The 57671-nt window shown below is 42.2% G+C and carries 38 protein-coding genes (1 of these 38 running past the window's edge); 13 read left to right on the top strand and 25 right to left on the bottom strand.

What is annotated here, in order from left to right; genetic code table 11:
• From ABIN91_RS12150 to ABIN91_RS12095, 12 genes are all read right to left on the bottom strand, one after another.
• A protein-coding gene (locus ABIN91_RS12150; protein WP_348051378.1) for a TIM-barrel domain-containing protein crosses the window boundary here: on the bottom strand, positions 1–939 show its 5' portion. The gene continues 1434 nt to the left of window position 1, outside the view; only the first 939 of its 2373 coding nucleotides appear in the window; it begins with the start codon at positions 937–939; its stop codon lies off the left edge, out of view.
• Between the two features lie 505 nt (positions 940–1444).
• Positions 1445–1966, bottom strand: a complete 522-nt coding sequence (locus tag ABIN91_RS12145) for a hypothetical protein (protein ID WP_348051377.1) — start codon at positions 1964–1966, stop codon at positions 1445–1447.
• A gap of 93 nt (positions 1967–2059) precedes the next feature.
• Positions 2060–3379, bottom strand: coding sequence for an alpha-L-arabinofuranosidase C-terminal domain-containing protein (locus tag ABIN91_RS12140; RefSeq protein WP_348051376.1), 1320 nt, complete (start codon positions 3377–3379; stop codon positions 2060–2062).
• A 33-nt stretch (positions 3380–3412) separates the two neighbouring features.
• Positions 3413–4171: a hypothetical protein gene (locus tag ABIN91_RS12135; protein ID WP_348051375.1), complete on the bottom strand. Its 759-nt coding sequence runs from the start codon at positions 4169–4171 to the stop codon at positions 3413–3415.
• A gap of 369 nt (positions 4172–4540) precedes the next feature.
• Positions 4541–7462, bottom strand: a complete 2922-nt coding sequence (locus tag ABIN91_RS12130) for a sialidase family protein (protein WP_348051374.1) — start codon at positions 7460–7462, stop codon at positions 4541–4543.
• A 151-nt stretch (positions 7463–7613) separates the two neighbouring features.
• The gene (locus ABIN91_RS12125) at positions 7614–9764 is read right to left on the bottom strand and encodes a glycoside hydrolase family 3 C-terminal domain-containing protein (RefSeq protein WP_348051373.1); all 2151 of its coding nucleotides are present in this window, start codon (positions 9762–9764) and stop codon (positions 7614–7616) included.
• Positions 9765–9773: 9 nt separating this feature from the next.
• Positions 9774–12506, bottom strand: coding sequence for a glycoside hydrolase family 2 TIM barrel-domain containing protein (locus tag ABIN91_RS12120; protein WP_348051372.1), 2733 nt, complete (start codon positions 12504–12506; stop codon positions 9774–9776).
• An 873-nt stretch (positions 12507–13379) separates the two neighbouring features.
• On the bottom strand, positions 13380–14687 hold the full coding sequence (locus ABIN91_RS12115; RefSeq protein ID WP_348051371.1) for a hypothetical protein: 1308 nt from the start codon (positions 14685–14687) through the stop codon (positions 13380–13382).
• Positions 14680–15945: a glycosyltransferase family 1 protein gene (locus ABIN91_RS12110; RefSeq protein WP_348051370.1), complete on the bottom strand. Its 1266-nt coding sequence runs from the start codon at positions 15943–15945 to the stop codon at positions 14680–14682. The genes ABIN91_RS12115 and ABIN91_RS12110 overlap by 8 nt, the downstream gene beginning before the upstream one ends.
• A complete protein-coding gene (locus ABIN91_RS12105; RefSeq protein WP_348051369.1) occupies positions 15938–17059 on the bottom strand; it encodes a DegT/DnrJ/EryC1/StrS family aminotransferase in 1122 nt (373 codons plus the stop codon). The genes ABIN91_RS12110 and ABIN91_RS12105 overlap by 8 nt, the downstream gene beginning before the upstream one ends.
• Positions 17056–17802, bottom strand: coding sequence for a class I SAM-dependent methyltransferase (locus ABIN91_RS12100; RefSeq protein WP_348051368.1), 747 nt, complete (start codon positions 17800–17802; stop codon positions 17056–17058). The genes ABIN91_RS12105 and ABIN91_RS12100 overlap by 4 nt, the downstream gene beginning before the upstream one ends.
• A 13-nt stretch (positions 17803–17815) precedes the next feature.
• Entirely contained in the window at positions 17816–18244 is a 429-nt protein-coding gene (locus tag ABIN91_RS12095; protein ID WP_348051367.1) for a hypothetical protein, read from the bottom strand.
• 567 nt (positions 18245–18811) lie between these two features.
• On the opposite strand from ABIN91_RS12095, the gene ABIN91_RS12090 reads away from it, so the two are divergent.
• The 7 genes from ABIN91_RS12090 to ABIN91_RS12060 all read left to right on the top strand — a co-directional run bounded on the left by ABIN91_RS12090 (position 18812) and on the right by ABIN91_RS12060 (position 33147).
• On the top strand, positions 18812–19402 hold the full coding sequence (locus ABIN91_RS12090) for an RNA polymerase sigma-70 factor (RefSeq protein ID WP_348051366.1): 591 nt from the start codon (positions 18812–18814) through the stop codon (positions 19400–19402).
• A gap of 111 nt (positions 19403–19513) precedes the next feature.
• Positions 19514–20491, top strand: coding sequence for a FecR domain-containing protein (locus ABIN91_RS12085; RefSeq protein ID WP_348051365.1), 978 nt, complete (start codon positions 19514–19516; stop codon positions 20489–20491).
• Between the two features lie 145 nt (positions 20492–20636).
• Positions 20637–24173 (top strand): TonB-dependent receptor, encoded by a 3537-nt coding sequence (locus ABIN91_RS12080; RefSeq protein ID WP_348051364.1) that lies wholly within the window; start codon positions 20637–20639, stop codon positions 24171–24173.
• 17 nt (positions 24174–24190) lie between these two features.
• The gene (locus ABIN91_RS12075) at positions 24191–25714 is read left to right on the top strand and encodes a RagB/SusD family nutrient uptake outer membrane protein (protein ID WP_348051363.1); all 1524 of its coding nucleotides are present in this window, start codon (positions 24191–24193) and stop codon (positions 25712–25714) included.
• A gap of 197 nt (positions 25715–25911) precedes the next feature.
• Positions 25912–28902, top strand: a complete 2991-nt coding sequence (locus ABIN91_RS12070; protein WP_348051362.1) for a sugar-binding domain-containing protein — start codon at positions 25912–25914, stop codon at positions 28900–28902.
• A 646-nt stretch (positions 28903–29548) separates the two neighbouring features.
• Positions 29549–32347 (top strand): TonB-dependent receptor, encoded by a 2799-nt coding sequence (locus tag ABIN91_RS12065; RefSeq protein WP_348051361.1) that lies wholly within the window; start codon positions 29549–29551, stop codon positions 32345–32347.
• Positions 32338–33147 carry a DUF4249 family protein gene (locus ABIN91_RS12060; RefSeq protein WP_348051360.1) on the top strand — a complete coding sequence of 270 codons (810 nt, stop codon included), beginning with the start codon at positions 32338–32340 and terminating at the stop codon, positions 33145–33147. The genes ABIN91_RS12065 and ABIN91_RS12060 overlap by 10 nt, the downstream gene beginning before the upstream one ends.
• Positions 33148–33216: 69 nt before the next feature.
• Here ABIN91_RS12060 and ABIN91_RS12055 read toward each other — a convergent pair whose 3' ends face one another.
• The 5 genes from ABIN91_RS12055 to ABIN91_RS12035 all read right to left on the bottom strand — a co-directional run bounded on the left by ABIN91_RS12055 (position 33217) and on the right by ABIN91_RS12035 (position 39499).
• The gene (locus tag ABIN91_RS12055; RefSeq protein WP_348051359.1) at positions 33217–34692 is read right to left on the bottom strand and encodes a hypothetical protein; all 1476 of its coding nucleotides are present in this window, start codon (positions 34690–34692) and stop codon (positions 33217–33219) included.
• 59 nt (positions 34693–34751) lie between these two features.
• Positions 34752–37514, bottom strand: a complete 2763-nt coding sequence (locus tag ABIN91_RS12050; RefSeq protein WP_348051358.1) for a TonB-dependent receptor — start codon at positions 37512–37514, stop codon at positions 34752–34754.
• A 174-nt stretch (positions 37515–37688) separates the two neighbouring features.
• A complete protein-coding gene (locus ABIN91_RS12045; protein ID WP_348051357.1) occupies positions 37689–38123 on the bottom strand; it encodes a MarR family winged helix-turn-helix transcriptional regulator in 435 nt (144 codons plus the stop codon).
• 106 nt (positions 38124–38229) lie between these two features.
• On the bottom strand, positions 38230–38607 hold the full coding sequence (locus ABIN91_RS12040) for a hypothetical protein (protein ID WP_348051356.1): 378 nt from the start codon (positions 38605–38607) through the stop codon (positions 38230–38232).
• A 160-nt stretch (positions 38608–38767) separates the two neighbouring features.
• Positions 38768–39499, bottom strand: coding sequence for an acyl-CoA desaturase (locus tag ABIN91_RS12035; RefSeq protein ID WP_348051355.1), 732 nt, complete (start codon positions 39497–39499; stop codon positions 38768–38770).
• A 280-nt stretch (positions 39500–39779) separates the two neighbouring features.
• On the opposite strand from ABIN91_RS12035, the gene ABIN91_RS12030 reads away from it, so the two are divergent.
• Complete coding sequence (locus tag ABIN91_RS12030; RefSeq protein WP_348051354.1) at positions 39780–40481, top strand: ferritin-like domain-containing protein; 702 nt, start codon at positions 39780–39782, stop codon at positions 40479–40481.
• A 12-nt stretch (positions 40482–40493) separates the two neighbouring features.
• Positions 40494–41342, top strand: a complete 849-nt coding sequence (locus ABIN91_RS12025) for a ferritin-like domain-containing protein (protein ID WP_348051353.1) — start codon at positions 40494–40496, stop codon at positions 41340–41342.
• Between the two features lie 54 nt (positions 41343–41396).
• Here the strand turns inward: ABIN91_RS12025 and ettA are convergent, their stop codons facing one another.
• A complete protein-coding gene (ettA, locus tag ABIN91_RS12020) occupies positions 41397–43079 on the bottom strand; it encodes an energy-dependent translational throttle protein EttA (RefSeq protein ID WP_348051352.1) in 1683 nt (560 codons plus the stop codon).
• Between the two features lie 403 nt (positions 43080–43482).
• Between ettA and ABIN91_RS12015 the strand changes: the two genes are divergently transcribed.
• Positions 43483–46023, top strand: coding sequence for an ATP-dependent Clp protease ATP-binding subunit (locus ABIN91_RS12015; protein WP_348051351.1), 2541 nt, complete (start codon positions 43483–43485; stop codon positions 46021–46023).
• A gap of 215 nt (positions 46024–46238) precedes the next feature.
• Positions 46239–46631: a hypothetical protein gene (locus ABIN91_RS12010; protein WP_348051350.1), complete on the top strand. Its 393-nt coding sequence runs from the start codon at positions 46239–46241 to the stop codon at positions 46629–46631.
• A gap of 73 nt (positions 46632–46704) precedes the next feature.
• Here the strand turns inward: ABIN91_RS12010 and ABIN91_RS12005 are convergent, their stop codons facing one another.
• Positions 46705–47169, bottom strand: coding sequence for a hypothetical protein (locus ABIN91_RS12005; protein ID WP_348051349.1), 465 nt, complete (start codon positions 47167–47169; stop codon positions 46705–46707).
• A gap of 352 nt (positions 47170–47521) precedes the next feature.
• Positions 47522–48793, bottom strand: a complete 1272-nt coding sequence (gene serS / locus ABIN91_RS12000; protein WP_348051348.1) for a serine--tRNA ligase — start codon at positions 48791–48793, stop codon at positions 47522–47524.
• Positions 48794–48904: 111 nt separating this feature from the next.
• Between serS and rsmI the strand changes: the two genes are divergently transcribed.
• Both rsmI and lnt read left to right on the top strand, forming a co-directional pair.
• Complete coding sequence (gene rsmI, locus ABIN91_RS11995; RefSeq protein WP_348051347.1) at positions 48905–49615, top strand: 16S rRNA (cytidine(1402)-2'-O)-methyltransferase; 711 nt, start codon at positions 48905–48907, stop codon at positions 49613–49615.
• A gap of 29 nt (positions 49616–49644) precedes the next feature.
• Entirely contained in the window at positions 49645–51276 is a 1632-nt protein-coding gene (gene lnt, locus ABIN91_RS11990) for an apolipoprotein N-acyltransferase (RefSeq protein ID WP_348051346.1), read from the top strand.
• Between the two features lie 3 nt (positions 51277–51279).
• Here lnt and ABIN91_RS11985 read toward each other — a convergent pair whose 3' ends face one another.
• The 5 genes from ABIN91_RS11985 to ABIN91_RS11965 are packed head-to-tail and all read right to left on the bottom strand — an operon-like array spanning position 51280 to position 57535.
• Positions 51280–52134, bottom strand: a complete 855-nt coding sequence (locus ABIN91_RS11985; protein WP_348051345.1) for an N-acetylglucosamine kinase — start codon at positions 52132–52134, stop codon at positions 51280–51282.
• A 1-nt stretch (position 52135) separates the two neighbouring features.
• Positions 52136–52516, bottom strand: a complete 381-nt coding sequence (locus ABIN91_RS11980; protein ID WP_348051344.1) for a response regulator — start codon at positions 52514–52516, stop codon at positions 52136–52138.
• A 43-nt stretch (positions 52517–52559) separates the two neighbouring features.
• On the bottom strand, positions 52560–53888 hold the full coding sequence (locus tag ABIN91_RS11975; RefSeq protein WP_348051343.1) for a TolC family protein: 1329 nt from the start codon (positions 53886–53888) through the stop codon (positions 52560–52562).
• A 12-nt stretch (positions 53889–53900) separates the two neighbouring features.
• Positions 53901–57047, bottom strand: coding sequence for an efflux RND transporter permease subunit (locus tag ABIN91_RS11970; protein ID WP_348051342.1), 3147 nt, complete (start codon positions 57045–57047; stop codon positions 53901–53903).
• Between the two features lie 5 nt (positions 57048–57052).
• The gene (locus tag ABIN91_RS11965; RefSeq protein WP_348051381.1) at positions 57053–57535 is read right to left on the bottom strand and encodes an efflux RND transporter periplasmic adaptor subunit; all 483 of its coding nucleotides are present in this window, start codon (positions 57533–57535) and stop codon (positions 57053–57055) included.
• Positions 57536–57671 lie beyond the last annotated feature (136 nt).

Genomic DNA, 57671 nt, shown 5'->3' with positions numbered 1-57671 from the left:
CGGGTTCATTACATGAGAACCAATTGGGAAAGGATCCCAATAATACCAATCCTGTACGATAGCATCCACAGGAATATGGTTATTGCGATAGTTATCTTTTACCGAAAGTATTTCGTTCTGGCTCATATACCTGTCTTGCGACTGGAACAACCCGAAGGTCCATTTAGCAAACATTGGCGCTTTACCAGTGGCTGTACGGTATTGGTTAATGATCTGATCAAATCCGGGACCATAAAAAAAGTAATAGTCAACTTGTTTGCCACTTTCAGAAACATATTTAAATTTGGTATTGTTTTCTTCGCCCCCGTAAAAATTGGATGCCGAATAATTGTCCCACATCAGGCCATAGCCACGGGTGGATAGTAGCACAGGAATAGCACCGGTAAGGTATTTTATGGCCAGATCCTGGTTCCGGCCTTTATAGTTGATAGAACCACTATCCACAGGGTGGCACCCCAGGCCAAATAGTGCTTCATCCTTCGGTGAAGTGAATTGTGTACTTATATTATAAGTATTTATACCAGCAATGGTTGCCGGTGTAATGCTCTTAGTATCTTCTGAAGTGATTTTTTTTCCGTAAAGATCTTCGTAACTAACATTATTAGTGGCTTTGCTTATTACTACTTTCAATTTCGCGGTTATGATAGTAACCTGGTTCTTATCTTCTGAAACTTTAAAAGAGGGAACGCCCCATTTTGCATTTACAATAAGCGAGGGCTTTGTGCTGAAACTATCAAAAATAGTATATTTTACTTCAATAATGTCTGCCTTACAAACATTGATGTACATTAAACCTTTATCCAGTTTAAATATCAATCCGTTTGAGTCTTTTTTGTACGATATAACAGAGGCATTTACGGATGTGCTTATGCCAACCAACAGTAATGGGGCTAAAAATTTGTAAAGAACACGCTTTAGAATTTTGTTTTTGTTTAACATGAATATAGGTTTATCTATTGGTAATTAAGTATGTTTTAGTCTTGGTTGAATGACAGTTGAGAAAACGATTTTCGTTTCAATAAAGGCGCTCTCGTTTCCATATCAGAAAACTAAAAAAACGGCCATCTTGATTTCGAAACGGTCTCAGGTTTATATATCGGCGAGCCAAAAATATGGATGTGTAAAATGGATAAACGGGTACAAAAGTGAATAAATAGGGCACGAAATGTTCAAACTGGCCACTTGAACCCAGAGTAAAGGAGAAATTATGTGAGGTTAATTTTATTGCATGCAGCGCGCGATCGACAAGAAGGACACATCGCAGACGACGTGCATACTTTCTACAAAGTAAGTAACTAAGGCTAAATGGTTTACCTATGGCTGCTTACCGGACGTTTATTCTTCGGCGCGATAGATCACATAGCTGGTACTTCTTCAGGTATTTCCTATACGCGACAAGATTTTTTTATCCGATAAAAATTCTAATTCCGCTGCGGAGGCGGGTTTACCGATAAAATTGAGCTTTTGATATTCGAAATTTGATCTGGGCGTTCTCCTTAACAGACAGCACCTTTTGGTTCAAAGGAATTTTTTGTGTTTCTACAGGTTTTCCGGTGCTTGCGTTGATCATTATGATAGCTTTGCTATCCCCGATTATTTTTACACCTGCCAACCCGTAATTTTTTTGCAAAAGGCCCAAACCCGCGAAATCACCATCTTTCATATTAGAAATATCGAGCGAAACTGTCCCGGAGCATACCGGGCCAATAGTCCGCTGCGTTAATGAATTTCGTGCCATCACGAAATCGGTGTCGATCCTGCCGGTGGTGAGTCGTAAATACCCTTTCCGCGCTGTCACAGGCCACAAGCTATTATCCGGGTTATGGTTCCATTGCCAAACCAGTGGTAATGCCCGTTCGCCTTTTTTACGGGTAAACTCGTCTGAAGCAACAATGCCCGATACACTCAACTGGCCGGTTGAGTGTATCGGGCACTTTGCCTTGGGTGCCCAAAACGGGCCATCCATCCTCCCACTTTACAGGCACCTAATAGGGAATACGGCCCACCAAGCCATACGCACATTTGGTTTTTTTGTCCTGGTATTCTTACCTATTTTTAATTATTTAGTTAATGTTATTTGAAGTATGCTTACTGAATATGCATCGAAAGTCCTTCTGAATTGAGCGCCTACCACTTTTATTTTGGAGGTAACCGGAACTATTTTTACCGGATCGCTGATCGTGTTCGTATCTTCGGGTTTATCACCTTTTAGTACCACGGTAATACCCTCCGGAGAAAACTTCCCAGCCCCCTTTAAATCAATATCAACCTGCTGCGGCTTTCCTGTTGCATTTACTACTTTAAGAAACAGTTTTCCCGTTTTGGTGTCCTGGGTAGCTACATAAAACATGGCTGGTATAGGTTCGGGTATTTTGTTCGCCGCGCTGTCCTGCTTGGTGGCAGGCCTGGTTTGGGTAGGGATATTGGCGCCCGCTATAGGCACCACTATATTGCCGATATAGCTGTTAAACATCTTCTGTACATAATAAGATGGTGAACCAAAGCTTTTTAAAGCATCGTAACCTATCAGGTCCGAGTCCCATTGCCAGGCCTTTGGCGCAGTTGCTGTGGCCTTATTTACATTTACAAATAATGGCGCGTAGCACGACAAGATAACCAGGTCTGAATTTCGTTCCATGCCCGTCATCCAGGCAGCATCGCCCAGGGCGGCGTTCAAATTGGTGGTTGGTTCGCCTTCACGCGTTGCCCACTCACCTACAAACACCTTATATCCTTTGCGGTCGTAGGTATCATAATGTGCCGCATCCTCTTCCATTTCCCAGGCATTGCGGTAATAATGTTCATCTACAATTTCGGGCTTACGAATTGTTAATTTACCCCTGGTCCCAAGCCAGTCCTTACCGCCGATGGTTGCAATACAGTGAAGGTTAGGATATTTGGCTTTAATGCCATCATAAAACTGGGCAAAACGTCCGTCGTAACTGCCCGACGCGTCAAACCCGTCCTCGTTACCAATCTCCACATAGCTGAGTTTAAAGGGCGCCGGGTGCCCATCTGCCGCGCGCTTAGCGCCCCAGTACGTATGTACGTCGCCCGTAACATATTCAATTTCATCAAGCGCATCATCTACATATGGCTTTAAAAGCGGGCCTGCGTCCACATGGTCGCCATCGAGTGAATAGCCGGCATGAACGGCAAGCAGTGGTTCCATCTTCAGGTCTTCGCACCATTCTAAAAATTCAAGTAAGCCCATCCCGTCGGTAGGGCGATAGCCCCATGAGCCGGTATGGCCGGGGCGCCCCTCAAGCGGTCCCAAAGTAGTCTTCCACGGAAATGCATCGGTCAATTTCGGGCCTTCAAGGAAATTACCGCCTGGAAAACGTAAAAAGCGGGGTTTCATATCAGCCAATAATTTCATTATGTCTATCCGGTTCCCATTGGGACGGTTATGCTAGGTTGGCGGAAATAAAGAGACAAGGTTAAAATAATAAACCCCGGTACGGTTTGTTGAAATAACAAAACGGGCAGCAGAGGTTGGTTTAACATCAGCGCGGGTTGTTAATTTAAGTTCATATTTTTTCCAAAAGGCGCTTTTTATCAAATTAATGGTACCCGAAGCATATACGGTTTTACCGTCATTACTTTCTATACTTACGGTTATAGGCCCGGCAGTGTTATCAGCAATTACCGGAACTGCAGTTTTAGGCGCGGGAGCCCATTGCTCGGTCAACGGCTTGCTTTCCATACCTTTAATATAAAAAGAGGCGTTATAAGTTGTATTAGGTAAAACAGGTATGCCCCAATAACCTTCATTCGCAATACCGGCCCTACCGCCGCCCGTATCAACCAATAATCTTAAACAAGTGGTTAACGCGCCATTAATTGCATGGCGCCGCTGATCTGCCGGTACATAATCGGGGTTTGCGGCAACTAATTGAATAGTGGCCTTCGCACCACCTTCCTTGATTACGCTCCATGCTTCCGGCGTATTTGGATTGTCCTTAAATATCCTGTTTTTGATCAGTTCGGCATACAAACCCCCATCGTACGAATGGTTGATCTCTTCGGTCATCAACCCATACAGTTGCGGACTTACGTTTGCGCCAGGTTTATTTAAATCAAGCGTAAGCTTAGGGTTTTGTGCTTCCAAACTTGTTGCTGCGAACACGAACAGGCACAAACTTGAAATGGCTAATAACTTTTTCATCATGAAATTAATATTACTAATTGGTTAATGGGGCTGAAAATTTGTAAAGAACACGCTTTAACGATTTTCGTTTAAATAAAGGCGCTCTCGTTTCCATATCGGGAAACTAAAAAACAACTATGTTGATTTCAAACGGTATCGGGTTTATTTATTGATTGGCCAAAAATATAAATGTACAAAATGGATGAACGGGTATAAAAGTGAATAAATAGGGCACGAGATGTTCAAATTAGCCGGTATATAACCGAGGTAAAAGCGAATTAACGATGGCTTAAGCGTTTAATTGATAACATACCACTGTGCTACAGATTAGCAGGTATCTGCGAGCAAAAAAGAAAGGGGAAAAGTGATCTTTTAATAACCCTTTCCCCGTTAGTAGCCCGTAGGGGAATCTTTCTCGGTAATCACTACAATATCATTCCTGCCATTTACTAGGCTTAGTTTTACGGTGTCTGCTGTTACACTTTTCGCCTGCCCGTTTAGTTCTACCTGGTAAGTAGTTCCCCCGTCCAGGCTAAGTACTACATCCTTTCCCGGAAGATCAACTGCAGAATAAACCGAGAGCGGTTTTGGCTCGGTAATGGTAAGATCATAGCATTGCTTATAATCGGACTGCCCTGTTGATGCAATGGTATAAGTTCCCGCGTTAAGCGGTGATACTTCTAACGCGGTTGTGAATGGGTAATCGGTACTCGTATTATTAACGCTAACAGTAGCCTTATAATTCAAGTTTTGAGTAGCCGTAATATTGATCTTGCCGTCGTTATTATCAGAACAGGTTTCGTTTGTTGCTGATACCTTAAAATTTTTTATCGGAAGCTGGGACAAGTTTTTGATATTAATAACGAAAGCCTTTTCAAAAGTAGCCCCATCACCGGTAGTGCTGCGGATGCGAATATTATAGGTTTGTTTGGTAGCATAATTAAATACCATAGCAGCCGTTAATTGTACGCCCGTAATGGTAAACGCAGCATTGTCACCGGCCCCGGTGCCGCTCACCAGCGCATAAGTAAATGTAGCATCCGGATCTGGCGATGTAGTAGCTAAACTGCCTATCACCGCACCAAGGGCGTTGTTCCGGTAAATATCTGTAGAACCTAATTTAATATCCGATGGTGTTTTTGATTTAGATGTACCCAACACAATACCACGCCCGGCTGTGCTCATATAAACCCGCCCATAAACATTCATATCGCCCTGTACAAAGTGCCCGTTACCGGGGCCGCCATACTGGTGGTTATCATCGTTAACACGTACCCAGGTTGCACCTTTATCAGATGAGCGATGTATGCCTAATGTGCCGCTAACCGTTCCATATATATAAATAGTTTCGTAACCATTATAAGTTAATGCCTTACCTATACCAACGGAACCACAATAGGTAACATTTGTAGCTTTGCTGAATGATGTTCCAGAATCTTCGGAATGGGTTAAACCCCCACTCCCTAATGCCACCCATATGTGCCCTTCCCTGCCGGGTATGGTTCGTATAATTTTTGAACCACCGCTTCCCGCATTACCGGCAGCGCTAAAATTTATACCACCATCGGTACTTACCATCATGGGGCCATTATTATAGGCATAGAATTTTGCGGGGTTTGAACCATCGGCAACGGGGCGGGCATTGCTTATATCAAGCCCATTCACTGCGGTCCAGGTGGCTCCGTTATCGATAGAGCGATAGGTAGTGGCGGAATTGGCCGGACAATGCAAAAACACATTTCCATCTGCCGATAAGGCAACCTGTCCGTTGGTGCCTTTTATAGCTCCGGCTGTATTGATCCAGGTGATACCCTGATCGGTTGAGTAATACATAGAGCTGGCCACACGCACCACTTTTTTACTGGTTGCCGCATAATCCAAACCAGTGGTTGAGCCCATTGATGGGATATGCCTGTTAGCAGCATAAACTAATGGATCGGTTTGTGTAAAGCCATCATAATCGCCAATTACCGAAACCAAATTACCGCCCGGAATACTTACCATATTTTGTGGCACAGTTTCTTCTACCCCCTTCACTGTAAAATTCCAGGTCCCGGCAGCAGCCGTAATATCATTATTGACAAAAATCCCATTCCCCGAAACTAGGAATACACTATTGAGATTTGATGGATCAAACTCCACACTCCCCGCCCAATGGATGGATTGGCCGGTTATCCAAGGGGCACCATTCGCGTTCAAGCTAAATCCACGCGCTACAATATCAATCCATGTAGCACCGGCATCCGTTGAGTAATATATCTTATCGCCATACACACCACTCCCCTGGTAATCATACTGGTAGGTGTAATTATTAACCGTAGTTGCCAGTAAGCGATTTGCATTATTAGGATCAACACTAATACCGCAATAAGGTTTATTAACCGCGCCACCCTGAATTATAGGAGTAACGTTTGTCCAGGCGCTGGTAGCTATATTATATTTCCATATTTTCCCGGTGGTACAAGGCTCGGCAGTAGTACCGCCAGGACCAGCCCCGTTTGAATAAGTAACATATAACGACCCATTGGATAACACCGCACGATGTGGCATTTGAGTGGTATCTGTAACGTTAGGGTTAGTAACGGCTGTAAAGGTATTACCCCCATCATCGCTCCGGTAAAAGTTATTGTTACCTGTGCGGGATACGCCAACAAACATACGCTGTGTCATTTTAACACCGCTTACTGTAGCTGTGCTGTTGGTATCTAACATTACAAAATTAACGCCGTTGTTATTTGGGGTAGCCCCAATATTTAAGCCGCTTAACCTACTCCATGTGCTGCCGGCATCGGCACTTTTAAATAAACCATTGGCTTGGCTTCCACAGTACAAAATTGAGCTATTAACCGGGTCAACCTGTAGTCGTTCGCCGTCTTGCCTGCCATTGGCGTTACCGTTTATTTTAAACAGTGAGGTAACGTCAAGTATAGAAAATGTGGCACCATAATCGGTAGACTTCAGGATATAACTTTTACCATTATTAAAATAAGATATACCCGTAGCCATGTAAACCGTACCCGGGTTTTTACTATCAATTGCTATTGATAGTACACCCAAAATACCCTGCTGACTATCAGATGCAAAATCATTTAAAGGTATCCATTTGTTATTTGCGGCATCCCACCGGTAAGCGCCGCCAACATCGGTACGGGCATAAATTGGGCCGCCGGCCTTTTTGCTGGTTATTATCCCAGTAACAAAACCGCCACCGCCCATGGCTACATTGCCCCAGTTATAAGATTCGGTAGTTTGGGCCAATAACTGCGCGGCATAGCATAGCATCAATACCAAAAGAAGGTAAGCTCTTTTCATAGTTGTATAATATCCTTGTATGGTTATGGTTTACAATAAGCGATAACAGAACGCTAAAATTATAGAGCTCTCTTTAATATCCGGGTAGCTGAATGTTTATGATTAGGAGTTTAAATATTAACTAAACGTCTATTAAATACAAGCTACCTATCTATAATGAAATGTTACTGCTTGCGCGGATATCCCTGGATGAACTACCGATCAGCACATCGTATTTACCGGCATCGGCTATCCAACTGTTTTGTTTTTCGCTGTAGTAAGCAAATGCTTCTTTATTCAGTTTTAGTGTGATCTCTTTACTTTCTCCGGCTTTTAGATATACTTTTTGGAATGCTTTCAGCTCCTTATCCGGGCGCTCAACTAATGGCTTCTGTTGTTTTACATAAAGCTGCACAACTTCTGCACCGGCTGCATTACCTGTATTTTTCAAGGTGAATTTTACCGTAGCTTGCTTATCGCCGGTCTTTTGAACATTCAGTTTTTCATATGTGAACGTGGTGTATGATAAGCCGTAACCAAAGCAATAAAGTGGTTCTATCTTTTTGGTATCGTACCATCTATATCCTACTAATATCCCCTCTTTGTAATTGGCCATAAGGTTTTCTTCAGGATAAGTATTCGTTGCAAAAGCGGGCGAATCATGTAAAGATGCAGGGAAGGTAAAAGGTAATTTACCCGATGGGTTGATAGCTCCTGTTAAAACATCGGCAAGCGCGTTACCGGCTTCGGTACCATTAAACCACGACCATACAATGGTATGGTTTATTCTCTTTATCTCATTCAGATCATACGGCGCACCGGCCATTAACACAATAATGGTATTGGGATTAGCCGCAGTTACAGCGTTCACCAAAGCCTGCTCACCAAATGGCAGGGATAGGTCTAAACGATCGGCCCCCTCGGTTTCATATTCCCGGTTTGAGCCGATACATAAAACAGCCACATCGCATTTTTTCGCCAAAGCAACAGCTTCATCAATTAAAGCTGCATCGGGTTTGGTATTGGTTATTTGAGAGTTCTTTTGATCCGGAAACGAAGCATTATACCCTTGCGCAAATTTCACATCTGCTGATTTACCAAACCTGGATCTAATACCTGCCAGCGCGGTAACTTCGTACTTAGCTTTTACACCTGCGCCAAAACCACCCAATGCAAATGTGCGCGTGGCGTTATCGCCAATTACGGCTATACTTTTAATGCTATTAATTTTTAAAGGGAGCAAATTTTTATCATTCTTTAGCAACACTATCGACTCGGAAGCAATACTGTAGGCCGCCTTACCATGCGCGGCCGTAGCGATTGAACCTTTAGGATGATTTGCGCTCATGGATGTTTGATACATTAGCCATAAAATGCGGTGTACTTTATCATTGATCAATTTCTCGGAAACCAACCCGGCTTTAACCGAATCAAGCAATGGTTTTGCAAAGTACCAGCTATCATACGGTCCGCTTGAACCCATTTCGATATCAAGCCCGTTTTTAGCAGAGGCCACGGTATGGTGCACACCTCCCCAATCGGATATGACAACGCCTTTAAAGCCCCATTCTTTTTTCAATATTTTATTCAATAAAAAGTCATTCTCGGCACACCAGTAACCATTCACTTTATTATAGGCCGACATAATACTATAAGCATTACCCTGCTGAACTGCGGCTTTAAAGGCAGGTAAATAGATTTCGCGCAAAGCCCGTTCATCCACAATGGCGTTAACACTGTTACGGTTCAATTCCTGGTTGTTTACGGCGTAGTGTTTAATACAAGCAGCAACATGCTGACTTTGAATACCCTTTACTGCCTGCACAGCCAGTTGAGCATTAAGGAACGGATCTTCGGAATAATACTCGTAAGTACGGCCACAAAGCGGCATCCTGCAAATATTAAAGGCTGGCGAAAGCATCACAATCTTTTTACGGGCGTTGGCCTCTTCGCCCAAAACAACGCCATATTTATGCGCCATAGCGGGATTCCAGGTAGCTGCGATAGCCGAGCCGTTTGGCAAAAAGGTAGCGGAATCGGTTGTCCAGTTTGCCGATTTCCAATCAAAGCGTAACACCTCTTCGCGCACGCCTAAAGGGCCGTCATCGCAGGTTAACTCGGGTATTCCCAAACGTTTTACCCCACCGGATGAGAACAGCGCGTTGCCATGCAGCATCTCAATTTTTTCTGCAAGGGTCATCTTTTTGATGATGTTATTGATTTTGGCTTCGGTTGCCAAACTAACCTGGCTTTGGGCCTTTGTGTAAAATAATATGCCCATGCAAAGGGCTAAGGCAAAACTGTATTTGTTTATCATATTCATATCTTGGTTTTATCTAAAATCAAACCATAAGCTTCCGCTGATGGGTGTATAGTTAATTTGTATATTTTTTTGGCTTTGCGGGCCAAGCAATGCTGCTTGCTGAAACCGTGTACCCATTGGTGATATTGCATTTAAGAACCCAATATCGCCATCCGGGAAGGGCGCCTTTAATGATTCACGCGCGTATTTTGAATATTGCGGTTTAAGCATTTGGAGGTACATATTTTCGTCGTCGGTATAAACTGTAAAGGGGGATTCCTTATTCTCAACCACAACCCAGTATAATTGCGAATGATAACCCTTAAATTCTGGATACTGCCAGGTTTCACCGGTGATGGTATTGTTATAATCTTTATGCCAAATACCAAACTGCTGCCCTTTTAAACGGTTTTTCCAAATATGGTATGGGCCACGGCCAAGCCATTTTATACCGGTTATTTTATCTTCGGGATAGTTAAATGTAATGCCCATAAAATTGGCCTCGCCTTTTTGGCTGTATTGATATTTTAAGTTAACTGGTTTACCTGGAGTAAATATCCAGGTGACGTTAAGCCATCCCTTATCACCATTGTAAGATGCCTTAACCAATAATTGATCGCCCTGAACATGATGATCAAAGCTTTTAAGTTTTAAACTTACATCTGCTAATACCGGCCCACTTGATAGTGAGATTGTTTTACCATGATTGGTAACTCCGGCTAAACAACCTGTTGTTTTATCAAATTCATAACGAATACCGTCCGCTTTAACAATCAGCATTTGATCCTGAACGGTAGCTTCGGCCATCATTGTATTGGCGCTAATATTGATAGTTCTTTTTCCAATTACATCAGGCGTAGTTAATGCCCAGCTCCAGGTAAATATCTCTTTACCATGCGGATCTGTCGCTGTTAAATAAAGGGCATCGCTTTGCTGCAGGTTTGTAGGAAGGTTTAAGTTTAAAAATCCCTTTTCGCCGGGAGATAGTTTGATACGATCAGCTATACCAGTTTTTGTTTTAGATAGAGTTTTTGAATCATCTGGACCGGGGAATGTCACCAATTTCCAGCTGAAAGTACATTTATCCAGATCGGTAAAGCAATAGCGGTTTTCGATTAATAGCCTGCCATCAAAATTTGGCGGTATAGTTTTTTGCTCAATAAATACCGGCGACCATATTTCTTTAACCGTATAAAAGCTCCCTTCCTTTTCTCGGTGTGGGCCAACCAATCCATCCGGCGCGCTATCGTTAGCGGTATCCATATGTCCGCCTTTATCGGTACGATCAACACCCTCATCACTAAATGACCATAAAAAACCGCCTGCAAAGTAAGGGTGCTCCAACATCAGGCTCCAAAAATCATCCAACGCAGTACCACCGCCACCATCATAATTGCCGTGCATAAACTCGGTAGGGAAAAATACCTCTTTGCCGTACATAACCGAGTTAGCCACATAGTTATAATCGGGATAATGCTTGGTATCTGTACCGGCAAACTTTTCCCAAGGATGTATCACCGGCCGGTTTTGTGGATCATACAAAGCATAATCACCATCTAAAGCTGTATTCCAACCACCTTCGTTACCATTATCCCATATTACAATGGATGGATGGTTAACGTCACGCACTACCAGTTCTTTAACCAGTTTACGCCCAACCACGGTATCATATTTAGCCTGCCAGCCCGTTAACTCATCTAAAACAAATAAACCCAGCGAATCGCAAACATCCAAAAAATGCTGATCGGGTGGGTAATGCGACATGCGCACCGCGTTCATGTTCATTTCTTTCATCAGCTTTACATCAAGCAAGCTCAGGTTTTTGCTCAACGTTCGGCCACTTTCGGGCCATTCACTGTGCCTGCAAACCCCTTTAAAAATAATACGTTTGTTATTTACATAAATACCATCGTGCAGCCTTAGTTCCATCGTTCTAAAACCAAAGCGTTGCTTTACGCGATGAACAACACCCTTCGCATTAGTAATTGATATCACCAGGTTATACAGGTGGGGGAACTCGGGATTCCAGGTTTCAATGTTTTTGAATTGCTGGTGCAGGCTTATTTTTTGATCTCCAGCCGATGTTATATCAACAGCAAACGGCATTCCTATCTTTTTACCCTCAAGGCTCTCCAATTGCGCCGATACAGAATTACCCGTCTTTAGGTTATTTGAGTAAACATCAAGGTTCAAACTACCATCCGCTTTAGCATCAATGGCTACTCTGTCAATATAAACCGGTGGTACAATTTCCAGATATACCGGTCTGAATATCCCGCCGAACTGCCAAAAATCGGCTTGGCGTTCTGCTTTGTTTATGGATGCATTAGCCGATTTCTTGGTAACTTTTACTTCTAATAAATTATCGCTCTGGAGCTTTACTAGTTTGGTTATATCATACTTAAACCGGTAGTACCCACCTTGATGCACATCGCCTGCCAGCTTGCCATTTATTTTTACTTCGGTATCCGTCATGGAGCCTTCAAACACAATAAACTCCGTTTGATTGGTGAATGACGATGGTACAGTGAATTTATATTTATACAACCCGGTTTCGTCCGGATTTTCAGCATCCGTAAAATAGTTATAAGTGCCAAAACCTTGTAACTCCCAGTTTGATGGTACAGGTATTTTTGCCCATTGCTTACTTTTATGGCCAGTGGTACAATAAAAATCCCACAAAACGGTATGGTCCTTATCCGTACCCGACAGGTATTTTGTGATAGTTTGCTGGGCAAACAGCTTAAGGTTTATGCCTAGCAATAACAAAAAAATAAAAACCGTTTTAAGCATTAAACATGCGTTGTATAAAAGGTATAAATTGCATACGTTAAAAAATCACGCGCTTTTAAGCCATCAATATTAAATCTAAAGATACCCTTAATGGTGCAATAGCAGGTATACGAATGTTCATATTTAGGGCAACATTTGTTAATCCAGAAAAATCGCAAATTGGTATGGTTTGATGGCAGCACCAAAACCCAGATTTAAACGCTTTTTCAAAATAGGAACCCAGATGTAACCCGATTTATCACCAGTCAAAAGGTGACCTATGCCAGGAAAAGAGATATGGTCAAATGCGACCCAGTATTTTTCCTTTGCAGCTGCAGAGAAAAATTTTTGCGCTGCAATTGAGCTGCCTCATGATCAATATCAAATGTTGCCCTTATTGAAGGATCCTGGAACTGTACAACTCCTGAATGCACCAGATCACTCATAAATATTTTTTTTCGCCCTTATTTCTAAAGAGTGCAATGTATGCCCCGGAGCGTGTCCGGGGGTAGCGATAGGCGTAATCCAGGAAGGAGCATATTACCATACTCGAAAATTTTTAATTTACCAGCTTTAAGGTAAGGACCGATACTATTTTCAGCTTCTTTAAAGCTTGGAATAAGCCGCTCAGGTGCGGTCTTTCTAACTTTGGCATTGAGTCAAAACGTCGCCTCAGGTTTACTGATGAAAATCGTTGCATTTGGAAAGACTATTTTGTTACCATTCATCAATCCCCCGGTGTGATCTGTATGTGCGTAATAAGTACTGCATCAACCCTGTCTGGGGGTATAACCGGCTTTTTTAAAACTTTCTGATAGGTGACCCAAAGTTGGCCCCTACAATCCCGCTGCCCCGGCATCTATTTTAACGATTTTTTCTGAACAACATTAAAATGTAAACCGAAAGCGGCAAGATGGAAAAAAGAAGTGTTGAAATTATGGTACCCCATATAACGCCCGTTACACCTAAATGTTTAACAAGCTCAATGGAAAGCCCAACATTGGTTATAACCATTAAAACAGCTAATACCATTTGTACTTTCAGCTTGTTTAAACCATTAAGCATCGTAGCAATATTATTATCAATGCAGTTTAAGATTGTCCAGCATCCAAAAGTGATAATCAACGGCGGCAGTATATGCACCTCGTTTTTTAGCCAATATTTAAGTAAGATATCGTTTAAAAACAAAACTGCTATGCTAAACACCAGGGAACCTGCTGTGCCCAAAACCAATGAGCGGTAAAAGTATTTTTTTATCCATACCCACTGGCTTTTTGAGAATGCGGCAGAATATGTCGGTGACAGAGCTTGCAGATAAACCCCAAAAAAAGCAACGGGGACGGCGTATATTTTCGCCACAATAGAAAACTCGGTAACGGCCTTATAATTACTGTAATGAGCCAGTATGAGGCAGTCTGTTTCGAAACAGATCAGCGCCGCCAACTGCAGGAAAAAAATTTGGCCGCTGGTAACAGAAAAGGTTGAAATATCTTCGTATTTGATTTTAATGGCAGAGTTTTTCGGGAACACATCTGTGCGAATAAAAAATACGATAGTGTTTATTGCGGCCATCAGAAGTGGGATTCCGAATGTGACAAGCGAGATAAGTAATAGTGTCGGCTTATTTTCCAGTACGCCATAAAGACAAAATAAGTAAACCACAGTGCTTAATAATTGCCAACAGTTGGCGGTAAGAGTATTCCGCAATCCTCTTTGTATAGCGTAAACTGTGCTGGCGAGCAGAGTGACAATAAAACAAATAATGGTAATCGCTATACATGCTAGAACATCAAACGAAAGTCGGTCGATATTTAAAATTCTATCCCAGTTAATCAACCGAAAAATAACCGCAAAAACCAATAAAGAACTAACAACAATGCCCCCTTGTACTCGATAAACAATTTTGATAAATTTACTTATATTGTATTGGTTATCAAAGTTGAAAGCGAGATACATGACAACAGCATTGCCAATTCCGAGGTCTAAAAAGCCGATCAAACCAACTGATGAGCTGATAGCCATCCACACACCGAAAGTGCCTGTGCCGAGTTGTTTTAACATCAATGGCAAAATGAAAAAGCCACCTAGCGCCCCTATAGTTTTATTTACAATGCCAACTGCGGTAGCACTAAACAATTTCGGATTGGTATTTTCAACCGGGGTGTTATTCATTTTTACCCCAGGTTCTACGAATGACCACAGCCTCGGATAGTATATTATTCAATACTAATAAGCTTTTGTTCAATTGAAATTTCGAGGCACTAATAAGAGCGGAGGCAGACTGGATGAGGGTTTGCCTGTTTTTAGGGTCACTGGTTATCAGTTCCATGCAATTGCATATAGCATCGGTATCCGTTGGCTCAAAATATAAAGCAGACTCGCCCATTATTTCCCGATGGCCATCCAGATCGGAGCAGAGTACGGGGCAACCTAATTCCGCTGCTTCTATCAAGGGCATATTGGTAGGCCCTAAAAACGTTGGCATGACCATCGCTACAGCATTGGTGATCAATATTTTTAAGGTTTCCTCGCTTATAAATCCAGTAATTATGACGGATCCTGTTAGAGATAACTCGGATAACAAAGCTTTAATGTAATTCAGGTTTCCCTGATCGGAACCGGCCAAAACAAGTTTATAATGATCGTTCTTGGGCTTACTTATAAATTGGCGAAAAGCCAGGATGAGGTTATAATGATTTTTAAGTGCCCAAAACTGAGCAGGATAGATAAAGAAATTGCCCTCTGATAAATTATAAGCTTCGAAGACCACTTTCGAGTTGCTATCGTGTGCTTCTATCAACTTACTATTGCCAAATATAGGCAGCACCTTTAGCCGTTTATCAAAAAAGGGGTAGTAACGCATAAACTCAGCCTTCCCCGCTTCGGATTCACACAAAATAAAAAAAGCTTTTTTCAATGTTTTGGTATAGTAGTCCTCCCGCAATTCATAATTACCATCTAACGTCACTTCGGGAAAGGCATAAGTCGAACGGTGCCCGATGTCCCAATGATTGACAATAAAGGGAAAATCAAGGTCTTGAAAATCGGGTTTTAGGTAGTAAATCAGATCGATATCGTGTTCATTTAGAGCCTTTTTAATATTGGCTGAATTTATTTTTTCCAGAAATGAATAAACAGATATTAATAGAGTGTTTGATTTTAGCAGTGTTTTCAACCGGCCATTTATTGCTTTGCCTAATTTACTTTTAACGGGGTTTTGTGAGTGACCGCGAATAAAAATAACAGGCTTTTTAAATTTAGCCACTGGTATTCTTTTTTTGAATAATACGATGTTAACTATCTCAATATCATCGTTAAAATCAAACTCATTTATTGCATTAAGTAAGGTATTGTAATAAGTATAAGTCCCTCCAACTGTTTGCGCCAGCTGAAGATCGACCATTAGCCCTATGCGGGTCTTATTACGCATACATTTTTTGTATCACTTTTACAACTGTAGTCATTTGCCCGGTAGTTAAGCCAAGGCCACTCGGAATATAAAAACCGCAGCGTGCCTGGCGCTCGCTTATCGGATAGCTATCTTTTGTACTTGAATTCGTTTCGGCAAATAACGGCTGCTCATGCATGCACCAAAAAAATGGGCGGGTTCCTATTTTATTACTGTTTAAATAAGCTACTAACTTTTCTTTTTCGCTTTCATTGGGAGCCATCAAGCCAAACACCCAGTAAATATTATCGGCGTATGTTGTTTTTTGTAACGGAAGCTGGTATCCGTATTTGGTTAAAAAACTTAGTTCGTGTTGATAATACGCACCCATTAGTCGCTTTCTGGCGATAAACTGATCTATCTGTTCTAACTGCGCTACACCCATCGCTGCCTGCAAATTGGTCATTCTGTAATTCCAGCCCGATTCATAATGTACAAATCGAGGCTTATCAACTTCAAAAGCTAGGTTACGGAATTTTTTACATCGGCGGGCAATGTCGGCATCGTCGCAAAGTACCATACCACCCTCACCAGTTGTTATGTTCTTATTGGCGTAAAAGCTAAAGATGCTCACATCGCCAAAGGAGCCACACATTTTACCATCAAACGTTTGGCCGTGCATTTCGGCAGCATCTTCTATCACCAACAGATCGTATTTTTGGGCAAGAGCTATAACAATATCCATACGGGTTGGTAAACCATATATATGGACTACCAGAATGGCGCGGGTCTTTGTTGTTATTTTGGCTTCGATAAGTGCCGTATCCATATTCCAGGAGTCGGGTTCGTTATCTATATATACGGGTATGCCACCTGCTTTTATTACAGACAGGGCTGGCGAAATAATGGTAAAGGTTGGCATAATTACCTCGTCACCGATAGAAATACCCAATGCTTTAACTGCGATATCAAGCGCTGCAGAACCACTGGATACTGCTATGCCATGCCCCCGCCCGCAATAGTTGCTGAACTCTGATTCGAACCGGGTAATAAAAGTCCCTTCCGAGGATATCCAGCCTGTATCCACACATTCATTGAGATATTTTTTTTCTTTGCCATTTAGCAATGGTGTATTAACTGGTACTGGTAAACTCATTGTTTAATTAATTGACAGCAAACCTTCCATGTATCCTTACTTGCAGGTTTGCCTGTCAGTAATTCTTCGCAAGCGAGCAATTTAAAACCGGCCATAGATGCGAAAATTTCTAATTCTGGAATGCTAAAATGCCGTAGTTTGTGAACCTCTTTTAGATAACGACGTTGCTTACTGGTTTTATTTTCAATGGTAAAATCGTAATGGACCGCAACAGTATTTTCCCGATAGTTAATAATGGGTTGCGATGATCTTGTTATATGGCACAAGCTATTTTCGGCATATTTTACATTAGGAATCGGGGGCAATGTATATACAGCAGGCGTAAACCAACTATCGAAGATGAAAACGCCACCAGTATCTAAATGTTTGGCTGCGTTTTTAAAGCACAATTCAAGGTCGCTGTTCTGGGTCAGGTAGCACATTACATCAAAAAGGGAATATATGGCGTCATATTTTGCATGCAAATCAAATGAAACCATATCTGCCAGAATAGCCTCAAAACCCACTATCTTCTTTTGCCGTGATTTGTTCAGCATTTGTTGGCTCTTCTCGATGCCGGTCACTTTATAACCTGCTTTGCATAAAAGCTGGCCATAGTTGCCCGTTCCAGAACCAAGTTCTATCAAACGCTGAGCATCAGGCTTTATCGATCTTAATATACTGATCAACTGTTCCGACTCGCGTAAATAATCTTTACCTGCGTAAAACAGGTCATAAAAATCACTATATCCCTCAAAAACCAAAGGCTCGTTATGTTTATTTGGCTGCTGAACAAACCAAGTTATTTGTATTTATCCGCACAGTTTCGTGGTCACCTAAAAAAGGGCCTTGTTTTATCTCTATCATTTCCGAGTCTTCAAGCATTTCAAAACCATGCCCACAATTACCGACCATAACCACATCACCTTTAGAAACAATAACCTTATCGTGAAAATTATCATCTTCGTCGTAGAGATAAACAGCGACCGTTCCAGATCTGATGATCAGGGTTTCAAATGACCGGGTTATTATTTTTTCGATTTCTGTGTGTTTGTGAGCGGTTATACAATAGCCTTTCGCCCGATTCATATAGCCAATCTGTTGTGGTGAGTCTGGGCCGGTGAAAAACTTGATGCCTTCAGTTTTAAATTCCGATCGAATTATCGTAGCAAATAGTATGTCACCCTTAACAATCTGTTCGATCATAGATATTCAGTAAAAAAAATAAATATTAAACCATTTGACGATTATTCGATCTAAAGGCTTTTTCAAAAATATTAATTAAAGTTGCTTTTGACAAACAAACATTAATTAATATTTAATTTGTAGTCCGTAGGGCAATCGAACCCATTTTTGGCAACCTGTAAATCATTCAAAAGCTTTAATTGTTCTACTAAATGGTTCGAATTCTACCCACTCTGGGGAAGCCTAAAATCAATAAAAAAACCATTCTAATTTCATTTGCATAAAAACAGTGTAAAATCAATTCGTAGCTTTTACATCGTCCCGGCCCGGAATTGTCTGAATATCATAGCTATCTTGTAAATAGTTTTTCTTAAAATTGAATTCGATTTTGAACCAATAAGACATGATAAACGAATATGAGTTAAAATATACAGGATAGTGCATGACGGTCGAAAAAATGATATATATTAGTTTTAGCAATAACAGTAGCACTATAAATTACGCTATTAAGCCAATTATCAACACGACAGGAGTTTGCTCAGTCTATAAATTGAAATTTTTTGAAGCAATCCGGTCAGGATCATGTGAATGATGGATATCGAAAGAGAATCTTTACTTTTAGAACGTTTAAGCAAAGATGATCCTGATGCCTTCGAAATATTGTTTCGGGAGTACCAGGATCGGGTGTATAGCTACGCCATCAAAATTTGCCAATCCCAATCATTAGCTCAGGAAATCGTTCAAGATGTTTTCATGAAAGTTTGGATCAGTCGTGCATCTATCCGGCGGATCAGCAACTTTGGAGGATATATTAGGATCACGGCCCGTAACGAGGCATTGCAATCATTGAGATCTAAGGCACTTGCTAACAGGGTGCAGTCTGCTGTTGGTCGTGAATGGTCAGAAGTTCATAATGAAACCGAGCAGAGAATAGATTTCAAAGAAACGTACGAGGTATTACACAATGCCCTGCTAAAATTGCCTCCGCAGCAAAAATTAATCTATAAAATGTGTCATTTGGAAGGCATGAAACAACAAGATGTCGCGAACCAACTCCAAATCTCACCGCTTACCGTTAAGGCGCACCTTCGCCAGGCGGTACAGCGCATACGCAATGCTGTTGTTGTAGGATCTGCATCTATTATTTTAGTCAGCATTTGCTGCTTCTTTAAGAGCTAAATATTTTTTTTAAAAGAGACTACTCCTTTTCTGCCCGCCGATCATCATGTAATAAATGGGCGCAATATTGTTGATGCTCTGAACCAATTACTGCTGTACAATTTTTATTTTATGGAAAATAAGCGACTTTTTGACTTGTTTCAGAAGTACATCGATAAAACGTCGACACCTGATGAATATCGGGAGTTCATGACTCTTGTAGAAAAAAGTAAGGGCAAGGATCTCGAGATCTTACTCGACAGTATTAATTTTGAAGACGCTAATTATCGTTTACAAAAACCTGATTCAGACAGTATACTCGCAGAAATTCTAAATTCAGACCGCCAACCGGTAAGTAAAATAAAGCCATGGAAATGGTTTGGTTATGCGGCTGCGGCTGCCATTATCGTTGTTTCTGCGTTCGGATTAATCCTAAAAAATAACAGGATCATTGAACAATCAAAACAAACGAAGATATCTTTCAAACCGGCCGATGATCATCGGTTGATCAAGTTTAGCGACGGAAGTACGGTTGTTTTGAATAAAAACAGTTCTGTAAAATTCCCCGCAACGTTTAAAGGCATGCGACGGGAAGTTAGCCTGATTGGGGAAGGCTATTTCGATATAAAGCACGACACAAAACATCCTTTCCTTGTACACACGGGTAAGTTGACTGTAACAGTTCTGGGCACCGCATTTAATATTAAAAGTTCTAACGGGATTACGGCTGTAACGGTTACAAGAGGAAAAGTATCTGTAAGTAATGAAAGAAAGCTTCTAGGTGCTATCATACCAAATCAGCAAATTAGCTATGATGATCAAACCAAGGAGGTGCAACTATTAAAAACGGATGCCAGGCAAGCTATACAGTGGCAATCTAGCGACTTGTTTTTTGATAACGTTACGGTAAAGGAAGCGGCAGCTATTTTAGAGACCAGATTTGGTAAAAAGATAGTCTTCACAAACGAAGGAGCAAAAAGATCTGTTTTCAGCGGCGCATTCACTCATGGGGAAAATCTTAAAGATATCCTTAAAGTTGTCTGTGCCTACAACAGGGTAGATTACGAAGAAAAGGAAAACGCCATTATCATAAAAAGAAAGGAAAATTAAATCAATATAAGCCTATGAAGAGACGAATATGAATCAAAAAAAGCCCCTCTGTTTCAGCAGAGAGGCAGCTTGCTTACACGGCGCCAACCGTGAACGGCATGTTTTAATTAATTATTTGACAACCAATTTAAAACAAAACTAAATTATGATTTTTTCTGAACAACCAACAGAAAAAGTGGATGGCTATCCACGCCATTTAAAACTGAATTTGATCAGCACTTATTTAATAAAATTTATGCGGATAAGCATGTTAGCCGGCTTGATCTTTTGCACCTCTGCTCAATTAATATTGGCAGCTACCGTAAAAGCCCAAAAGCTTAATGAAGTCAGCGTAGTATTCGGCCTCAAAGATGAATCGTTATACAGCGCACTGAAAAAGATCGAAAACAATAGCCCCTTTCATTTCATCTTTACGAAAGATGAGATCAATGAAGTTAGATCACTTAACTTATCACAAAAGAAACGTAGCGTGGACGAAATTCTCAGTGTGATACTTGACAAGAGCCAATTTAGTTACAGCCAAATCGATAAGAGTATTTTAATTATAAAAATGAAGGCTCTTAATACTGCCGGGCTCGGGATAAGAGAAACCGTTATGATCACTGGAGATGTGATGGGGAGCGATAACCAGCCCATTCCCGGAGTAACGGTCAAAGAAAAAAACACGAATAACGCTACCGCTACTGATGTAAATGGTCATTTCGTACTCAAGGCAAGTGACGCTAATGGTACTTTGGTGTTCAGTTTCCTGGGCTACCTTGAAAAGGAGGTTCCGCTTGGCGGTAAGACGACTGTCAAAGTAACCATGTTGGAAGCGGCTACCAAGCTTAACGAGGTCGTCGTTGTAGGTTATGGAACACAGAAGCGGACCAATATAACCGGAGCAGTTTCCCGTATCACTGAGAAAGAAATCGAAGAGCGTCCGATAACCCGGGTTGAACAGGCCTTGCAGGGGCAGATCGCAGGTGTGTCCGTTCGTAGCAATTCAGGAACGCCAGGGGCTGACCTTACTGTAAATGTTCGTGGTGCGGCGTCCGTTTCCGGAAATACTACTCCATTGTATGTTGTGGATGGTGTACCTCTGGATAATTTGTCTGGGTTAAATCCTTCCGATATCGCGTCGATCGATGTGCTAAAAGACGCTTCCTCTTCCGCGATCTACGGAGCACGCGGTTCAAACGGCGTTGTACTTGTAACAACCAAACGCGGCAAAACCGGGGCAACAGTTATCTCACTTTCTGCTTACACCGCATTGGCCAGCGCGGAACGTAAAGTTGACGTGCTGACGCCTGATGAATGGATAGACTTTAGTAAGAAATGGCTGGATTATTCATGGACGTTAAATACCGGACAAAGCGGCAGCATAAGCCAGGCAGATCGTATCGCTTACGCCACCTCAAAAACCGGAAAGACCTATACAACACGGACCGATTTATTGGGTATACGTGCGGCATATGGTATTTATGACCCTTATTGGGGAACAAGTGCTATCGAACCCATTGACTGGCAGGACGTGATGTTTAGAAAAGCTCCGGTAAACGATGTTCAACTCAATGCTTCCGGCGCTAACGATATGGTGAATTATTCGATCTCAGGCGGCGTTTACAACCAGGACGGTATTATCGTCGGTTCAGCTTACAAACGATATTCGTTCAGAGCTAACATTGAGGCCAAACTGAGTCAGCGTGTAAAAATCGGCCTTAACTTATCGCCTTCAATTGGAACGATCACCGGCACAAGCGTTGAAGGTAATAATAATGGTATTGCACGTATGCTAAGTTTACCAGGCTGGGTACTTGCAGGCACGGGCAAAGAAGCCGGTGCACAACCTACCAAATGGTATGATGGATGGGGACCGGGACCCAATGTTGTTAGCCCTTATATCCTCGCTACAGCAAACGACCGCATCAATAAAGATACGAGGATCAACTCCGCATTTAACACCAATGTTAATATTATCAAAGGATTAGATATTAATGGTCTTGTCGGATGGAATTACAGGGGAAATTCACAAAGAACATATAGCCCGACCTGGGCCCAGCCAACTTGGGATGCCGCAACTCCAGGGCAGCTGTCCAGCGCCACTAAAACCACCTTGGCATCAAACAGCGTACTCGTTCAAGGCACGGCCACTTATAGCAAGGAAATTGGGAAACATGCAATAAACGCGTTGTTCGGCGCGTCTGAAGAAACCTATTCTGAGGAAACTACTTCACAGGGTGAAACAGGATTTCCTAATGATAAGACTTATATATTTGATCTATCCCGTGGCACGACAATTAATACCAATACAATATACGGTACCTCAAATGCTATTATCTCTTATTTTGGCCGGGTTCAGTACAGTTATAACAATAAGTATTTATTTGCTGCATCCTTAAGAAGCGACGGTTCTTCGAAGTTCGGGCCAAATAACCGCTGGGGATTGTTCCCGTCGTTATCAGCCGGTTGGATCCTGAGCGAAGAACCCATGTTTAAAAAGGTTAACTGGCTTGGAACTACAAAATTACGTTTGAGTTGGGGTCAGAACGGAAATGACAGAATAGTAAGCTCTCAATTCCTCTCCAGTATGGCTGCACTTAATTACGCGACTGGCACGAGCCAGACCAGTACCAGTGGTTTCTACGTTGGTAATATCGGCTATTCGAAATTACGTTGGGAAAAGACCGATAGTTACAATCTTGGCTTAGACATTGGACTACTTAAAGACCGGATCAGCCTTTCTGCCGACGTTTATTATAAGAACACTACTGATCTCTTACTTAATGCACCCGTTTCGTTGACCACCGGGTTTACAAATCAATACGATAATGTAGGAAGCGTTGTTAATAAAGGATTAGAGATTCAGTTGAATACGGTTAACGTAGTGGATAATAAATTCAAATGGAACACCTCTATGAACATCTCGTTCAACAGGAATACAATAACTTCGCTAACTAATGGCAACGCCGATATAAAGCTTGGTCAAGGCAATACTATTATTCAAAGGGTAGGTTATCCAATCAATTCCTACTACCTGTTACAAGCTACAGGGGTTTTACGCGCGTCCGACTTTACAACAAATTCGGGTGGCGCCTTAGTTGCTAACATACCGATCTTTACCGGACAAAAGCCAGGCGATACCAAGTATCTTGATGCGAACAATGATGGTAAGATCGACGCTAATGATTACGTGGTGGCAGGTAACTTCCAGCCCAAATTTGATTTCGGCATAACTAATACATTCACTTATAGGCACTGGGATTTATCTGTATTGTTACAAGGCCGCGTAGGCGGAGATTTACTCTCAACCGGCTCACGCTCATGGAACAGGGCCACTAATGATACGCGTTTCAACTACATGGCAAGCTGGTTGAAAGATGCTTATTGGTCGGAATCAGATCCGGGAAACGGTAAAGTACCCGCATTCTTTTCGGCTGTGACGAGCCAGTATGATACTAACTGGATGTATAGTGCAGCTTATCTCCGGATCAAAAACATCAATTTAGGTTATAACCTACCAAAAATTACTAAAGTATTCAAAACGATGCGCTTATACGCCTCTTGCGATAATGTATGGCTCTTTGACAGTTACTATCCCGGCTATTCTCCGGAGGGCGCAACCCAGGATAATCTTTCAGGAGACTGGGGTTCATATCCTTTGGCCAGAACCTTTTCACTTGGTTTAAACGTAACTTTTTAATTTAAATAAGACATACAATGAAACAATTAAATATAAAATGGATCACTGTGATCGTGCTGATGATGGCAGTATTCAGTTCCTGCAAAAAAGACATTGATATTGCACCTATAGAAAATAACACATCGAATACCTTTTATTCTAACGAGATAGAGATCAAACAAGCGATCATCGGCGTTTATGCACACCTTGCACGCAATGGAACCAATACTGATTTTGCAACAGATTATTTTTGGCTGGCATCAGAAAACAGGTCTGACTTGCTTTACATTGCAGCGGAAACTTCGGCACAGAATGATCAGCTCGATTTTCGTAAATTTTTGATCACTGCCAATTCGGGAACCGTTTCTACAAATTACGCACGACTATACCAGATCATTAAAGACGCTAATAGTTTGTTGTTCTACACTACCGAAGGGCAGTATAAAAGGTATCGTGCTGAAGCTTGCTTTTTAAGAGCCTACGCTTACTCTGAACTGGCCAGATCTTTTGGTCCAACCGCATTGATCACGAAACCAATTGAAAATGCTGAGGCAATAGCTTTACCTCGCGCACCTCTAAGCGATATTTACGCTCAAATAATCACAGACCTTCAATATGCTGCCGCTAACCTGGATAAAGTTTACACAGGCGCAGATGCTGGGCGCGTTGGTAGTTTAGCTGCGAATGCCTTGCTTGGCCAGGTTTATATAACCATGGGTGGTTATCCGTTAAACGATGCCACTGCATATGCGAAGGCAGAAACGGTTCTAACCAGCATCATTGCCGATGTAAATGCACGTTTCTCACCAACATATGCTGGATTATTTACTTTAGCTAATGAGAATAAATATGACTTGTTCTCCATTCAATTCGCATCGGGCGGACTTAATTTGGGTTCAAGTTTAGCCGGTTACGCCACCAGTACGGGCTCGTCAGGAACTCCATTTCCCGAATGGATGTATACCTCTTATACACTACAGGGACAAGATATGCGTGTAGACAGCGACCTTGTTAAAACGATGAGAACCAATAAAGATCTTCGCTTCTCTGTAAGTATTGACACGGGCTACTGGAACGGCTTGCCAAGTGTACCTACCCGAACCTTTGTAAAGAAAAACATCATTACCAAATTCCTTGAAAAGGATAACACAAATACCAGCATAAAAGCATGGAACGATCAGCCACGTAACTTCCCTATTTTGAGGGATGCAGATGCCATCTTGTTGTTGGCCGAAGCCCTGGTAAGAAATGGTAAAGCTTCTGATGCGAAACAATATGTGGATAAGATCCGCACCCGAGCGGGCTTACCGATATTAGCGGCCGCTCCAACACTCGACGACATTAAGTTGGAACGGAAATATGAGTTTATTGGCGAAGGCCGGAGATATTTTGATCTGGTTCGATATGGTGAAACCGAAGCCGTAAATACTCTGGTAGCATTTAACACGCATTACCATTCGAAACTTAACGGCCAGGCTCCAACTAAACGCGACCTGTTGATGCCGATTCCTCAAAACGAATTAAAGACCCGTTCAAACTGGTCACAAAACTTCGGTTACTAAAAATCCGTTTTATGGTAATTAAAAACACATAAAGCGACAATAAAATTTTGAGTAGCAGCATCATAATGATTATATTTTGTGTAATCTATTGTGATGCTGTTGCACAAAAGATTGTTTCTTTGAAATTCAAAAAACCCGTTGCCTGGTGCCAAGCCTATGATATAATCTGAATCGATCACTTCCTTATATTTGAAACGATGACCAACTATAAAAAAATCCCGATGACGCGCCGGTCTTTTCTTGCCACGGCTGGCATCGTAACAACGGCAGCGGCACTCTATCCAAAAACCGCGCTATTCGCTAGATCGGTAGCGGCCCAGCCACCTGTGGACGGTGCTATCTCATTAGCCGGTACCTGGCGATTTGCGCTGGACCGTACCAATGCCGGTGCTAATGCTGGTTGGTTCACTAAGCCCTTGGCTGCGGAGGCCAACATCCTATTGCCCGGTATCCTGCAAACTCAAGGCTATGGCGACGAAATAACCGCCGATACCAAGTTTGTTGCGGCGCTTCCGCGTGATATGCGCTGGTATTTGTTGCCTCAATATAAAGCTTACACAGTGCCTGGCAATGTACAGGTGCCATATCTTTCGCAGCCTGTACGCCATTATTTGGGCGTGGCCTGGTATCAACAGGATATAGAGATTAAGGCAGAGTGGGAAGGAAAACGCATTGAATTATTGCTTGAGCGGACGCGCTGGCAAACCGACGTTTATCTGGACGATAAGCTGATCGGGAGCAACCGTTCGCTTGTGGCACCGCATGAATTTGACTTAGGAATAATAAAACCGGGAAAGCACCTTCTGACTATCCGCATTGATAACAGTATGCTGAAACCGGATTACCGTCCGGATGGTCACGCAGTTTCTGATGGCGAAGGATCAACCTGGAACGGCATCGTAGGCCGCATTGAATTATCGGCCACGTCACCCGTCTGGATCGCTGATGCTCAGGTGTTCCCAAACCTCTCCGCAAAGTCGGCTCAGGTTCGCGTCACTATCGGCAACGTGACGGGCAAAGCTGGAAAGGGCACGCTATCCGCAGGGGGCGTATCCACGCCGATATCATGGAGTGAGAGTGGCGGTAAATCAGTAATCGTGGTGCCAATGCCTAATGCAAGCCATTGGTCTGAGTTCAGGCCCGAACTTCAGCATTTAACATTAACCCTTAGCGGTGATCAGGCGGACCACCAAAAACACGTTACTTTCGGCATGCGCGAGATCAAGGCTGATGGTAACTTGATTTTACTGAACGGAGAGCGATTGCAATTACGTGCCACACACGATGGCGGCGGGTTCCCGTTAACCGGCTATCCCGCGACTGATGTAACCACCTGGAAAAAGATCATTGGCATTTGCAAAGATTGGGGCCTCAATGGCATGCGCTTCCATTCCTGGTGCCCACCCGAAGCGGCATTTACTGCTGCCGACGAGCTGGGCTTCTACCTTCAGCCGGAATGTGGCATGTGGAACGCATTCGATAAAGAGGGTGCCATGTTTGCCCTCCTGAACGAAGAAACAGCCCGCCTGCTCAAGGCTTACGGTAATCATCCATCTTTGATCATGCTTGGCGCCACTAATGAACCGGCTGGCAATTACGCTAAACAACTGCCCGGATGGGACATAGCCTGGAGGGAAGCTGATTCCCGCCGTCTTTATACGGATGGACCAGGTAGGTGGGCCGCTCCGCCATCAGGTGCAGGTACACCCTTTGCCGCTGACTATTTGGTAACCGGGAGCCCTGCGCGTGGCCCGAAGGGCTGGTTCGGGTCCGATTATGAAGAGAGCTTGAACACCGTACGCCGGGGCACTACCGTTCCGTGTATCGGACATGAAATAGGCCAATACTGCGCTTATCCTGATTTTAGTATCATCGAAAAGTTTAACGGGAAACAGGCTAAATATGCGGCTTTCCCTAATGGTATAGGTTGGGGAAAAGTCCCTTATATGCAACCCGGCAATTATATTATTATGCGAGACAGTGCCAGAGCGCATGGCCTCTTAATCCAAAACAAAAGCCTTGCCCATGCTTCGGGCAAATTCCAGGTAGCTTGCTATAAGGAAGAGATCGAAGCCCTGCTGCGTACCAAATCCTATTCGGGGTATGAGTTGCTGGATCTGCATGATTATCTCGGTCAGGGCGGTGCACTCATTGGCATGCTCGACGCTTTCTGGGAAGAAAAAGGCTATGTTACCGCTGAAGAGTTTAAGCGCTTTAATAACACCACAGTTCCACTTATCCGGTTAAAAGACCGCATTTTCACAACCGATCAAAGCTTGGTATCAAGCGCTGAAGTAGCACATTACGGACCTGCACAACTAACAGGAGTGATACCCACCTGGCGAATATTGAACAACAAGGGAAAAACGATGGTGACCGGCAACCTTGCAACTTGCAATGTGGCGCGTGGCAGTGGGCAAATACTGGGGACCATTTCGGCTTCCCTCGCTAATTTGCCTGCACCAGCATGCTATTCGCTCGTTTTAGAACTTGCCGGGACCAGTTTTAGCAATCACTGGACGTTTTGGCTTTATCCTGCGGCGATCAAAACCGAAGTTCCCCCAGGGATTTTAGTTTCAAACTCCTGGGAGGAGACAAAAGATCACCTGACAAAAGGCGGTAAAGTTTTATTCCTATCGGGCACCCCAGATAAACCTTCGAGCGACTTGGCTTTAACCACTTCGCCCATCTTCTGGAACCGGCTAATGAACCCAAGCCGTACATGGATGTTAGGGCTCCTAAACGAATCCAAACACGGTGCCCTTACCGGATTCCCTACCGAAGATCATTGCGATTGGCAGTGGGTAAACTTGCTCCCAAAGACCGTAGCGATGAACATGGAAGCCTTACCACCTGTATTGACTTCGGTAGTTCAGCCGATCGACGATTGGAACCGCAACCTGCGGCTTTCGATGTTGTTTGAATGCCAGGTAGGAAACGGCAAACTAATGGTGACGTCTTTCGACCTTTCTGATAAAGGAATGGAACAAAAACCGACAGCCGAATCGCTGCGGAAATCTGTTCTCGACTATATGACTTCATCTAAATTCAAGCCGCAAAATAAAGTTGGCTTGGCTGAGCTTGAAGTTTGGGTACCAACACGCTACATTGCCCCCATTATCCTGAACTCGCCTCCTGCTACGAGTGACGTGGCAGATCCGGGGCAGGTGAACAGTGATGGGCTATGATCAAAATACCTGTTAGGGCCTTTTATTGTGCTGACAAAATTGTTTTGAGTTTTCGGGTCACAATGTATTCAAAACCTTGGGCGGGCGGCCATGCAACAGCCAAAATGGGAATTGTTGGTATGACCAAGCATCTTGCAATGGAGGGACGTGGGCAGATTATATGCTTGGGAAAACCCTGGTGGGTCGTTTACGTAAACCAGAGAAGTTGCAAATGCTACCTTGTTTCTTGCTTCACAGGGAAGTTCATTCGTAACCGGCATCGATATTATAGTCGATGGGTGGAATGGCCGTTAGTAACAGCTGTAAAAAATCTAAATATCAGATCATCCTTTAACGTAGCCTGCTCAAGGGTATAAACACCCTTTTATATCAGCTTAAATATATGATAAGATCGGACGTGAAGATTCCGCTACGTTCGCTAATAGAAAGTTTATGCTTTTCGGGATAAAGTATAGCCAGCCTGCGTTTTACATTTGAGCACGCCGTATATAATGCCATTTGAAAAGGCATTATATACTAATGTTAAAAAAGGTTAAAAACACATTAAAACACCTATAAGAAGATACTTACAAGATAAAATTCATCTAAATTTCATTTTGGGAAAAGAGTTTTACGGCAACTATCACATTTGACCGTATCGCTATTAATGAAAAGAATTCTCCCCGCCCTGGTTATATTTATTGTAATTTATGGCAACTCCGCACAAGCGCAGCAAACCAAGCAGATACTCAAAAAAACGGTGATCAGCCATTTTTTTACCTGTACCCTTAATCAGATGCTGGATACCCTATCCATGCAATATAGGCTGCCCATATTTTATGATAAGGATGCTATCCAATCCATGGATGTGAACAACCGGTTTTTTAATGAATCGTTAAGGGATGTACTCAAGTTTGTTTGCCAGGAAAACGGCCTGCAATACTGGATAGAAAACGATGGCACCATCTACATTCTGCAAAAACCGGATGACCTGCCGCATTTAAAAAATCTAAAAAACTTCCGTAAAGACATCGTATTGATCAAGGCAGCCCCGCTTGAAGCGCCAAAAGGCCCGCCCCGGCATTTTGATTTCGCGGTTATTGGCCGTGTTACCGATCAGAATACCGGTGAATCGTTACCCGGAGCTACCGTTAAAGTAAGAAATACACAGGTTAGCACACAAACCAACATCAGTGGTAATTTTACTTTGCTGAATGTACCATCAGATACAGTGGCTCTGGAAGTTTCTTTTGTGGGCTATCAGCCAGATGCTTTCAGGTTAAGTCCTAAAAATATCGACAGCACTTTAACCTTATCCCTCTTCCCATCCATGAACGCTTTGACCGAGGTGAACATTAATGGTAAAAAAACAGGCGTATTAAATACGGATAGCAAAAAAGTGAGCGTACTGCAATTAGCGCCATCGGCCTTAGATAAGCTGCCCAATATTGGCGAACGCGATGTAATGCGGGCCTTCCAATTGATGCCGGGGGTGAGCGCCACTAATGAATCATCGTCAGGCGCATATGTTCGGGGTGGTACTCCAGATCAGAATCTGGTAACTTTTGATGGGTTCACCGTTTACCAGGTTGATCACTTGTATGGCTTTTTCAGCGCTTTTAACAGCAATGCCGTGCGCGATGTAGAACTGTATAAAGGTGGTTTCTCATCCAAATACGGTGGGCGCTTATCCAGCGTGACTGTGATCACCGGTAAGGATGGCAATAAAAAAGAAACCAATATTGGTGGCGATTTGAGTTTGCTGAGTACCAATATCTATGCCGAAACACCGATAGGCACTAACTCATCGTTATTGGTTGCCGCACGGCGATCATATCAAGGGCCTTTGTATGATAAGATCTTCGGGCAATTTAACACAGCAACCGTAAACAATGCCCCACCAAGCACTGGGCCCGGAGGAGGCAGAAGGCCAGGTGGCAACCGTGGGTTTAACCAGGTTACGCCATCGTCCAGCTTTTACGATTTGAATGCTAAATATGTGTTTACGCCATCTAAACAAAACACCTTCGCGTTAAGCGTATACAACGGTTCGGACGATCTTAATAATAGTCGCGACATGACTTTACCCTCGTTTAACTCCACCAGCACTTCTACCGCGTTAAGCATTGATGATAATTCAAAATCGGGCAATACGGGCGCGAGTTTAAAGTGGACAAGCATTATAGGCCGCAAGCTTTTTGCCAATACGCTTTTTACCTATTCGGAGTTTTTTAGCGATCGTACCCGCGGAACATCAGGCTCGTATAGCGATAGCGGCCTTACCACCAAGTTTTTTAATGGGATAACGGAACATAATTTATTGCGGGATTTTAGTTTGAAATCGGATTGGGAATACCAGGCTACATCAAAAGTAAAATTGATTTACGGTGGTTATGGCTCGTTGCTGCACATTCAATATAATTATACACAGAACGACACGAGCAAATTGATCAGTCAGGATAACCGTGGGGTGATAAGCGGCGGATATACTGAACTTGAACTTGACCCAACAAGCAAGCTGCACCTGCAACCGGGTTTACGTGGCACTTATTTTAGTCCGACGGGGAAGATGTACCTTGAACCACGCTTTTCCGGGACTTACCAACTCACCAAAGAGTTTAACTTTAAGGGCGCCATCGGCCGTTTTTATCAATACACCAACCAGGTTGTGCGCGAAGATATTGTAGGCGGCGATAAAAACTTTTGGGTACTGGCCAACCAGAGCAATATCCCGGTAAGCCGGGCCGATCATTTTATCGCAGGCTTCAATTACGAAACAGATAACTTTTTATTTAACGTAGAAGCTTACTACAAAAACCTGAACGGCCTTACAGAATACTCTATCCGCCAAACCGGTGGCGGTGGTGGTGGCCGGGGGGCTTTTGGCGGTGCAACTACGGCTACTACATTAACCCAGGATTTTTATAGTGGCATCGGCTACGCGAAAGGTATCGAATTCTTATTACAGAAAAAATCGGGATCGTACACAGGTTGGATAAGCTATACTTTGGGTGAAGCCAAGAGCAAGTTTGATGCTTACGGTACGGATTATTTTTCGTCCAATCAAGATATTACAAACGAGTTTAAATCCATCAACATGTATCATTTGCAGCGATGGAGTTTTTCGGCGGTATTCATAGCCAGTACAGGGCACCCTTATACCGCGCCATTGGGTAGCTATACCTTAACGGGACTGGACGGCACTAAAACTACCTACTTATCCATCAGCGAAAAAAATGGGGAACGTTTGCCCGCCTATCACCGCTTAGATCTATCAGCAACTTATGATATATTGAAGTTTGACGGGATAAAAACCGGCAGCATTGGCCTGTCGCTTTTCAATGTATATAACCACGTAAACACCTGGTATAACGAATACTATATTCAAAGTAACCAGGTTGTAACCACAACAGTAAAATATTTAGGGTTTACGCCCAACATCACATTAAGCTTAAAATGGAAATAACAGATAAACGGGTATCGTATTTAATAATAGTTGTATGCGCTTTACTTTTCGCATCTTGCAATAAAACAGAAACAACCACCAGCCTTGCCGATTGGCCGGTTGTTATCAGTTACCTGATGCCGGGCCAACCTATTAATGTAAAGGTTTATCAGCAAAAAGATATTACCGATACCGCTACTTACGGCAGCCCAATTACCGGCTTAACCCTCACCTTATCAAACGGCACCCAAACTGTAACCTTAACGGAAAACGCCCCGGGTAACTACGCTTATAATAATTCAAGCTTTTTGGCAGCAGGTAAAACGTATAGCGTAAAATTCACGTACAACAACATGCAGGTATCGGCAAGTACATTAATGCCTGCCAAACCAGGTAATTATACAGAATCGGCAACATCATTAAACCTGCCCTTCACCATTACTACTACTCCCGGTGTTACAGAAGTACCCGCGCTCACATTAAAATGGGACAATCCGGATTCACTATACCACTTATTGGTTTTTAAGAACGACCAAGATAGTCCCTTCAATATTCACGCTTATATGAACAGCGCTGTCAATTTCACCTTAAATGCTAAACAAGCATCTTTTTATGATGTTTATTACCGCATATTTAATTACCTGGGTACCTACAGTATTATATTATACAGTGTGAATAAAGAGTATATTGACGTGTTGAGCAGCAACGCCAATACTACATCGCAAAAACTGACTAACCCGCCAACTAATGTAACCAATGGCTATGGCATATTTACAGCCATGCAGGCGGATACGGTTAGGTTAACACTTACGCAGAACTAGAATAGCACTTCAACTAAACAAAGAAAGCCAGCTTATTTGATAAGCTGGCTTTCTTTTTAAACGTCTATATTATTTAACAGCGCCTGGAGTAGTGTAAGGCAAATTTTGTGGATCGTAGTTAGCCCAACCTGTAGACCAATCGGTTGTTCCGAAAGCGCCACGGTAAGCAACTTTTTCAAAAAACGCGTCAGCAAATTTAGCGTTAGTAAATACTGCGCCTGTTAAAGCTACAACACCCGCTTTTAAAGTAAAGTTAGGAGCACCAAAATAAGCGTTAGTACTTGCTTTAAAATCTGTACCGTATTTCAATGGATCAGTAAATAAATCTAAAGCTGATTTAGTTGCATCAAAAGTATTTTTAGCACGCATGTCGGCTTCAAATAACAACTTGCTTGCTGCATTGCTGGCCTTAACTTCGTTACCTTTTGCATTACAGTTATAAATAATGTTATCGGTAAATACAATACCGCCGCTGGTGTAGTTGGTAGTAGTAGCGCCTGGTGTAACTACAGTGCTTTCGTCAATATAAATACCTTCAAAATAATTGGTAAATAATGAGTTAGCTATGCTGATAGATGAGTTACGACGGATTTGTGCAGCGTGCTGGAAGTTAGCATTCAAGTTAGACAAGCTACCACCTGATGCGGTAACAGTCAAAATAGGGCCAACAATTGTCATGTTAGAGAAAACCGCTCTTGTTTGCGGGCTATTGTTTGAACCTGTTGCATCGTTATCAGATTCAAAACCATTTGAACCAGAGAAATCGGCAACAACCTGTGCGCGTTGTGCTAAACCAAATTGCACCTTACCAGAGTAACCAAAATCGGTATCAAAATCATCATCAGTAGTACCTATAGCTAATAAGTGTTTAGCGTTAACAGTACCACCAAACCATTCATATGCATCATCGCCAGAGCGGTAAACTTCAATATAATCTAAAGTTGTACCAGAGCCTACGCCACCCATAGTTAAACCGTTGATCTCGTTATCCGGTGAAAAAGGAATACCAGCGTATTCTATACGTACGTAAGATAATGCACCAGAGTTATCAGCAGCATCGGTACCGCCGTATTGGATATACTTAGCAACATCGCCACCAGCTGTTGGTACTAAGCCACCTTCGATATTCGGAGTAGTTGTAGGGTTAACCGGAGCTTTACCCAAAATGATAATACCACCCCAATCGCCTGCTGAACGACCACCTGCTGCAACATTTGATGTAAACACAATTGGATTAGTTGAAGTACCAACAGCCATAATTTTTGCGCCACGGGTTACAACTAAGGTACCTTTTGTAGGTTTATCACCTTTAATAATAGTACCAGGGGCAATAGTTAATACTGCACCGTTAGTTACGTAAACAAATCCTTTTAACAAGTAAATTTTGTCTGCGGTCCAGTTAGTGTTAGCCGAGATGTCACCGGTAACTTCTACCGTGTTTGATGGTGTAACAACAACCGGAGTTTCTTCCAGGTTATTGTTTTTAGTACACGCGGACAAGAAAACTGCCGCGATGAACATTACAATTAGTGAACTTTTTTTCATGTTGATTTTTTTTAAAAGTTGATTTCTACTTTTATTGATTGTTTTAATTATATGAATGGTTAAAAAGTATAGGAATAGGATAAGCTAAATGTTGAACCAGTTTTATATTTATTGATAATGGCCCCACCTGTGGCTAAATGATAGGTACTGATGTCATCTTTATAATAAAATAAAGTATTCTGGTTTAGCAGGTCGCTGGCGTTTAATTTGAACTCACCTTTGTTTTTTTGTACACGTAAGCCAAGCTGGATATCTAACACATCCCTCGGAGCTTCGTAAATAGATGGGTATTGCGTTCCCTGTGCCGAGAAGATGCGTGGGCCAACCCGGTTGTACAGCGCGTTAATGCTTAGTTTATTATTGTAAGCAGTTTGCAGCAAGCCGGCATTAATTACATATGGCGCCTGCCCTACCATGGGCCTTGAGCCACCGGGCAAGTTATTTAAGTCAGGATCGCTCACTTTAGAGCTTATAAAGGCAAGGTTGGTATAAGCTGTGGTATTTTTTAAGCTACCCGAAATAAAGTCAAGCGTTTTGCGAAGCTCAAATTCAATACCATAATTATCAGAATTGGCTGTATTAAAATAAATGATGTCTGTGGTTGATAATTTATCATCATTTGTCCGCTCAATGGCATTTTTAAAGTTTTTATAAAATCCTGATACCGACATGATCTGCCCGGCACCCGGATAGAACTCGTAACGTATATCCACATTATGTATTTGTGTACTTTTTAAGTTGTGGTTACCTCGGATATTTGCCAAAAGCTCATAATCATAATATGACCCTTCTGATAGCTCCCTTAATTCTGGTCTGGCAACTGTACGTGAATACGATAACCTGAAGTTTGCTTTAGGTGTTATACTGTAAGTAAAGTTTGCAGAAGGTAGAAAGTTAATATCGTCAAGCACAGCATCAATAATGAATGAGTCTTTATCTACCAGGCGCAAATTGAATTTTTCTACACGTAAACCCCATACCAATCTCGCCTTCTCGCCAAATTTGTTATCCAACATGGCATATCCTGAGTTTGTGTAAACCTTTGCCGTGTAAGGATCAGCAGGTAAGGTCTGATCTGCCAAACTATAAAAACCCTGGTTGATTGTGCTGCGACTAAATATGCGGTTTAGAGGCAGATAAGATATCTGTAAAGCTGCGGGATCTGTTGATAGTGCTAAAACCGGTCCTAAGAATCTTGGTGAATAGGTACGATCGCGATATTGTGACAATACACCTGCCTTGAAGGTTGTTTTTTGTTTGAACATCTCAAACGGAAGGCTGTAATCAACCTGTCCCGAAAATATATTTTCGTTCAGTTCAGCAAATAACCTCGCGTTTTGTTTTCCCAACGAAAATATATCGGCAGAGTAGCCTGTAGCATCTTTTAACGCGTAATTTGTTTTGCGCTGATCGGGCTGTGTATTGGTTATGTTGCTATAACTGCCAACCCAGGTTAGTTTTGAATTGCCGCCCAAACCATGATCGCCTTGTAAGGTCCCTTTGTAAAGTCCCTTTTCGCTGAGGTCAAAAGCTGTAAACTGGTTTAAGTTTCCGGTACTTTCGTTTAGACCTGTTCGGTATAAATACTGATCGTCAAAAGTACGGTTGTAAATATTTTTAAATGTGATGCGGTTTTTGCCATAGTTGTAAGCAAAGTTAGCCAAACCTCCAATGCTGGTCGAAAACCTGTATTTAGAATCGTTATATTGATAAGCGTTAAAATCAACTATACCATTAGTAATAGTTTGTTGCGAATTGCGGTAAGTTATGGCGAATATTGCGCCTAAACGATTGCCATTTTTACCGATCTCTTTTACACGACCTAATGATACCTGATAATTTTGATTGGGTATCGCAGTAAAATTATATACATTAAAGTTAGGATTTAATGTACTTAAAGCTGCTGTACCCTGTTCCCTGGTTAGGGTACCACTTTGTATTTTAGTTAGCGAAGGAAAATTAGATGGCAACGCACGCGATCCATCATCAAAGCCAAAATAATCCGACAGGTTTCTGTAACCGCTTTTAAAATCCTGGAAAGTAGTATTGGTATTGTAACCTAAACCGATATTGACGCTGATAAAGTTTTCATCCGGAATATCTTTAGTTACAATTTGTATTGTGCCACCTGCAAAATCACCGGCAAGGTTAGGTGTAGCGGTTTTGTTGATAATGATATTATCGATCAAATTTGCAGGTACAATATCGAATGAAAAGGCTTTGCGGTTAGGCTCGGTACTTGGCAGTGATGAACCATCAAGCATAGCGTTGTTATACCGGTCGCTCAGACCACGCACTACAACAAATTTGTTATCCTGAATAGTTGCACCGCTCACTCGTCTTAATATTTCAGAAGCGCTTTTATCCGGCGAACGCTTAATGGTTTCGGCAGTTATACCATCAGTAACGGCAGCATTATTTTTTTGAGCCGCATATAAAGAATTAACCGACTCTTGTTTAAAAGTAGCTTTAATGGTTACCTCCTTTAATGTTTGCGATTTTGATTCACTCAATATCACGTTCAATTCGGTTGTTTTACCGGCCATAATTAATACATCAGATATCGATTTACTTTGATACCCAACATATTTAATGAGCAGGGTGTATGTACCCGGTACTAAGGTTAGGGTGTATTCGCCGTTTACATTGGCGGATGCCCCTTTACCGTTTGATTGAATCAAAACTGTAGCCCCAATTAAGGCCTCGCCTGATTTTTGATCGGTAATTTTACCGGAAATTTTACCTGTGCTTTGTGCGTAGCCCGCGTTACCTATGAACACGAAAATCAATAATGCTACAATAATTAAGGATAGTTTTTTCACGCTTCTTTTGTTGGTGCAAAGCTATCCCAGCCTAAAGTTTTAAAAGATTTTTGGAGGTTATTAAACTATCATATGTTTTTAAAACCATTATTACCAATAGTTCAATGGGTGAACTATTATTGGGTATTATATACCAGAATATGTTGTTTATGATACTCTGACGCGTATTTTCAACTATTCAACATTAAGCTCCTTAAAATTTTCGGTAACCAATTTCAACGTTCTCACACAATCGTGGCGTTCCTGCCAGGTTAAGTGTTTACCCATGGTATCGGTAAAATTTTCCATGTGGTTATTAAACGTCTCGATAATTTCAAGAGCTTTAGGTGTAAGGCTGATCAGGTTGCTGCGCCTGTCTTTATAGTTCACAACCTTAATTATATAATCTTTTTGCTCCAGGGTATCAATGATCTTCACCATGTACGATTTTTCGATATATAGTTGTACGCATAACTCCTTCTGCGTGCATTTACCCCCCAGGCGATTGATCAATACGATGATTTGCAGGTGTTGGTAAACATCGATGTCTTTAAAAAATTTCAATAAAAATTGATGATATGCTTTATTAACCAGCATTACCTGCAGGCTTAAATCTTCTCCGAAATTCATAAAATAAATAAGATGCCAGCCAGCTCCGTTTTCTAAAAAAGAGACAGTCAGCGATTCACGAAATAAACTATTAATTGAACTGTGGCTAAAAAACCGTGGAGAAGGATCAGATCAAAAATGTTCGGTAGGCAATGTATCTGGGGAATACGGGTGAACCAGGTTTTCGTAAGATATAATAGTGGAGATCGCGCCCATCATCCCATAACTTAAAGCCAAGAAAAGAGAATATAAATGCGAGCGCTATTACAGGGATCATCCTCAGCTTAAACGTTACCGGCGGCCTTGAAAGACGCTTATTTTTAATAATATCCCAATGATGATCTGGAATGTAATGGTCAATATGGGCATCCTGACGTGAAAAGCTGTGTGACGCCGAATGGTGATGTAAGTGGCGATGCTTTGCCGATACAAAACTGCCAACTATAGGCAGCAACACAATAATAGATACTGAGATATAATATAAAAATTTCAGTAGGGATTGCATTGCCAGTTATACCGTTTGGCGCAAAGGAATATAAAATTCAATGAGTATTCAATTGGAATTGATTTGATAAAGAATAGTTAACACTGTATTAATAAATACCGTGTAATAAGAAAGGGATAAGCGTTTGGCTTATCCCTTTCTTATTATTTGTTTGAAATATTTATATCGCTTTGCGGATATTGATCAACCGCACCCAGTGCATTACCTTCATTATCGGGTAAACCGGATCGATCTCAAACCATTTTTTAGCGAAGTTGGCACTATTTGGATGCTTATGGTGATTGTTTTGGAACAACTCGCCAAGCATTAAAAAATCAAACGGGGTGCTATTTTTTGATTTGTCGTTATTATCAAAATTTGAATAACCGTATTTGTGGCCGCACCAGTTTACAATGGCTCCGTGTATCGGTCCCATTAAATAATGGATAGGTAACAAAAGGTACATCCACCATTCCGTCGCGAAAGCGATATAATACCAGGTGTATAAACCACCGAATACAATACGCGATGCGATGCTTGATCCTATCCTATCTATCAAAGGCCACTCAGGGATATTACCTGCAAAGCGTGCTTCTGGTTCTTTTAATCTTTTTAAATGGTCGCCATAGGTTAATACGGTTGACCACATCATACGGAAAACATCCTCAAAAAAGTGTGGTGAATGCGGATCTTTTTCGGTGTCGCTATAAGCATGGTGCTCACGGTGCATTAAAGCGTATGCGCGTGGGTTAAGGAAAGAAGATCCTAAACAGATGTAATCTAAAAAATAGATAACACGCTCAAACCACTTGCTTGTGGTAAACATACGGTGTGATGCATACCTGTGCAAAAAGAAAGTCTGGAAAAACAATGACAGAAACCAGTGAGCGAGGAAAAATATGAGTATATACATTGATTTTATAACGTAATAGTTGCGCTTATATTTTGCAAAAGTAGTAAATAAGGTTTATACAATTGGTATTCTTTATAAGGAATAATGTGATAAACTTTTAGCTGCACACGAAGCATATACGCTTGAACATACCCTTTAGTTTTAATAATAAACACAACCAGTGGTTTTGCTTATTGTCTGATTTATACGGCTTTTGAAAAAACTGTGTGAGATTATCCTGCGTAGTTTAATATAACTAAACAGGAATAAAATTAACCAATATTTTAAAAGCCACTAACTTATGGAAACTTTAGAAAAAAAGGATGAGCAGCTCATTGAAGATCAGGGAGCCTTGAATGCTAAAATGCAAAGAAGATCGTTTTTGCGTTTTGCCGGAGCCGGTGCAGCGGCTGTAGGCGTACTTGCCGCATGTAAAAAGCATGATGATACTGTAACAAACTCAACAATTGATGTTGGCAGCGGTGATATAGGCGTTTTAAATTATGCCTATGCATTAGAGCAATTAGAGGCTGCCTTTTACATTAAAGTGGTAGCAAGTCCTTATAGTGGGATGACGGCTGCCGAATTATCGGCATTCACCGATATCCGCGATCACGAAGTATTACACAGGGAGTTTTTAAAGGCTGCTTTGGGTACAAGCGCTATCCCTGCATTGGGTGTTAACTTTAGTTCTATTGATTTCACCAGCAAGGCGGCCGTATTAGCGGCAGCAAAGGGTTTTGAAGATACCGGTGTATCGGCTTATAACGGTGTTGCTTATGTGATGACAAACCCAACTTACTTAACCCTTGCCGGTAAAATAGTTTCGGTTGAAGCGCGGCATGCCGCTTTTATTCGTGATATGATCACGGCTAACTCGTTTGCAGACTCAACTGTGGTTGATACAACTAACGCCCTTGATAAATCACGCAAACCATCAGAGGTACTGCCCATTGTTGCAGTTTACCTAACCACATCAATTTCAGCATCAAAATTACCTTAAAAACAAATCGCCATGAATATTTTCAGTATAATAGAAGAATTAGAGAAAGTTGATCCTGAATTGAATGAAAGGTTCAGCCCACGTCGCGAAGCGATAAAAAACTTGACCGGTTACGGTTCAAAAATTGCCATGGCTGCTTTGCCATTCGCTTTAGGATCGTTATTCAACAAAGCTTACGGCCAAACAACGGTTGGTGATGTAAACGGTACCTTGAACTTCGCTTTGAAGTTAGAGTACCTGGAGGCTGCTTTTTATAACACTGCCATTGCAACAACAGGGTTAATACCCGCTGCAGATTTGCCAGCTTTTCAATTGATAGCGTCACACGAAAACGCACACGTTTCTTTCCTGAAATCTGTTTTAGGTTCGGCTGCGGTAGTTCAAACCACGCAAGGTACCAATGGTACTTATGATTGGACCGCAGGTGGCACTTTGCCAAATTACTTTGCAACAAAAGATTACGCTACCTTTTTAATAGTAGCAAACGCTTTTGAAGACACAGGCGTACGTGCTTATAAAGGCCAGGCTCCAAACATTATTGGCAACCAGGTGGTATTAACGGCTGCTTTGAACATCCACTCTGTTGAAGCCCGCCACGCTGCACACATCCGCGGCATCCGCAGAGCATCTGGTACATCTCCAAAAGCATGGATAACAGGTGCCAATGATACAGGCTTCGCTGGTATTGCAGCTAACTATGCAGGTGAAGATAATACCAACCAGGGTGGTGTTGATCTGACTACGTTGATCAATCCGGTTACCGGGGCTAAATTTACTACAAACGCAATTACCGAAGCGTTTGATGAACCATTAACTTACGCTCAGGTGTTACCGTTGGTTACTCCGTTTGGGGTGAAGTAAATAATATAGTTTAAATAGGAAAGGCCCCGAATATCGGGGCCTTTCCTATTTAAACTATCCGGCTATTTTTTTGTACCTTATGCGTTTTGGAGCAATATCGCCGAGGCGTTTTTTGCGGTTCTCTTCGTAATCACTATAGTTACCTTCGTAAAAGTAAACTTGCGATTCGCCTTCAAAGGCTAAAATGTGGGTACAGATACGATCTAAAAACCACCTATCGTGACTGATCACAACCGCGCAGCCTGCAAAGTTTTCTAATGCTTCTTCCAGGGCACGCAGGGTATTTACGTCGATATCATTCGTAGGCTCATCCAGTAATAATACGTTGGAGCCTTTTTTTAATGTGATGGCTAAGTGAACACGGTTACGTTCACCACCCGATAGCACGTTTACCTTTTTCTGTTGATCGCCGCCGTTGAAGTTGAACTTGGAAACGTAGGCGCGCGAATTTAGCGGACGGTTACCTAATAATATGGTTTCGTTGCCATCGGTAATGTTTTCCCAAACAGATTTATTAGGGTCAAGATCATCGTGCATTTGATCTACATAACCCAAAGCAACGGTATCGCCTACGCGGAAAGTGCCTGAATCTGGCTGCTCCTGCCCGGTAATTAAACGGAACAAAGTAGTTTTACCCGCGCCATTTGGCCCGATGATGCCTACTATACCAGCAGGTGGTAAAGAGAAACTCAGGTTATCGAACAAGATCTTATCGCCATAAGCTTTGGTTACGTTAGTTGCTTCTATCACTACATTACCCAAGCGTGGGCCCGGCGGGATAAAGAGCTCCAATTTTTCCTCGCGTTCTTTTCCGTCTTCAGCGGCTAATTTTTCATAGTTTGATAAACGTGCCTTGCCTTTAGCGTGTCGGCCTTTTGGTCCCATGCGTACCCACTCTAACTCGCGCTCTAAAGTTTTTTGGCGTTTGCTTTCGGTTTTATCTTCCTGGGCTAAACGTTTTGATTTTTGATCTAACCACGATGAGTAATTACCTTTCCACGGGATACCTTCGCCACGATCCAGTTCTAAGATCCATCCGGCAACGTTATCTAAGAAATACCTATCGTGCGTTACCGCGATAACGGTTCCTTTATATTGTTTTAAATGTTGCTCCAGCCAATCAATAGATTCGGCATCCAGGTGATTGGTAGGTTCATCCAGTAATAAAACATCCGGTTCTTTCAGCAATAAACGGCACAAAGCTACCCGGCGGCGTTCACCTCCCGAAAGGACAGCGATTTTAGTATCCGGATCTGGGCAACGCAGCGCATCCATAGCACGTTCTAATTTGGTATCCAGTTCCCAGGCGTTGGTGGCATCTATGATATCTTGCAGTTCGCCCTGGCGGTTTAGGAGTTTATCCATAGCATCGGCATCCTCGTAATACTCGGGTAAGCCGAATTTTTCGTTGATCTCTTCATATTCCTTTAAAACGGCAGTGGTTTCTGATGCGCCTTCTTCCACAACTTCGCGTACGGTTTTTTCAGGATCCAGTTCTGGTTCCTGGGCTAAATAACCAACCGTATATCCGGGAGAGAAAACTACCTCACCCTGGTATGATTTATCCAAACCGGCAATAATTTTCAATACGGATGATTTACCCGAACCGTTTAAACCGATAACGCCAATTTTAGCTCCGTAAAAAAAGGAGAGGTATATATTTTTTAAAACCTGTTTTTGTGGGGGATAAACTTTATTTATCCCAGCCATTGAAAAAATGATCTTTTCGTCTGCCATAGTAATTGTGTGAATGGCAAATATAGAAAAGGGCTTTGACCCGCTAAAGAGGGAGTGATATTTATTTACGAATGGTCAATCACCTCTGTCTATTTGTCATACCTGTGACTAATTTTCCTATTATCGCCGTAAGGGAATTAAAATAATGTTAAAAACTTGCATAATTAATGTTATTGCCCGTTCTTGCTTATACCAAAATGGCTGTTTATATTTACAAAGTAGCGTAGCATTAATTTAACCGATACACCATTTAAGCGGTTAATGTACGTTATATCATACTAATGTCTGTTTTGGTAACAGCCGATAAGCTTGGCAATGTTGTTGATAAGTTAAGTAAATTACGTACTAACAATAGAAACTATTTTATAGATTAGGACGTTCAAACATTTGAAAGGTATATTATATGGAAGCTAAATTTTCGCCCCGCGTTAAAGACGTGATATCTTACAGCAGAGAGGAGGCCCTTCGCCTTGGGCACGATTATATTGGTACGGAGCATCTTTTATTAGGGCTCATTCGCGATGGTGACGGCGTTGCGATAAAGCTTTTGAAAAATTTAGCTGTGGATACCGCCCGTTTGCGCCGTGCCATTGAGGATGCCGTTAAAGGCACATCAGGCACTAATGTTAACATTGGTAGCATCCCGTTAACCAAACAAGCCGAAAAGGTTTTAAAAATTACTTACCTTGAAGCTAAGATATTTAAAAGCGATGTGATAGGTACAGAGCATTTGTTACTCTCTATCCTGCGTGATGAAGATAATATCGCATCACAAATATTAATGCAGTTTAACGTGAACTACGAGATATTTAAAGGTGAGGTTGACTCGCATAAAAATGATGTTACTGATGAGATGCCAGGCTCTTCAACCGGAGGGGATGATGATTTCCGTGAGGAAGAATCATTCAGCCAGCCGAAGAAGGTATCTGATATCAAATCAAAAACACCGGTATTGGATAACTTTGGCCGCGATTTAACCCGTGCTGCCGAGGATGGTAAACTGGACCCGATAGTTGGCAGGGAGAAAGAGATTGAGCGTGTATCGCAGATCTTATCCCGCAGGAAAAAGAATAACCCTATATTAATAGGTGAGCCGGGTGTTGGTAAAAGCGCCATTGCCGAAGGTTTGGCTTTACGCATTGTACAACGTAAGGTATCGAGGGTATTGTTTAACAAACGCGTTGTTACGCTCGACTTAGCATCTTTGGTGGCAGGTACAAAATACCGTGGCCAGTTTGAGGAGCGCATGAAGGCGGTAATGAACGAGTTGGAAAAATCGCCGGATGTTATTTTGTTTATTGATGAAATCCATACCATAGTTGGGGCAGGTGGCGCATCGGGTTCCTTGGATGCATCTAACATGTTTAAACCGGCCTTGGCCCGTGGCGAGATACAATGTATTGGTGCGACAACTTTAGACGAGTACCGCCAGTATATTGAAAAAGATGGTGCTTTAGACCGTCGTTTCCAAAAGGTAATGGTTGAGCCGGCTACACCGGATGAAACTGTGGAAATATTAAGCCGCATTAAAGATAAATACGAAGAGCACCATGGTGTAACTTATACTCCGGAAGCTATTTTGGCTTGCGTTAATTTAACTGCACGTTATATTACCGACAGATTTTTACCAGACAAGGCTATTGATGCTTTGGATGAATCGGGTTCACGCGTTCACTTAACCAATATCCATGTGCCTCAAAACATTTTGGATGTTGAAGCTAAGATTGAAGCGATCAAGATAGAGAAGAATAAGGTTGTTCGCAGCCAAAAATATGAGGAAGCAGCCAAGCTTCGCGATACAGAAAAACACTTGTTAGAAGAGTTGGAGCAAGCCAAAGCAATTTGGGAAGCCGAAACCAAAACCAAACGTTATACTGTTACCGAAGACAATGTTGCCGAAGTTGTATCAATGATGACCGGCATACCTGTGCAACGTGTTGGACAGGCCGATAGCCAGAAATTATTGAACATGGCAGAGAAAGTGGCTGATAAAATTATCGGTCAGGACGATGCTATTAAGAAATTAACCAAGGCTATACAACGTACCCGTGCGGGATTGAAAGATCCGAAAAAGCCGATCGGATCGTTTATATTTTTAGGCCCAACAGGTGTTGGTAAAACTGAGTTGGCTAAAGAGCTTGCCCGTTTTATGTTTGACACCGATGATTCGCTGATCCAAATTGACATGAGCGAGTACATGGAGAAATTCGCGGTATCACGTTTAGTGGGCGCGCCTCCGGGTTATGTTGGTTACGAAGAAGGTGGACAGCTGACTGAAAAGGTTAGACGTAAACCATACAGTGTTGTATTACTGGATGAGATTGAGAAAGCTCACCCGGATGTATTTAACATCTTATTACAAGTGTTAGATGAAGGACAATTAACTGATTCGTTAGGCCGCAAGGTTGATTTCAGGAATACGATCATCATCATGACGTCGAACATCGGCGCACGCCAGTTGAAGGATTTTGGACAAGGTGTTGGTTTTAGCACTAACGCTAAAGTTAATCAGGCTGATTCACATTCACGTGGTGTGATTGAAACCGCCTTGAAACGTGCCTTTGCTCCCGAGTTTTTGAACAGGATTGACGATGTGATTGTGTTTAATTCGTTAGGTAAGGATGAGATATTCAAGATAATTGATATTGAACTGGCCGCTTTATTTAGCAGGGTACATGCTTTAGGTTACGGTATCGAACTAACCTTGAACGCTAAAGAATTCATCGCCGAAAAGGGTTATGATTCTCAATTTGGCGCCCGTCCGTTAAAACGTGCTATTCAGAAATATCTGGAAGATCCAATTGCCGAAGAGATACTGAAAGGTGAACTGGTTGAAGGTGATGTAATGGAAGTTGACCATGACAAAGAATCCGGAGAGATCAAAGTAATTGGCAAACACTCAGGCGGCGAAAGAAAGCAGGAAGAGGAAGAGCAGAAGGACTAATTTGAAATATTTAAATGCCCCCGCGAAAACGGGGGCATTTTTTTTGAATAAACGCGACACCTTTTTGTTTTTGATACCGTCTGATATATAACAACAGATTCTAACTAATTATAATACTTGTTCTTTATTTTTTATGGCATTAAGCTTTTATATTTTCGCCTCGTCAAAACATTAAACGTTTTTAATAATTATACTAACATTAATACACAACTTACATGAAAACCCGATTATCACTTTTATTTATCCCGATATTATTTTTAGTTACGGCTTGTACCAAATCAACAGTAAATCCTAACCAAACTATTTTGACTACAATTAGCAGTAGTAAATGGTCAACAGTAGATGGGGGTAAAACTTATGCTGCTTTTATCAGCACGCCCGAAATTGATAGTTATACCAATGCATATGATGCTGTACTGGTTTACGCGTCGTTTGATGCTGGTAAAAATTATGAGCAGGTGCCAGAGGTTTACAATGGCATTGCCTATAGCTTTACACACAAAATTGGCCAGGTTGAAATTGATGCCCAATCATCAACCGGAGCAAATACAATACCCTCACCTGGAACAGTAGATATTAAAATCGTTTTGGTACGATCGGCACTTTAAAAGGGAAATTACGTTAATACAAAAAGGGCGATGAGTTTAAAATTCATCGCCCTTTTTGTTGAATTTTTTTGATTTAAACTTTAGTTGTCGTTTTTTTAACGGTTGCCTTTGGTTTCACTGCTACCTTTGCTTTTACAACCGGTTTAGGAGTTGTTACCTTCGCTGCTTTGGTAGCTGTTTTGTTTACCGCTGCTGTCTCCTTTGTTTTGGCTCCGGTGGCTTTCGCTTTTACATCGGCTGTGGCTGTTTTAGCTTTATCAGCTACTTTTTTTACCGCTGGGGTTACTTTAGACTTTGCGTCGGTGGTTTTTTCTTTAACGCCGGCTTTAACTATGGTAGCTTTTGTACTTGCTGTTTTTTTTGCATCAGTTACTTTTTTAGCGGTTACCTTTTCTTTGATATCGTCCAATTTATCGGCGGTTGCGTCTTTGATATCTTCGGCTTTATCTTTTGTATCGTCCCAAAGTCCGGTGATGCTATCAATAACTTTATCGAAAAATCCCTTTTCTTCTTCTGGATTATTTTGTTGTGTGCTCATGATAAATATGTTTAATTGATTAGATAGAGTATAAACCGCTGGGATTAAGAATTGTTTTCAAGTATACTTTCGTTAATATTGAGTGATGACTGGTTGGTAAAATCATCAACGAACATTCAATACTGGAAAAGTCCTAAGCCCCAGAAGATTCCAAACGCCTCCACAGCGGCAATTGCAGGAGCCATGAATTGAGCTTTAATGCGATGATAAGTAATAATTTAAGAACAAAAATGTCATAGATAGAGGAACGAGAGAGAAATCTTCTGCGCGCTATAGGTGAACTGTAGACATATCTTAAGCAGAAGATTTCTCCTATCGTCGAAATGACATAGCTTGAAGTAGTAGAATCAACTTAATCTATCCACTCAAACTTGGTATAAGGCACCAATACTTCAGGTATTTTAATACCCTTCTCAGTTTGGTTATTCTCTAACAAAGTAGCCACAATACGTGGCAAAGCCAGGGCGCTACCATTTAAAGTATGAGCCAATTGTGTTTTACCCTCTGCATTACGGAAACGCAGTTTCAAACGGTTACTCTGGTAAGTTTCAAAGTTTGATACTGACGATACCTCTAGCCACCGGCCTTGCGCCGCGCTGTAAGTTTCCATATCATAAGTTAGTGCTGATGTAAAACCCATATCACCACCACATAATCTTAGCACACGGTAAGGTAAATCCAGTTTTTGCAGCAAACTTTGTACATGCAAACTCATTTGCTCCAACACATCGTATGATGTTTCGGGGTTAACAACCTGTACAATTTCAACCTTATCAAACTGGTGCAAACGGTTCAAACCACGCACGTGCGCGCCATATGATCCCGCTTCCCTGCGGAAACATGGCGTATAACCGCAATTCTTAACCGGCAATTCATCTGCTTTCAAAATCACATCCCTGTAAAGGTTGGTGATAGGCACCTCGGCAGTTGGTATCAGATATAAATTATCAACACCAACATAATACATCTGGCCTTCCTTGTCGGGAAGTTGGCCTGTGCCAAAACCAGATGCTTCGTTAACTAACAAAGGCAACATGCGTTCATCATAACCTTCCTTTTCTGCTTCATCCAAAAAGAAAGCGATCAAAGCGCGTTGTAATTTGGCACCTTTACCCTTATAAACAGGGAAACCGGCACCGGTTATTTTAACACCCAGTTCAAAATCTATCAAATTATATTTAGCGGCAAGTTCCCAGTGCGGTAAAGCGTTGGCTCCAAGTTCTGGCTTAGCGCCATGCTCCAATACCACCTCATTTTCTTCAGGTGTTAAACCTTTGGGTACAGATATATGTGGCAAATTAGGCAACACAACGATCTTTTGCTGAAGTTCAGCCTCAATGCCCGATAATTGCTCGCTTAGCTTTTTGGTTTCTTCTTTCCAGGTGTTCGAGTTTGCTTTGATTGTGTCGGCTTCTTCCTTTTTACCGGTACGCATCAACTCGCCAATTTGCTTGGCGGCGGCGTTGGCTTGCGCCGAAATATTGTCCAGCGCGTTTTGAGTCTGACGGCGTTGTTCATCTAACCTGATCACCTCATCAACCAATTCAGGTTGTTTGAAATTTTTTACCGCTAAACGTTCCAATACATAGTCCCTATTTTCGCGGATATAACTAACTTGCAGCATTGTTTTATTTTTTGACAAAGATAGAATGAGTTGCGGGTTTTCGGTTGTCAGTTTTGAGTTTTTTTCCGACTTAAACAAACAACACTCCACTCACAACTCTCCATTCACAACATGACCGGCAAACTATACTTAGTACCCACACCAATAGGTAACCTCGAAGATATTACGTTGAGGGCGCTGCGCGTTTTAAAGGAAGTTGATCTGATACTGGCCGAAGATACCCGTACATCAGCCCCAATGCTCAAGCATTTCGAGATCAGCCAAAAGGTTTACGCGCACCATCAGCACAACGAACGCCAGGCTACAGCCGAGATCATCAAGTTTTTAAAAGAAGGCAAAAATATCGCCCTTATTTCCGATGCCGGGACCCCAGCCATCAGCGATCCGGGTTTCTTTTTGGTGCGAGAAGTTGTAAAGCAAGAGCTAGCCGTTGAATGCTTACCCGGTGCAACAGCTTTTGTTCCTGCCTTAGTGAACTCCGGCTTCCCTACAGATCGATTTGTTTTCGAAGGATTTTTGCCTGTAAAAAAAGGCCGCCAAACCCGATACAAATTCTTAGCCGAAGAGGAGCGCACCATCATCTTCTACGAATCGCCACATCGCATACTCAAAACCCTCGAAGAAATGAGCATCTATTTTGGTGCCGAACGCCAGGTATCCGTATCACGTGAGCTCACCAAAATGTTCGAAGAAACCGTGCGCGGAACCGCTACCGAAGTAAAAACCTATTTTGAAACCCACACCGTAAAAGGTGAATTTGTAATTTGTGTTGCAGGGAAGCCAGAAACGGAAAATAAGAAACAAGAAAAATATAAAGAATAAAAAACAACGTCATTGCGATATATCCAATAATGAAAAGAAATACCCTCTTAGCCATCTTCTCCGGACTGTTACTCTGGTTAGCATGGCCACCCGTTCATTACACTACTTTCCTTTTGTTTTTCGGACTGGTACCCATGCTTGTCGCGATAGAAAACATCATCCAGTCTGATGTAACCCGTAAAGGCAACAAAATATTCCGCACCGCCTTCATAGGCTTTTTTATCTGGAACGTACTCTGCATTTACTGGGTTTATAACTCGCTCAAAATAGTAGGAGAAGTAGTAGCACTACCCATTTCCATGATACCCTATTCATTGGGCCCATTGCTAATGGCAACTGCATTCTGGCTCTATTATCGTATGCGCCAGTATACCAGCCGCAACATTGGCCTGTTTTTATTACCCTGCCTATGGATAGGCTACGAATTTCTGCACCAAACCTGGGATCTCAAATTCCCTTGGATGACACTGGGTAACGGCTTCGCCGTAAGCCACTCCTGGGTGCAATGGTACGAGTACACCGGGGTTTATGGGGGTACTTTATGGATCTGGGCATCAAATATCTTCGTCTTTTTAATCTACATCGGCTTACGCGAAACAAAGCCGGCAGCATTAAGGTTAAAGCAAATCTCTATTTGGGTTGCCATAATCATTCTGCCTTTAGCTTTCTCCTTATACCGCTATTACACTTACGTGGAAAGTGCCGATCCATCCAACATCGTGGTAGTACAACCTAATATTGACCCCTACGATAAGATAGCGAATGACAATACACAGCAACAGGTAAACAGCCTTATCCAATTGTCCGATTCTATAGGGCAACCCAATACCGAGTACTTCATCTGGCCCGAAACCGCCATTTATGATACCCCGGTTAACGAGGATAAGATTCGCCAGTACCGTTACTTTGTACAGGTGCAGGGCTTTTTAAACAAGTATAAAAATGGCAACGTATTAACCGGAATCGAATCTACCAAGATCTATAACACTGATCTTACCCCATCGGCCAGCCGCATGCCGGGCAGCGATCAATATTACGACGTATTTAACGCCGCTATGAATGTCGAAAACTCTTCTACAGTACAGTTTTATCACAAATCAAAGCTCGTTCCCGGTGCCGAGGATATGCCTTTTAGCGCTGTTACCAGTTTTTTAAAACCAGTATTTGAACATTTGGGTGGAGCAACTGGTAGCTACGGAAGCCAAAAAGAACCAACCGTATTCTACTCGCAAAGCGGTATTGGCGCGGCCCCGGTTATCTGTTACGAATCCATTTGGGGAGGCTATGTAGCCACCTATGTTAAAAAAGGAGCACAATTTATCGCCATCATCACCAATGATGGCTGGTGGGAAAACACATCCGGAAAAGATCAGCACCTGGATTATGCCAAACTGCGTGCCATCGAAACCCGCCGCTGGGTTTGCCGGTCGGCCAATACCGGTATTTCGGCATTCATTAACCAACGTGGCGATATTGTACAGCAAAGCAAATGGTGGGTTAAAACAGCGCTGAAGCAGGATATTAACCTAAATTCTGATATAACATTCTATGTGCGCTTTGGCGATTATATACCTTTAGCAGCAAGCGGTATAACCATATTATGCATAGGTTTCATTACCCTTAAAAGGGTAAGCAGGAAAAAGGTAGCTAAAGCAGAATAAAGATTAATCAGCATTTCTCGCTTTCACAAAAGCAAGCAATTCGTGAATGGGTTGTTTAATAATTTTGCCTACGTGTACACCGTGCTCTTCGCAAAGTGCATGTAATTCTGTGCTAAAATAATAGGCTATTGAACCAACAAAGTGGCAATTATAATCGTGATAGTCGGGGTAGGTTTTAATGCAATTCTCAATAAATTCAAGCAGCCCGTTCTTAATAACCTGCTGACTGTATTGTGATGTTTTGATCTCACTCAAAAACTTAGTGAATGATGCCAGATAAGAATTAGGCGCCGCCTTTTGATACACATGATTGATCACGATGTCTTTATCAATTTTATAGGTTTTATAAAATAACTCGGCAATTTCCCCCGGCATATTACCATATAAAAAATCGGTTATCAAAACCTTACCAAACCAACTTCCCGATCCTTCGTCACCCAATACAAAGCCCAAACCATGTTTACCCTCGTAAATATTCTCGCCATCAAAAAACGAAATATTTGACCCTGTACCCAGCACACAGCAAAAGCCTTTGGCATGGCCACAGGTTGCATAGGCCGAACCTAACAGATCACTATCTACACTAACAAAAGCTTTTGGGAATATATGACTCAACGCGTTCGAAACTATCTCGCGCCTATCCGGACTTGAACAACCGGCTCCAAAAAAATAGATCTCGCTTACCTGTGCCGATTTTTTAACAATGGCGCTGGCTTGCGATTGAATGATCTTAACGATCTCTTTTTCTGATAAAAAATAAGGATTGAGACCTGCTGTTCTAAACTCTTCCGGCTCCGAGCCCGGCGACTCAATTAACCAATCTGTTTTTGAAGAACCGCTGTCAGCAACAATTATCATATTATAGGGCTTCCAAAACTTTCTTGGTGATAGGTTTATGGATAAATTGGGTAATGTATTTGTTTTGGTTAGACAGGCGGAAATCTACCGGGTCTAATGAAGACGAAAGCATGAATATTTTAGGATGTTTACTCCCGCTTAAATCCAACAGATCATACTGCTTTAAAAACTCAAAACCATCCATCAGTGGCATCCTGATATCTAAAAATATCACGTCAGGCTCAATAGCCTTAGCCTGTAACTCGGCCAAAGCCTCAGTAGCAGATTGAATAACTACGATTTGTTCAGCAAAGTTGCTGGTCTCCAAAATTTTACGCGTAACAAAGTTATCGATAAAATTATCGTCGATAAGAAGACATAGTTTATAGCGGTAAGGCTCCATCAGTCTTCCAAAAATAGTGCTTTATATTAAAAAAGAGAAAAAACTATTGAATGTTAATACTATTTGTGATTTCTTTTAAGGTTACCTCGGCAGATTTAGTTTGATATTGCGACTGAAAGTACCTTGATTGTGCATCCAGATAGTTTCTTTGGGCTTCTCTTATTTCTAACGGCGTAATATTTCCAAGCTTATATTTTTCTAAAGATATATCCAGATTGCGTTTCGCAATGTCAACATTAGATTGATTAAGCTTAACTTGCTCCAATCCAGATAAGTACGAGATATATAAGGTATTTATCCGCGCTTCGATGTTTTGCCTTGTTTTGCTTAAATTAAGTGCCGAGTTTTCGATCTCAATTTGCGCGTTACGTTCAATACGGCTTTGGTTAAACCCATTAAAAATATTGAACGATGCCGTTAACCCATAATTAAATCCCTTAATATCCTGCTGGCGTGTTACCAAATTGGCAGGCGTTTTGTTATTGCTGATAGTGTAGCCGCCTGTTAAGCCAACAGTTGGATAACGTAAAGCTCTCACCTGCCTCAAATTGATATCGGCCAGTTCACGGTTAATTTGTGAGATAAGGATAGATGGATTTTGAGTCTGCGCCTGGCTCAATATATTACCCAGCAACAGCTTTTCATCAATAACAATGGTATCAGTTACGCTAAAATCGGTCTGCAAGTCGCGCACCAACAGCTGGTTCATGCTAACTTTGGTTGATCTGTATTGCTGTATCTGAGTGATCAGTGCCGCAGTATCTGTATTTACATTCACCTTCGCGTTAAGCACATCCAAACCCGAGCCACGGCCAACCTGCAACTTATCATTAGCGTACCGCAACTGCGTTCTTGATATCTCTATCGCGCCCTGTAAAGCCTTGATCTGCTGATCCTGGTTTACCAGGTTATAATAAGTTGATATCACATCAGATATGGTCGATTCAATGGTGTCTCGTTGAGATAGCTCACTTAACCGGCTCAACCCTTTCAATTGGTCAAGGTTGGCAAACATGGCAAAACCATCAAATATTGTCCAGTTCAGGCTGGGCCCATAACTCAGGTTGCTGTTATGCGCGCCATTGATCTCGTTAACGGTACCATCTGTACGGGTTTGTTTGGTGTTTTGGATGCTGTTGGCTAAAGTTGCATCTAAACTCACTTGCGGCAAAATACCCGCGTTACCCAAGGTTACGTTATTTTTAGCTATGGTATTGTTGTTTGCCGATAGCTTAATGTTGTAATTGTTTTTCAGCGCAATTTCAACCGCCTCTTTCAGCGTGAGTAAGGGTGGCTTAGTAGTCTGAGCCACGGTTTTGATCACCGTAGCAAAGCAAAATATCAACACTAAATATATTTTCAAAAATTTCATCGTCGTATTCATTTATGAATTATGTGCCGGTAATACGTGTTTATCATCTGCTTTTAAATCGGCTTCTGCTTCTTCCTCTGCCGGTTCCTCATCTGGGTTGCGTTTTACCTTTGGCGCTAAAAACACATACATCATAGGGATAACATACAAAGTAAGCACCAACGAAAACAACATACCGCCCATAATTACAATACCCAGAGATACCCGGCTTTTGGCGCCCGCGCCCAACGCGAAGGCAATTGGCACCGAACCCAATACCACAGCCAAACTCGTCATCAAAATTGGGCGTAAGCGCGATGTTGCCGCTTCAACCACAGCCTCAAATTTTTGCAGGCCATGCTCCATTCGCTGGTTGGCAAACTCTACTATCAAAATACCGTTTTTAGTTACCAAACCCACCAGCGTTATCATACCTATCTCACTAAAAATATTGAGGGTTTGGCTAAATAACCAAAGTGATAAAAACGCGCCTGCAATAGCCAACGGAACGGTAAGCATCACCACAAACGGATCAACAAAGCTTTCAAATTGTGCCGCTAATACCAGATAAATCAATAGCAACGCAAAAGCGAACGCGTATATAATATTGGATGAGCTCTCGGCATAATCACGTGACGGTCCGGCCAGATCTGAACTGAATGATGGGTCTTTCAACACATCCTTCGCTATACGCTGCATCTCGTTAATACCATCGCCAATAGTTACGCCAGGTGCTAAACCGGCAGATACCGTTGCCGATTTGAACCGGTTAAAGTGATATACTGCCGGCGGTGTTGAGTTTTCTTTCATACTCACTACGTTATCCAACTGGATCAATTTACCTGCGGTATTACGTACATAAACCGATGCCAGATCTAATGGCTTATCGCGATTTTGGCGGTCTACCTGCGCAACAACCTGATATTGTTTACCGTTTATCAAAAAGTAATCTATACGGCCCGCGCTATAATATAGCTGCAAAGTTTGAGCAATATCCTTTACAGCGATACCCAGATCACGTGCCCGGTCCCTATCGGTAGTTACAGATAGTTGTGGTTTGGTAAACTTAAGGTTCACATCCACACCCTGAAAAATGGTACTCTTATTAGCTTCGGCCAAAAATTGAGGCAGCACTTTGCGCAACTTTTCAAAATCCTGGTTTTGTATAACAAACTGTACCGGTAGTGACGTTCGCGCACCGCTACCACCCCCGCTTATCGTTTGCTCCTGTACCACAAACGCGCGGGCATCGGGCATACGCGATAGCTTTTTAGTCATGTAATCGGCAATTTGCTGTTGAGTACGCGTACGCTCATCCGGCGGTACCAATCCTATACGCCCAAAGCCTGTATTAACTGCACCATTGCCACCCCCACCACCAGCGGTAACTGTGATGTTGACCTTTTTTTCGGGAATAGAATCTTCTACCAATTGCGATACCTTATTCACGTACCGCGACATAAATTCGTACGATGCACCTTCGGGCCCAGTCATCGACATACGGAGCAAGCTGCGGTCATCCAAAGGAGCTAATTCTGATGGTATAACTCTATAGGTGAAAAATATAATAGCGAACGAGCCTACTAAAATAACGATAGAAACCCATTTGCGTTTCATGAATTTAACCAGCGAATCGGTATACGATGTGGTCATCCATTCAAAGAAAGGTTCTGTTTTTTCGTAGAATGCAGAGTGCTTTTGATTTTTACGGATCAGTTTAACATTAAGCATTGGTGTTAACGATAGGGATACGAAAGCCGATATCAATACCGAACCGGCTACAACAACCGCGAACTCCCTAAAGAGCCGCCCTGTAAACCCTTGTAAAAACACAATAGGTAAAAACACAGCCGCCAGCGTTACCGAAGTTGATATAACCGCGAAGAATATCTCGGCCGATCCCTCAAAGGCGGCCTTTCGTATCGGCATACCCGCTTCAACCTTTTTATAAATATTCTCGGTAACCACAATACCATCATCTACCACCAGTCCGGTTGCCAGTACTATCCCCAAAAGGGTTAATATATTGATAGAGAAACCAAAAATGTACATGATAAAGAATGTCCCTATCAATGATACCGGTATATCTATCAGCGGCCTGAAAGCGATCAGCCAATCGCGGAAGAAGAGATAAATAATAATTACCACCAGTATGAACGAGATCAGCAAAGTCTCTTTTACCTCGGTTATGGATTGGTTAATAAAGCGGGTGTTATCCAAAGCTACCTCAACCTTAATATCTGGTGGCAGGTCTTTCTTTACTTGCTCAAGGTGTTTATAAAAGTCCTTGGCAATTTGTACATAGTTTGCGCCCGGTTGCGGCACAATAGCCAAACCAACTTCGGGTACGCCCGATTCCTTTAACGATGTTTCTTCGTTTGATGCACCCAATATGGCGTAACCCACATCACTTAAATGCACCACATGCGCGCTATCTGCCCTGATGATCAGATTATTAAAATCTTTTTCGGTAGTTAGCTTGCCCAGGGCACGTATACTTAGCTCGGTATTATTACCTTCAATTTTACCTGCGGGTAACTCTACATTTTCGCGGCTCAGGGCATCGGTAATATCACTTGCTGCCAGGCCTAATGCTGTTAATTTGGTAGGGTCTATCCACAAACGCATGGCATATTGGCGCTGCCCCTGCACGTTCACCGAGCTTACCCCCGGTATGGTTTGTAGCGATTGTTGTAAAACGTTTTCGGCGTAATCATCAATCTGCAAAATGTTACGGGTATTACTGCTTACCGTAATGGTGATGATCTGATCCGCATTCGCATCCGCTTTGGTAACTACCGGCGGGGCATCAATATCCTGTGGTAACTGGCGCTGGGCCTGTCCAACTTTATCGCGTACATCATTAGCAGCAGTTTCCAGATCCGCATCCAGGTTAAACTCAACAGTAATATTACTCGAACCCACATTACTGGTTGACGAGATATTACGGATACCCGGGATACCATTAATGGCTTTTTCCAGCGGCTCGGTTATTTGAGATTCTATTACATCCGAGTTAGCGCCCGAGTAACTGGTACTTACCGAAATGATAGGCGGATCAACCGATGGGAAATCCCTTACACCTAAAAAATTATAACCAATTACCCCGAATACAACAATAACAATGGATAATACGGTGGCTAAAACCGGCCTTTTTATACTGACAGAGGATAAACTCATGGTTTTTACTTAATAACTTTTACAACCTTAATTGCAACCTTAGGGCGCATTTGTATAATACCGGTAACTATCAAACTGTCACCGGCTTTCAACCCATCAATAACCTGTATGCTTTTATCAGTACGGGTATCGGTTTTAATGGCACGTTGCATGGCCACACCTTTTTTAACCAAAAACACATTGCTGCCTTTAATATCAGGTATTACAGCTTCGGTTGGTACCATAATGGTTTTAGGTATTTGGTCTAAGTTAAAGTGGATCTTGGCAAAGCTTCCAGCCTTTAATGTACCTTTGGGGTTTTCGGCCTTAGCCCTTAAAACTACCGAGCGCGAGTTCACATCAACATTAGGTTCTATGGCGTATACTGTACCCGCAAATTTATCGCGTGAGCTTTCAATGGTAAAACTGATTTTGCTGCCTACATGTATTAAAGATAAATAGCGTTCAGGCACCGAAAAGGTAACTTTTGCAGGATCAATATTAACCAGCGTAGCTATGGAGCCTCATATCTTTGTAGATAATAAAACAGGACTAAGGGCAGCAAGTTGAAAGGAGGCGATTTAAGCACCAATATTGGATGTTGACCGCAAGAGAGACCTGCCCTTAGTTTCCTTTTTACAAAGC

The organism is Mucilaginibacter sp. (assembly GCF_039921305.1).
In the GTDB taxonomy this organism is placed as follows: domain Bacteria; phylum Bacteroidota; class Bacteroidia; order Sphingobacteriales; family Sphingobacteriaceae; genus Mucilaginibacter.
The sequence above is the reverse complement of the archived record's forward strand: the minus strand, read 5'-3'. Positions and strand labels throughout refer to the sequence as shown.

Excerpts from the sequence above, each read along its gene's own strand:
- ABIN91_RS12145 (WP_348051377.1), bottom strand. The coding sequence starts at position 1,966 with ATGGATGGCCCGTTTTGGGCACCCAAGGCAAAGTGCCCGATACACTCA.
- ABIN91_RS12140 (WP_348051376.1), bottom strand. The coding sequence starts at position 3,379 with ATGAAATTATTGGCTGATATGAAACCCCGCTTTTTACGTTTTCCAGGC.
- ABIN91_RS12135 (WP_348051375.1), bottom strand. The coding sequence starts at position 4,171 with ATGATGAAAAAGTTATTAGCCATTTCAAGTTTGTGCCTGTTCGTGTTC.
- ABIN91_RS12130 (WP_348051374.1), bottom strand. The coding sequence starts at position 7,462 with ATGAAAAGAGCTTACCTTCTTTTGGTATTGATGCTATGCTATGCCGCG.
- ABIN91_RS12125 (WP_348051373.1), bottom strand. The coding sequence starts at position 9,764 with ATGAATATGATAAACAAATACAGTTTTGCCTTAGCCCTTTGCATGGGC.
- ABIN91_RS12115 (WP_348051371.1), bottom strand. The coding sequence starts at position 14,687 with ATGAATAACACCCCGGTTGAAAATACCAATCCGAAATTGTTTAGTGCT.
- ABIN91_RS12110 (WP_348051370.1), bottom strand. The coding sequence starts at position 15,945 with ATGCGTAATAAGACCCGCATAGGGCTAATGGTCGATCTTCAGCTGGCG.
- ABIN91_RS12105 (WP_348051369.1), bottom strand. The coding sequence starts at position 17,059 with ATGAGTTTACCAGTACCAGTTAATACACCATTGCTAAATGGCAAAGAA.
- ABIN91_RS12095 (WP_348051367.1), bottom strand. The coding sequence starts at position 18,244 with ATGATCGAACAGATTGTTAAGGGTGACATACTATTTGCTACGATAATT.
- ABIN91_RS12090 (WP_348051366.1), top strand. The coding sequence starts at position 18,812 with ATGATGGATATCGAAAGAGAATCTTTACTTTTAGAACGTTTAAGCAAA.
- ABIN91_RS12085 (WP_348051365.1), top strand. The coding sequence starts at position 19,514 with ATGGAAAATAAGCGACTTTTTGACTTGTTTCAGAAGTACATCGATAAA.
- ABIN91_RS12080 (WP_348051364.1), top strand. The coding sequence starts at position 20,637 with ATGATTTTTTCTGAACAACCAACAGAAAAAGTGGATGGCTATCCACGC.
- ABIN91_RS12075 (WP_348051363.1), top strand. The coding sequence starts at position 24,191 with ATGAAACAATTAAATATAAAATGGATCACTGTGATCGTGCTGATGATG.
- ABIN91_RS12070 (WP_348051362.1), top strand. The coding sequence starts at position 25,912 with ATGACCAACTATAAAAAAATCCCGATGACGCGCCGGTCTTTTCTTGCC.
- ABIN91_RS12065 (WP_348051361.1), top strand. The coding sequence starts at position 29,549 with ATGAAAAGAATTCTCCCCGCCCTGGTTATATTTATTGTAATTTATGGC.
- ABIN91_RS12060 (WP_348051360.1), top strand. The coding sequence starts at position 32,338 with ATGGAAATAACAGATAAACGGGTATCGTATTTAATAATAGTTGTATGC.
- ABIN91_RS12055 (WP_348051359.1), bottom strand. The coding sequence starts at position 34,692 with ATGAAAAAAAGTTCACTAATTGTAATGTTCATCGCGGCAGTTTTCTTG.
- ABIN91_RS12045 (WP_348051357.1), bottom strand. The coding sequence starts at position 38,123 with ATGAATTTCGGAGAAGATTTAAGCCTGCAGGTAATGCTGGTTAATAAA.
- ABIN91_RS12040 (WP_348051356.1), bottom strand. The coding sequence starts at position 38,607 with ATGCAATCCCTACTGAAATTTTTATATTATATCTCAGTATCTATTATT.
- ABIN91_RS12035 (WP_348051355.1), bottom strand. The coding sequence starts at position 39,499 with ATGTATATACTCATATTTTTCCTCGCTCACTGGTTTCTGTCATTGTTT.
- ABIN91_RS12030 (WP_348051354.1), top strand. The coding sequence starts at position 39,780 with ATGGAAACTTTAGAAAAAAAGGATGAGCAGCTCATTGAAGATCAGGGA.
- ABIN91_RS12025 (WP_348051353.1), top strand. The coding sequence starts at position 40,494 with ATGAATATTTTCAGTATAATAGAAGAATTAGAGAAAGTTGATCCTGAA.
- ettA (WP_348051352.1), bottom strand. The coding sequence starts at position 43,079 with ATGGCAGACGAAAAGATCATTTTTTCAATGGCTGGGATAAATAAAGTT.
- ABIN91_RS12015 (WP_348051351.1), top strand. The coding sequence starts at position 43,483 with ATGGAAGCTAAATTTTCGCCCCGCGTTAAAGACGTGATATCTTACAGC.
- ABIN91_RS12010 (WP_348051350.1), top strand. The coding sequence starts at position 46,239 with ATGAAAACCCGATTATCACTTTTATTTATCCCGATATTATTTTTAGTT.
- ABIN91_RS12005 (WP_348051349.1), bottom strand. The coding sequence starts at position 47,169 with ATGAGCACACAACAAAATAATCCAGAAGAAGAAAAGGGATTTTTCGAT.
- serS (WP_348051348.1), bottom strand. The coding sequence starts at position 48,793 with ATGCTGCAAGTTAGTTATATCCGCGAAAATAGGGACTATGTATTGGAA.
- rsmI (WP_348051347.1), top strand. The coding sequence starts at position 48,905 with ATGACCGGCAAACTATACTTAGTACCCACACCAATAGGTAACCTCGAA.
- lnt (WP_348051346.1), top strand. The coding sequence starts at position 49,645 with ATGAAAAGAAATACCCTCTTAGCCATCTTCTCCGGACTGTTACTCTGG.
- ABIN91_RS11985 (WP_348051345.1), bottom strand. The coding sequence starts at position 52,134 with ATGATAATTGTTGCTGACAGCGGTTCTTCAAAAACAGATTGGTTAATT.
- ABIN91_RS11980 (WP_348051344.1), bottom strand. The coding sequence starts at position 52,516 with ATGGAGCCTTACCGCTATAAACTATGTCTTCTTATCGACGATAATTTT.
- ABIN91_RS11975 (WP_348051343.1), bottom strand. The coding sequence starts at position 53,888 with ATGAAATTTTTGAAAATATATTTAGTGTTGATATTTTGCTTTGCTACG.
- ABIN91_RS11970 (WP_348051342.1), bottom strand. The coding sequence starts at position 57,047 with ATGAGTTTATCCTCTGTCAGTATAAAAAGGCCGGTTTTAGCCACCGTA.